This is a genomic window from Xenorhabdus innexi, from assembly GCF_002632485.1.
Taxonomy (GTDB): Bacteria; Pseudomonadota; Gammaproteobacteria; order Enterobacterales; family Enterobacteriaceae; genus Xenorhabdus; species Xenorhabdus innexi.
The window spans coordinates 1-57,671 of the sequence record NZ_NIBU01000003.1; the positions used below are offsets into that span (position 1 = coordinate 1).

General features: G+C 44.1%; 54 protein-coding genes, 1 other RNA gene and 1 pseudogene (1 of these 56 running past the window's edge). 41 read left to right on the top strand and 15 right to left on the bottom strand.

What is annotated here, in order from left to right; all coding sequences use genetic code 11:
* From Xinn_RS01695 to smpB, 4 genes and pseudogenes are all read right to left on the bottom strand, one after another.
* Window positions 1–121: IS1 family transposase (locus tag Xinn_RS01695; protein WP_169923513.1), on the bottom strand; the 121-nt coding region annotated here is incomplete at its 3' end.
* Between the two features lie 57 nt (window positions 122–178).
* Window positions 179–853 (bottom strand): annotated as a pseudogene (locus Xinn_RS01700) (integrase arm-type DNA-binding domain-containing protein); the annotation flags it as partial.
* Window positions 854–1,017: 164 nt separating this feature from the next.
* Window positions 1,018–1,381: a transfer-messenger RNA gene (gene ssrA, locus Xinn_RS01705) on the bottom strand.
* Window positions 1,382–1,433: 52 nt separating this feature from the next.
* Complete coding sequence (gene smpB / locus Xinn_RS01710) at window positions 1,434–1,916, bottom strand: SsrA-binding protein SmpB (RefSeq protein ID WP_086956035.1); 483 nt, start codon at window positions 1,914–1,916, stop codon at window positions 1,434–1,436.
* A 156-nt stretch (window positions 1,917–2,072) separates the two neighbouring features.
* On the opposite strand from smpB, the gene Xinn_RS01715 reads away from it, so the two are divergent.
* Window positions 2,073–2,507, top strand: coding sequence for a type II toxin-antitoxin system RatA family toxin (locus Xinn_RS01715; RefSeq protein ID WP_211285995.1), 435 nt, complete (start codon window positions 2,073–2,075; stop codon window positions 2,505–2,507).
* On the top strand, window positions 2,500–2,793 hold the full coding sequence (locus Xinn_RS01720; RefSeq protein ID WP_086956037.1) for an RnfH family protein: 294 nt from the start codon (window positions 2,500–2,502) through the stop codon (window positions 2,791–2,793). The genes Xinn_RS01715 and Xinn_RS01720 overlap by 8 nt, the downstream gene beginning before the upstream one ends.
* Window positions 2,794–2,856: 63 nt before the next feature.
* Here the strand turns inward: Xinn_RS01720 and bamE are convergent, their stop codons facing one another.
* The 3 genes from bamE to nadK all read right to left on the bottom strand — a co-directional run bounded on the left by bamE (window position 2,857) and on the right by nadK (window position 6,047).
* Window positions 2,857–3,201 (bottom strand): outer membrane protein assembly factor BamE, encoded by a 345-nt coding sequence (gene bamE, locus Xinn_RS01725; protein WP_086956038.1) that lies wholly within the window; start codon window positions 3,199–3,201, stop codon window positions 2,857–2,859.
* 156 nt (window positions 3,202–3,357) lie between these two features.
* Window positions 3,358–5,031 (bottom strand): DNA repair protein RecN, encoded by a 1,674-nt coding sequence (gene recN / locus Xinn_RS01730; protein ID WP_086956039.1) that lies wholly within the window; start codon window positions 5,029–5,031, stop codon window positions 3,358–3,360.
* Window positions 5,032–5,168: 137 nt separating this feature from the next.
* Window positions 5,169–6,047, bottom strand: coding sequence for an NAD(+) kinase (nadK, locus tag Xinn_RS01735; RefSeq protein ID WP_086956610.1), 879 nt, complete (start codon window positions 6,045–6,047; stop codon window positions 5,169–5,171).
* Between the two features lie 124 nt (window positions 6,048–6,171).
* On the opposite strand from nadK, the gene grpE reads away from it, so the two are divergent.
* Window positions 6,172–6,753 (top strand): nucleotide exchange factor GrpE, encoded by a 582-nt coding sequence (grpE, locus tag Xinn_RS01740; protein WP_086956040.1) that lies wholly within the window; start codon window positions 6,172–6,174, stop codon window positions 6,751–6,753.
* Between the two features lie 68 nt (window positions 6,754–6,821).
* Here the strand turns inward: grpE and ung are convergent, their stop codons facing one another.
* Window positions 6,822–7,502, bottom strand: coding sequence for a uracil-DNA glycosylase (ung, locus tag Xinn_RS01745; RefSeq protein ID WP_086956041.1), 681 nt, complete (start codon window positions 7,500–7,502; stop codon window positions 6,822–6,824).
* A 262-nt stretch (window positions 7,503–7,764) separates the two neighbouring features.
* On the opposite strand from ung, the gene Xinn_RS01750 reads away from it, so the two are divergent.
* On the top strand, window positions 7,765–8,949 hold the full coding sequence (locus Xinn_RS01750; RefSeq protein WP_086956042.1) for a Tle-like phospholipase domain-containing protein: 1,185 nt from the start codon (window positions 7,765–7,767) through the stop codon (window positions 8,947–8,949).
* 84 nt (window positions 8,950–9,033) lie between these two features.
* Here the strand turns inward: Xinn_RS01750 and srmB are convergent, their stop codons facing one another.
* A complete protein-coding gene (srmB, locus tag Xinn_RS01755) occupies window positions 9,034–10,374 on the bottom strand; it encodes an ATP-dependent RNA helicase SrmB (protein WP_086956043.1) in 1,341 nt (446 codons plus the stop codon).
* Between the two features lie 160 nt (window positions 10,375–10,534).
* Here srmB and trmN point away from each other — a divergent pair, with 160 nt between their 5' ends.
* The 12 genes from trmN to acpS all read left to right on the top strand — a co-directional run bounded on the left by trmN (window position 10,535) and on the right by acpS (window position 21,040).
* Window positions 10,535–11,275 (top strand): tRNA(1)(Val) (adenine(37)-N(6))-methyltransferase TrmN, encoded by a 741-nt coding sequence (gene trmN, locus Xinn_RS01760; RefSeq protein WP_086956044.1) that lies wholly within the window; start codon window positions 10,535–10,537, stop codon window positions 11,273–11,275.
* Window positions 11,276–11,564: 289 nt separating this feature from the next.
* Window positions 11,565–12,140 (top strand): RNA polymerase sigma factor RpoE, encoded by a 576-nt coding sequence (gene rpoE / locus Xinn_RS01765; RefSeq protein ID WP_086956045.1) that lies wholly within the window; start codon window positions 11,565–11,567, stop codon window positions 12,138–12,140.
* 73 nt (window positions 12,141–12,213) lie between these two features.
* Window positions 12,214–12,870 carry an anti-sigma-E factor RseA gene (gene rseA / locus Xinn_RS01770; protein WP_086956046.1) on the top strand — a complete coding sequence of 219 codons (657 nt, stop codon included), beginning with the start codon at window positions 12,214–12,216 and terminating at the stop codon, window positions 12,868–12,870.
* 5 nt (window positions 12,871–12,875) lie between these two features.
* Window positions 12,876–13,832 carry a sigma-E factor regulatory protein RseB gene (gene rseB, locus Xinn_RS01775; RefSeq protein ID WP_086956047.1) on the top strand — a complete coding sequence of 319 codons (957 nt, stop codon included), beginning with the start codon at window positions 12,876–12,878 and terminating at the stop codon, window positions 13,830–13,832.
* On the top strand, window positions 13,832–14,296 hold the full coding sequence (rseC, locus tag Xinn_RS01780; RefSeq protein ID WP_086956048.1) for a SoxR-reducing system protein RseC: 465 nt from the start codon (window positions 13,832–13,834) through the stop codon (window positions 14,294–14,296). Before rseB ends, rseC begins: the two co-directional genes overlap by 1 nt.
* 237 nt (window positions 14,297–14,533) lie before the next feature.
* On the top strand, window positions 14,534–16,327 hold the full coding sequence (lepA, locus tag Xinn_RS01785) for a translation elongation factor 4 (RefSeq protein ID WP_086956049.1): 1,794 nt from the start codon (window positions 14,534–14,536) through the stop codon (window positions 16,325–16,327).
* A gap of 24 nt (window positions 16,328–16,351) precedes the next feature.
* Entirely contained in the window at window positions 16,352–17,326 is a 975-nt protein-coding gene (gene lepB, locus Xinn_RS01790; protein WP_086956050.1) for a signal peptidase I, read from the top strand.
* 209 nt (window positions 17,327–17,535) lie between these two features.
* Entirely contained in the window at window positions 17,536–18,216 is a 681-nt protein-coding gene (rnc, locus tag Xinn_RS01795; protein WP_086956051.1) for a ribonuclease III, read from the top strand.
* Window positions 18,213–19,118: a GTPase Era gene (gene era / locus Xinn_RS01800; RefSeq protein ID WP_086956052.1), complete on the top strand. Its 906-nt coding sequence runs from the start codon at window positions 18,213–18,215 to the stop codon at window positions 19,116–19,118. The genes rnc and era overlap by 4 nt, the downstream gene beginning before the upstream one ends.
* Before the next feature lie 9 nt (window positions 19,119–19,127).
* Window positions 19,128–19,859 (top strand): DNA repair protein RecO, encoded by a 732-nt coding sequence (gene recO, locus Xinn_RS01805; protein WP_086956053.1) that lies wholly within the window; start codon window positions 19,128–19,130, stop codon window positions 19,857–19,859.
* Window positions 19,860–19,928: 69 nt separating this feature from the next.
* On the top strand, window positions 19,929–20,660 hold the full coding sequence (gene pdxJ / locus Xinn_RS01810; RefSeq protein WP_086956054.1) for a pyridoxine 5'-phosphate synthase: 732 nt from the start codon (window positions 19,929–19,931) through the stop codon (window positions 20,658–20,660).
* On the top strand, window positions 20,660–21,040 hold the full coding sequence (gene acpS, locus Xinn_RS01815; protein WP_086956055.1) for a holo-ACP synthase: 381 nt from the start codon (window positions 20,660–20,662) through the stop codon (window positions 21,038–21,040). Before pdxJ ends, acpS begins: the two co-directional genes overlap by 1 nt.
* 76 nt (window positions 21,041–21,116) lie before the next feature.
* On the opposite strand, the gene Xinn_RS01820 is transcribed toward acpS, so the two are convergent.
* A complete protein-coding gene (locus Xinn_RS01820; RefSeq protein ID WP_086956056.1) occupies window positions 21,117–21,377 on the bottom strand; it encodes a YfhL family 4Fe-4S dicluster ferredoxin in 261 nt (86 codons plus the stop codon).
* A gap of 39 nt (window positions 21,378–21,416) precedes the next feature.
* Between Xinn_RS01820 and Xinn_RS01825 the strand changes: the two genes are divergently transcribed.
* On the top strand, window positions 21,417–22,319 hold the full coding sequence (locus Xinn_RS01825; RefSeq protein ID WP_086956057.1) for a DNA-3-methyladenine glycosylase family protein: 903 nt from the start codon (window positions 21,417–21,419) through the stop codon (window positions 22,317–22,319).
* Window positions 22,320–22,739: 420 nt separating this feature from the next.
* Here the strand turns inward: Xinn_RS01825 and fos are convergent, their stop codons facing one another.
* Window positions 22,740–23,138, bottom strand: a complete 399-nt coding sequence (fos, locus tag Xinn_RS01830; protein ID WP_086956058.1) for a fosfomycin resistance glutathione transferase — start codon at window positions 23,136–23,138, stop codon at window positions 22,740–22,742.
* A 138-nt stretch (window positions 23,139–23,276) separates the two neighbouring features.
* Here fos and Xinn_RS01835 point away from each other — a divergent pair, with 138 nt between their 5' ends.
* Together Xinn_RS01835 and tadA are read left to right on the top strand one after the other, a co-directional pair.
* Window positions 23,277–23,921 carry an HD domain-containing protein gene (locus tag Xinn_RS01835; RefSeq protein ID WP_086956059.1) on the top strand — a complete coding sequence of 215 codons (645 nt, stop codon included), beginning with the start codon at window positions 23,277–23,279 and terminating at the stop codon, window positions 23,919–23,921.
* 59 nt (window positions 23,922–23,980) lie between these two features.
* Window positions 23,981–24,490 (top strand): tRNA adenosine(34) deaminase TadA, encoded by a 510-nt coding sequence (tadA, locus tag Xinn_RS01840; protein WP_086956060.1) that lies wholly within the window; start codon window positions 23,981–23,983, stop codon window positions 24,488–24,490.
* Window positions 24,491–24,494: 4 nt separating this feature from the next.
* On the opposite strand, the gene mltF is transcribed toward tadA, so the two are convergent.
* Complete coding sequence (mltF, locus tag Xinn_RS01845) at window positions 24,495–25,970, bottom strand: membrane-bound lytic murein transglycosylase MltF (protein WP_086956061.1); 1,476 nt, start codon at window positions 25,968–25,970, stop codon at window positions 24,495–24,497.
* Between the two features lie 266 nt (window positions 25,971–26,236).
* On the opposite strand from mltF, the gene purL reads away from it, so the two are divergent.
* Together purL and Xinn_RS01855 are read left to right on the top strand one after the other, a co-directional pair.
* Complete coding sequence (gene purL / locus Xinn_RS01850; RefSeq protein ID WP_086956062.1) at window positions 26,237–30,124, top strand: phosphoribosylformylglycinamidine synthase; 3,888 nt, start codon at window positions 26,237–26,239, stop codon at window positions 30,122–30,124.
* Between the two features lie 170 nt (window positions 30,125–30,294).
* Window positions 30,295–30,699, top strand: coding sequence for a RidA family protein (locus Xinn_RS01855; protein WP_086956063.1), 405 nt, complete (start codon window positions 30,295–30,297; stop codon window positions 30,697–30,699).
* A 295-nt stretch (window positions 30,700–30,994) separates the two neighbouring features.
* On the opposite strand, the gene Xinn_RS01860 is transcribed toward Xinn_RS01855, so the two are convergent.
* A complete protein-coding gene (locus Xinn_RS01860; RefSeq protein WP_169923514.1) occupies window positions 30,995–32,566 on the bottom strand; it encodes a phosphoethanolamine transferase in 1,572 nt (523 codons plus the stop codon).
* Between the two features lie 1,180 nt (window positions 32,567–33,746).
* On the opposite strand from Xinn_RS01860, the gene Xinn_RS01865 reads away from it, so the two are divergent.
* The 5 genes from Xinn_RS01865 (at window position 33,747) to glnB (ending at window position 39,501) form a co-directional block, all read left to right on the top strand.
* Window positions 33,747–35,186, top strand: coding sequence for a sensor histidine kinase (locus tag Xinn_RS01865; RefSeq protein WP_169923515.1), 1,440 nt, complete (start codon window positions 33,747–33,749; stop codon window positions 35,184–35,186).
* Window positions 35,187–35,191: 5 nt separating this feature from the next.
* Window positions 35,192–36,082, top strand: coding sequence for a two-component system QseEF-associated lipoprotein QseG (gene qseG / locus Xinn_RS01870; protein ID WP_086956065.1), 891 nt, complete (start codon window positions 35,192–35,194; stop codon window positions 36,080–36,082).
* The gene (glrR, locus tag Xinn_RS01875; RefSeq protein ID WP_086956066.1) at window positions 36,079–37,416 is read left to right on the top strand and encodes a two-component system response regulator GlrR; all 1,338 of its coding nucleotides are present in this window, start codon (window positions 36,079–36,081) and stop codon (window positions 37,414–37,416) included. The genes qseG and glrR overlap by 4 nt, the downstream gene beginning before the upstream one ends.
* A 108-nt stretch (window positions 37,417–37,524) precedes the next feature.
* Window positions 37,525–39,147 (top strand): NAD+ synthase, encoded by a 1,623-nt coding sequence (locus Xinn_RS01880; RefSeq protein ID WP_086956067.1) that lies wholly within the window; start codon window positions 37,525–37,527, stop codon window positions 39,145–39,147.
* Between the two features lie 15 nt (window positions 39,148–39,162).
* Entirely contained in the window at window positions 39,163–39,501 is a 339-nt protein-coding gene (gene glnB, locus Xinn_RS01885) for a nitrogen regulatory protein P-II (RefSeq protein WP_086956068.1), read from the top strand.
* A gap of 67 nt (window positions 39,502–39,568) precedes the next feature.
* Here the strand turns inward: glnB and hmpA are convergent, their stop codons facing one another.
* Complete coding sequence (gene hmpA / locus Xinn_RS01890) at window positions 39,569–40,762, bottom strand: NO-inducible flavohemoprotein (RefSeq protein ID WP_339373503.1); 1,194 nt, start codon at window positions 40,760–40,762, stop codon at window positions 39,569–39,571.
* 356 nt (window positions 40,763–41,118) lie between these two features.
* Here hmpA and glyA point away from each other — a divergent pair, with 356 nt between their 5' ends.
* Complete coding sequence (gene glyA, locus Xinn_RS01895) at window positions 41,119–42,372, top strand: serine hydroxymethyltransferase (protein WP_086956070.1); 1,254 nt, start codon at window positions 41,119–41,121, stop codon at window positions 42,370–42,372.
* Window positions 42,373–42,478: 106 nt separating this feature from the next.
* Complete coding sequence (locus Xinn_RS01900) at window positions 42,479–43,708, top strand: 3-phenylpropionate MFS transporter (RefSeq protein WP_086956071.1); 1,230 nt, start codon at window positions 42,479–42,481, stop codon at window positions 43,706–43,708.
* Between the two features lie 112 nt (window positions 43,709–43,820).
* Here Xinn_RS01900 and suhB read toward each other — a convergent pair whose 3' ends face one another.
* Entirely contained in the window at window positions 43,821–44,624 is an 804-nt protein-coding gene (gene suhB, locus Xinn_RS01905; RefSeq protein ID WP_086956072.1) for an inositol-1-monophosphatase, read from the bottom strand.
* A gap of 125 nt (window positions 44,625–44,749) precedes the next feature.
* Here suhB and trmJ point away from each other — a divergent pair, with 125 nt between their 5' ends.
* From trmJ to Xinn_RS01970, 13 genes are all read left to right on the top strand, one after another.
* On the top strand, window positions 44,750–45,496 hold the full coding sequence (gene trmJ, locus Xinn_RS01910; RefSeq protein ID WP_086956612.1) for a tRNA (cytosine(32)/uridine(32)-2'-O)-methyltransferase TrmJ: 747 nt from the start codon (window positions 44,750–44,752) through the stop codon (window positions 45,494–45,496).
* 139 nt (window positions 45,497–45,635) lie between these two features.
* Window positions 45,636–46,130: a Fe-S cluster assembly transcriptional regulator IscR gene (gene iscR / locus Xinn_RS01915; RefSeq protein WP_086956073.1), complete on the top strand. Its 495-nt coding sequence runs from the start codon at window positions 45,636–45,638 to the stop codon at window positions 46,128–46,130.
* A gap of 59 nt (window positions 46,131–46,189) precedes the next feature.
* Window positions 46,190–47,404: an IscS subfamily cysteine desulfurase gene (locus Xinn_RS01920; protein ID WP_086956074.1), complete on the top strand. Its 1,215-nt coding sequence runs from the start codon at window positions 46,190–46,192 to the stop codon at window positions 47,402–47,404.
* Window positions 47,405–47,428: 24 nt separating this feature from the next.
* Window positions 47,429–47,815 (top strand): Fe-S cluster assembly scaffold IscU, encoded by a 387-nt coding sequence (iscU, locus tag Xinn_RS01925; RefSeq protein ID WP_086956075.1) that lies wholly within the window; start codon window positions 47,429–47,431, stop codon window positions 47,813–47,815.
* 136 nt (window positions 47,816–47,951) lie between these two features.
* Entirely contained in the window at window positions 47,952–48,275 is a 324-nt protein-coding gene (gene iscA / locus Xinn_RS01930) for an iron-sulfur cluster assembly protein IscA (protein ID WP_086956076.1), read from the top strand.
* Between the two features lie 31 nt (window positions 48,276–48,306).
* The gene (gene hscB / locus Xinn_RS01935; RefSeq protein WP_086956077.1) at window positions 48,307–48,828 is read left to right on the top strand and encodes a co-chaperone HscB; all 522 of its coding nucleotides are present in this window, start codon (window positions 48,307–48,309) and stop codon (window positions 48,826–48,828) included.
* A 136-nt stretch (window positions 48,829–48,964) separates the two neighbouring features.
* Window positions 48,965–50,812, top strand: a complete 1,848-nt coding sequence (gene hscA, locus Xinn_RS01940; protein WP_086956078.1) for a Fe-S protein assembly chaperone HscA — start codon at window positions 48,965–48,967, stop codon at window positions 50,810–50,812.
* 2 nt (window positions 50,813–50,814) lie between these two features.
* On the top strand, window positions 50,815–51,150 hold the full coding sequence (gene fdx, locus Xinn_RS01945; RefSeq protein ID WP_086956079.1) for an ISC system 2Fe-2S type ferredoxin: 336 nt from the start codon (window positions 50,815–50,817) through the stop codon (window positions 51,148–51,150).
* A 27-nt stretch (window positions 51,151–51,177) separates the two neighbouring features.
* Window positions 51,178–51,372 (top strand): Fe-S cluster assembly protein IscX, encoded by a 195-nt coding sequence (iscX, locus tag Xinn_RS01950; RefSeq protein ID WP_086956080.1) that lies wholly within the window; start codon window positions 51,178–51,180, stop codon window positions 51,370–51,372.
* A gap of 210 nt (window positions 51,373–51,582) precedes the next feature.
* A complete protein-coding gene (gene pepB, locus Xinn_RS01955) occupies window positions 51,583–52,911 on the top strand; it encodes an aminopeptidase PepB (RefSeq protein WP_086956081.1) in 1,329 nt (442 codons plus the stop codon).
* Window positions 52,912–52,931: 20 nt separating this feature from the next.
* Entirely contained in the window at window positions 52,932–53,372 is a 441-nt protein-coding gene (locus tag Xinn_RS01960; protein ID WP_086956082.1) for a GNAT family N-acetyltransferase, read from the top strand.
* A 127-nt stretch (window positions 53,373–53,499) separates the two neighbouring features.
* On the top strand, window positions 53,500–53,928 hold the full coding sequence (locus Xinn_RS01965; RefSeq protein WP_086956083.1) for an enhanced serine sensitivity protein SseB C-terminal domain-containing protein: 429 nt from the start codon (window positions 53,500–53,502) through the stop codon (window positions 53,926–53,928).
* A 72-nt stretch (window positions 53,929–54,000) separates the two neighbouring features.
* On the top strand, window positions 54,001–57,671 hold the 5' portion of the coding sequence (locus tag Xinn_RS01970; RefSeq protein ID WP_422645985.1) for an alpha-2-macroglobulin family protein. It continues 1,375 nt past the right edge of the window; 3,671 of the gene's 5,046 nt are visible here — the first part of the coding sequence; the start codon lies at window positions 54,001–54,003; its stop codon lies off the right edge, out of view.

Consider the following 57,671-nt stretch of genomic DNA (forward strand, 5'->3'; position numbering starts at 1 on the left):
GTTGGAAGGTGCGTTTGCAGGAGAGACAGCGATAGCGTTGATGGCCTGCCTCACCTTTGCCGTGTTTTTTGACGTATTCAACTTGCTGACAAAACCGACGTTTCACTTCAACTGTCGCCATTTCATTTCCCCACAAAATGGCTATTATATACCTAAATCAACGGGTTGAATACACGACCGGAAATTCGCTTGGGGGAAGGGCAGGCATATTTTGCTTTTTTGGTTTACTGAATCTTTGGCCAAGGTTGTCAGCTGGGTTGAACTCAATAAGTTCTTCAGTGGCTGCCCACCGGAAGATTTCATTCAGACGTGAAATGATGCGGCGTAGAGTTTCCAATACGCCTCGTTGCTCAATAGGATCAAGGTGTTGTTTTAAGAGCTTAGGTCGGATCTCATTGATAGGGACATTACCCAGACCAAGAAAGACATTTCTCTCTAAGTTGCGCCAGATGTCTGCTGCATGGTCTTGTGAGATACCTGAGTTCTTTACCTTCTCATCTAACCATTTCCGCGCTACGGCTTGGAGGGTGTGCTCAGTAGCACTCTTTAATGCCTTCGCCTTATCGTTGTTATGGACTTGGGGATCAACACCATTTGCCAGAAAGGAGAGATATTCATCTCGTAAGGCTCTGGCTCTTGCAAGGGTAAGGTGAGGATATGTCCCAAGGCTCATTTTGGTTCTTTTCTTGCTCACTGGTACTGCATACCTGAAATACCAATTTTTCTTGCCTCCTTTTGCCAAAGGAGCGATTCGTAGAATCAAACCATCGCCGTCAAACAAGTTGATTTCTTTATCGGCTGGCTTGGTGCTTTTGATTTCAGTGTCAGTGAGCTTCTTAGCGATTTTTGCCATTTGGGACCCTCGATTTTTGGACCCTTCTTAGTGGGTCCCATTCAGGGTGCCATAACTCGTAGTTCTCAGCAATTCTCACTGGACGACAATAGACGTAAAAAAGCCCGCAGAGCTTGTGCTGTGCGGGCTTAGTAGACTTCATTATACTTCAAACAACTAAAAAGTGGTGGAGCTGGCGGGAGTTGAACCCGCGTCCGAAATTCCTACATCCTCGGTACTACATGCTTAGTCTAGTCTTTACATTCGCTTGCCAGCTGCGGACAGACACGCCACTAACAAACTAGCCTGATTAGATTTAACGCTTCAACCCCAGGCAAGGCATCCACGCGATCTCTTTTGGGTTTGACCTCTCTTGATCCCCGTCCTAAGAGCGGAGGCTAGGGAGAGAGGGCTCTGCGCAGGTTATTAAGCTGCCAGTGCGTAGTTTTCGTCGTTTGCGACTATTGTTTTGCGGCTTTTTACGAGGCCAACCGCCCCTCGGCATGCACCTTGGGTTTCGCGAATCCCGTCGAATCCAGAATCAGCCCCAAAAGTGTGTTAAACGCAAGTATATCAGAATATTGAACAGTAATGCTAGTGATTAACGTCCTGCATTCTTCATAATTCGCGCTTTGTCTAATTTCCACTCACGTTCTTTAATGTCTGAACGTTTATCATGCGCTTTTTTACCCTTTGCAACGCCAATTTTGATTTTACACCAAGCGTTTTTCCAATAAAGGGAAAGGGCGACGATAGTATAGCCTTCGCGATTGATCCGACCGTATAGGGAATCAAGTTCGCGTTTGTTAAGTAACAGTTTACGTGACCTTGTAGGATCACAGACCACATGGGAAGAGGCAACATTCAATGGCGTGATCGTGGCACCAAAAAGATAAGCATCACCATTTTTAAGCAAAACATAACTCTCACTGATGTTTGCCTTGCCAGCGCGCAGTGATTTGACTTCCCAACCTTGTAGCGATAAGCCAGCTTCAAATTCTTCTTCAATGAAGTATTCGTGACGAGCTCGCTTATTCATGGCAATTGTTGCCGAACCGGGTTTGTGTGCTTTTTTCTTTGTCATAATGCGTTGTATTATACTGTAAGCGCTAGTGAAAGGAATCTCTTCTACATGATATTTAGCGATAAGTGCACATTTATTGCGCTAAATGTCGTCAGTTTTTTATTTAACCACATTAAAGTGATATTATTGGCGCTGTTACGTTTTACAGGAAATGATATGCCACAGATTAATCGCTCTGCGTTGGTTCCGTACAGCGTGGAACAAATGTATAAATTGGTCAACGATGTGAAATCTTATCCGGACTTTTTGCCGGGATGTGTGGGTAGCCGCGTCATAAGCAACAGTGGTAATGAAATGATGGCTTCTGTTGATGTCTCCAAAGCGGGGATCAGTAAGACGTTTATAACGCGGAATACGTTATCTGACAACCAAAGCATCAGTATGCAGTTGGTCGATGGGCCTTTCCGCAAGCTTATGGGGGGATGGCACTTTATTCCACTCAGCGAAGATGCCTGTAAGGTTGAATTACACCTCGATTTTGAATTCACGAATAAGTTGATTGAGCTCGCTTTTGGTAAAGTATTTAAGGAACTGGCCGGTAATATGGTTCAGGCTTTTACCCAACGAGCGCGAGAGGTTTATAGTGTCTGATATTAATATTGAAGTCATTTATGCTTTGCCGGAACGACAATATCTGCGGAATGTGAAATTACCTCAGGGAGCCACTGTTGAACAGGCAATTATGGCATCGGGGCTTTTAGAATTACGCAGCGACATTGATTTGGCTAAGAATAAAATCGGTATTTATAGCCGACCAGCTAAATTGACAGATACTTTGGAAGAGGGGGATCGCGTTGAAATTTATCGTCCTCTTATTGCTGATCCGAAAGAACTGCGCCGTAAACGGGCAGAACGTGCAAAACATGGTACTCAGTAGATATCTGCCTGATATTTACTCGCCAGTAATTAACTCACTGGCGAGTAAATAAAATCTCGAATTTTACCCATTTTGTGGCAAAGCGTTTTCATTTTTGATGTCGGTTAAAACACCATTACTATCAAAAGTGAGAGTCAATGTTTCTTGTTTTACTTTTTTATGCCCGGGTTGCTGACGGAATATGTAATACCATGTTTGGCTACCAAACGGATCTGTCAGCATAGGAGTTCCCAAAGTGTAAGCAACTTGCTGTTGAGTCATCCCTTTATGGATTTTTGATACTGCATCCGGTGTCAGGTAATTCCCCTGATTAATATCAGGACGATAAATAACTCGCTCAAACATAGAGCAGCCCGCAGTCAGCATAACCAGAGATAGAGTTGCGGCAGTCAACAATTTACAGCGCATAGTAATTACATTCCTTTAGGAGTTAGGCTGTCGATAATAATAAACATTATAGAGTTTGAAAACCTCTATGCTATTTGCCTATAGCTTTAATTTTTAAATCGGTAAGATATATGACTTCAAGTATACAAAAAAGTTGTATACCCGTCGTCTTTCAAGTTATGCCGCTAAGAGTTCTTTCGCATTAGCCAGTGTGTTTTTTGTTACTTCACTACCAGCGAGAAGTCGGGCAAGTTCCTGCAATCGGGCTTTTTTATCCAACAGCTGCATCTGGGTTTCTGTTTCTTCTCCATCGGTTTGTTTACTGACGTAAAAGTGTTGATGACCACATCCTGCAACTTGCGGTAAATGCGTGACACACATAACCTGAGTTGATTCACCCAATTCCCGAAGAAGCCGCCCTACGATCATTGCTGTCGGGCCACTGATACCAACATCAACTTCGTCAAAGATTAATGCAGGCGTTTCCATTTTTTTAGCTGTAATGAGTTGAATAGCAAGAGCAATACGAGAAAGTTCGCCACCTGAAGCCACTTTTGCCAGTGATTGGTGAGGCTGCCCAGGGTTAGTTGTAACATTAAATTCTACCTTGCTGGCTCCATCAAGATTTAAATGCTCAGGCTCGAAGGTAACATCAATCGTGAATCGCCCATGAGGCATGGAAAGTTGATGCATGCTGTTGGTGATAAGCTGACTTAATTCGATAGCATATTGTTGGCGAATTTGGTGGAGTTTTTCAGCAACGCTGAGAGCCTGCTGATAGTGTATGCTGACGAGTTCACTGAGATGAGCGCAATCATCTTCCTGTTGTGAAAGCTGGTGTTGTTCTTCCAGTAGCTGTTGATGTAAGGCGGGTAGTTCTTCCGGTGAAACATAATGCTTACGTGCGATGCTGACTTGCTGTGAGATTTTTTGTTCCAGCTCAAACAGACGGTTAGGATCTAATTCCAGTTGATCGCTGTAATGGCGCAACTCATCACTCACTTCACTGATTTGAATAGAAGCTTCTTCCAACATATTCAGTAATCCGCTCAGTTTATGATCCATACTGGCAAGCTCAGTCAGTTCATTTCGTGCGTAACTCAGCAGGCTAACGATATTTTGTTCATCATTGTCACTTAATATTTGGAGGATATCCTGACTGCCAGACAAAAACTGACCGCAATTTGCCAGACGTTTATATTCGCTATCCTGTTCCTGATATTCGCCAGCCTGCGGCGCCAGTTCATTTAGTTCTTTCAGGTGATATTCAAGTAGCTGCTGTCGTGAACGACGCTCAAGAGCCTGTTGTTGAAATTGAGCAAGAGCCTGACAGCTTTGTCTCCATTGCTGATACGCCTGTTTCATTTCATTTTGTAGGGTGAATTCACCGGCGTAAGTATCCAGTAAATGCCGTTGATGACGGTTTTCTAAAAGTAGCTGATGGGCGTGTTGACCGTGTATTTGAATCAGGTGTGAGCCTAACTCACGCAGTTGGGAAAGAGGAACTGCAGTACCATTGATAAAACCACGGGAGCGCCCATCTGCGGTAATAGTACGCCGTAGCAGGCACTCATTATCATCATCAAAACTGCCATCAAGCTGGTGAGTTTCAAGCCATTTACGGGCAGAAGGTGCATCTGCCAGTGAAAAGCGGGCACAGATGTCAGTACGGGGAGCACCAGCCCGAACCATATTCGCTTCTCCACGATTACCGAGACATAAGCCCAGCGCATCAATTGCGATTGATTTACCCGCTCCTGTTTCCCCTGTGATGGTTGTCATTCCTGAGCGAAAGTCAATTTCAAGTTCGCGAACAATGGCAAAATTACTGATGGTCAATTGAGCTAACATCGTGCTTCTCCTACCTTTTCCTATACTTAAAACGATGTTTTTGTATATAAAGCCATGTTCCTGTGCATAAAAACATGTCTGTTCTTTCGCACAGTATAAACTGGTTTTTTATACAGTAAAGTAGGAAGACCTCTTTTTTAGAACATTTTTTTTGACCAGCCTAATTTAGTACTCAATGTATTGAAATAATTGTAATCTTTCGGGTGGATTAAGTGCAGGTTATATTCACTACGCTTAATGATAACTTCTTCTCCATCCTGAATCGGTAACACAATCTGGCTGTCACAACTGACTTCGTAATCATTGCTGTTTTGAGAAAACTTCAGACAAATACTGCTTTCGCTACTGATCACAAGAGGACGGGCAGAAAGTGTATGCGGAAACATCGGTACTAACACAATCGCATCCAGATTCGGCGTCAGTATCGGGCCGCCCGCTGACAGGGAGTAGGCGGTAGAACCGGTAGGTGTTGCTATAATGAGACCATCCGAACGCTGAGAAAATGCAAAACGGTCATCAATATAAACCTCAAAATCGATCATATGGGCAACTTTGCCCGGATGCAGCACAACTTCATTCAGTGCCGTACTACGCCGTGGTTTCTGGCCTTTTTTTGTGACCTGAGCTTCCAGTAGAAATCGTTTTTCATCGAGATATTCTCCATTGAGAACCTCAGAAAGCTGTTGCAGAGCGTTATCCGGATCTAAATCCGTCAGAAAGCCTAAATTACCGCGGTTAATACCAATAACTTTAATATCATAACGAGACAGTACTCTGGCTGAGCCCAGCATGTTACCGTCACCACCTACGACAATCACTAAATCGGCTACTTTACCGATTTCAGTTAACCCTCCCGTCTGAGCACCTTTTAAATTAATATCTTTTGCTACCTGTCTGTCCACAATGACGCAATAACCTTTAGATACCAGCCAGTGATATAGCATTTCATGGGTGGCTAATGCTTCAGGGTGACGTGGACGACCGACAATACCGATGCATTTGAATTCATTATTCATTGCTGTTATTTCCTGCAGCATATGGTTTTGCCCTCACAATATGATGTGTTCCCTTGAATCCCTCGTTTTGATCCCCATAATAAGCGAGAGTGGCGAATATAATACAAAATACGCGGAGATATTCATGAGTAGTAAAGACCAAAAAGTACCTGACGAGCAAGTCTCAGAAAATACAGAAAATGTATTTGAGCAACAAATGGATGCAGAAAAGGCAGACGCGGCAGAGACTGAAAGTATTGTTGACCCGCGTGTTGCCGAGTTGGAAGAAGAGCTGAAACAGGCTCAGTCTCGTGAACGTGATGCGATCCTGCGTGCCCGTGCTGAAGTAGACAACATTCGTCGTCGCGCCGAACAGGATGTGGAAAAAGCACATAAATTTGCATTGGAAAGATTTTCTAATGAGCTTCTGCCAGTAATTGATAATCTGGAACGTGCTTTGGAAGCGGCAGATCGCACCAATGAGACGTTGATTCCAATGATTGAAGGCATTGAACTGACACTGAAATCATTTATTGATGCTGTGGGTAAATTTGGTATTGAAGTTGTCGGTGATATCAATGTTCCTTTCAATCCGGAAGTGCATCAGGCGATGACCATGATGGAATCCGATCAGCACGAACCAAATCACGTTATGTTGGTTATGCAGAAAGGTTACACCCTGAATGGACGTCTGTTGCGTCCTGCAATGGTTGCAGTTTCTAAATAAAAAATACCGTTTCTGTTATTGTAATGCCGCCGTTTTAGGCGGCATTTTTGCAGGGATAAATAAAGTAGTTACTCAGGAAGTACCGGATTCCAGTCGATTGAAGTTAATCCCTGTGCTTCAAGCAGTTGGTTTGCTTGTGAGAAATGCTTACACCCCAGAAAACCGCGATGTGCCGATAAAGGTGAAGGATGTGGTGCTTTCAGAACATGATGACGTTGAGTATCAATGATACGGCCTTTTTTCTGAGCATGAGCTCCCCAAAGCAGAAAAACCACACCGCTCCTGTGTTCATTGATTGCTGCAATGACTTTATCTGTAAATGTTTCCCAGCCCAGATTGGCATGAGAGTGTGCATTACCCCGTTCAACGGTCAGCACGGTATTAAGCAGTAAAACCCCCTGTTTTGCCCAACTAAGCAGGCAGCCGTGATTAGGGCGCTGAAATCCTGCGATATCAGTCTCCAGTTCTTTGTACATATTAACGAGAGAAGGGGGAGCAGGAATGCCCGGCTGTACTGAAAAAGCCAGACCATGAGCCTGATTTGGCCCGTGATAAGGATCTTGTCCCAGAATCACGACTTTTACATCAGCCAGCTCGGTATAGCGGAATGCATTGAAAACATCCTGCTGTGGCGGATAAATGGTTTTACCTGCTTTACGTTCGTTGGCGACATAGGTCAATGTATCAGTGAAATAAGGCTGTGCTTTTTCATTGCCGATGACATCATGCCATGTAAGAGGAGCGGACATAGCGGGTTCCGTTTTAAATAAGAGATTACCAGATGGAGTTAAGCTTACCGATTCCCTTGGCATAGGGAAAGCCTTCATCTAATAAGTTTCTGTGCCTTTTGTTTTTTAAGTTGTCTCCTTATTGGTTCTATCCATTCACTTTAGCCATACCTGTTTAAATTGTTAATTAAAAATTAAATTTGATATAAAAGTGTTAAAAATTCTGCCGATAGAAGAATTAGGTCAGTCTGTTATATCTAACTTAAATCGGTAGGAGTATTTTATGACTTTAGCAACAAATATCAGTTTATTGAGTCAGTTAGGGGCTATTCCATTACAGGGAAATCAGGCAACTCCTCAGTCACCCTCTGCTGGCAGTATACTGCCAGATAGAAATAAACAAATTCCTTCCACAATGACTTCTCTTTCGGAAAATACTAAGCAAGCGGATTCACTCTATCAATCATTGATAGTGGCTTCTCAAAACAGAGTGATGGATACCCCTGAATTAAAAGCTAATGATATTGCAGGAAAAGATTCGAAATCTATTGACTATACTCTGGCGCAGGTAACCCGCGATGTTTACCGCCGAAATAGTTTTGGCATTGGTGAGTATGTACGAATGTCTGATGAAGAACTCGTCAAAGCGGGTATTGATCCTGATATTCTGGATGATCGTACTACTGGATTTCAGGCCGGGATCTACCGAAACAAGGGCTTATATATTGTCTCATTTACAGGCTCAAACGAGATAAAAGACTTTATGGCGAGCATTCGTCAGGGGCTTGGATACAATGAAAAGCAATATAATCAGGCCGTAGCTCTGGCACAGGTAGCATTAAAAACATTGGGTAAGAATGTTATTTTTACCGGGCATTCAATGGGGGGAGGGCTGGCATCAATGGCTGCCCTGACAACCGGAAAACCTGCGGTTACCTTTAATTCTGCCGGTGTTTCAGACTGGACTTTGAAACGGATGGGATGGTCCCCGGGAGCTGGCCGCGAAATAGCAGAACAGGGGTTAATCCGGAATTATATTGTTGAACATGACTGGTTGGATAATCTGCAAAAAGCGTTACCGATTCCTCAGCCAATGGGAAGTCAGATTCTTCTTGAATATGAATATAAACCGGAAAATTTCATAGATTCAATTGTGCGCTATAGTTACGCGTTACATTCATTCAAGGCTCATTTCCTGGAGGCTGTACAGGAATTACTGGTTATTCATAAACCTTGGCAGGGGAAAGGAGACAGTACAGGATATGGAAAAGAAAGCATGATGATGGCTGCTGCGAGTAATGATATACAAGATAATATTCTTCATTCAAATAAAGAGTCATTGTTAAAAACGTGGGCGATAGATATGAATGACGATGAACTGGATATTTTATTCAGCCAACCCTATCACTCGGCTAATCCGCAACAGCAGCTAACCAGAGAGAAGGTGAAACAATATTATTCAGTTTAAGTCTGCGCTGATTTTGTCCTTAACCTGTTATTTGAGCATTGTGCTGATAATAAAGCGGGCAATTTGCCCGCTTATACAGATTAATTACTCATCCGCAGATTCTGTCAGTTCCGGTCTGGAGTTGCCTGAAGGAGTGCGGCGTTTTCCGATGTTTTTGCTGTCACGATGACGCACTTTCACCCGGGGTTTCTTGGTTTCTTCTGTTTTTTTCTTTTCTTTGCGTTTTGCCAGCACTTTTTTGGATGGCTTATAGCTTTTCTTCTCACTTGGTGCTTTGGTTTGTGGACGCAGTTCGTCGACAACCCGGACTTTCAGTGGTTCCTGAAGATAGCGGGTGATTTTGCCAAGTAATGGGTGATCATGAGACTCAATCAGCGCAATTGCTGTGCCTTTACGGCCAGCACGGGCAGTCCGGCCAATCCGATGCAGGTAAACATCTGCTGTGCGTGGTAAATCAAAGTTAAAAACGTGGCTGACGTTTTCGATATCCAGCCCACGGGAAGCAACATCGGTTGCAACCAGAACCTTAACCCGGCCATCATTTAGGCGTTTCACTGCGTCTGTCCGTTTGGCCTGCACCATTTCGCCTTCCAGAAAACTGGACTGAATGCCTGCCTGATGCAGCGACTCCACCAATTCGCGGACACGTTCCCGTTTACGTACAAAGACAATCGATTTTGTAACGTCTTCCTGTTTCAGCAGATGACATAATAAAGCAGTTTTGTGCTCCAGATTGTCAGCGCGGTAATAGAACTGTTGGATTTTCTTACGCTCACGGCGGGAAGGTTCTGCATCGATTTCAACAGGATCTGTCAGCAGACGCTGCGCAAAATCACGGATGCTTTCACCTTCGAGCGTTGCGGAAAATAGCATTGTTTGTTTACGCCAGCGGGTTTCTCCGGCAATCGTCTCAACGTCATTGGCAAAACCCATATCCAACATACGATCGGCTTCATCAAGGATTAGGGTTTCTACTGCCCGACAATCAAAGTTTTCTTCTTTGATATATTGAAGCAGGCGCCCTGTAGTTGCGACGACAATGTCCTGATTCTCACTGAACACTTCTGCATGATTCATGTAGGCTACACCGCCAGTAATGGTGGCAATATCCAGATTGGTGTGGGCAGCCATCTCTTTGGCCTGATCTGCAACCTGCATCGCCAGTTCACGGGTTGGTGTTAAAATCAAAATACGTGGTGGCCCTGATTTCTTACGGGGGAAATCCAGCAAATGCTGTAAAGCCGGTAGCAGGTAAGCAGCAGTTTTGCCTGTACCCGTTGGTGCGGAACCTAATACATCCCGCCCGTCCATGGCTGCCGGAATGGCTGCTGCCTGAATTGCGGTCGGGCGTTCATAGCCTTTGTCATTTAGCGCATCAAGCAGGGATTCATCAAGTTCGAATTCGGAAAAGTTTGTCGCAGTCATCATATACCTCTGTTTGGGCCGCCGATTATAAACAGGTTGGGCTCATTCTTCACCCTATAACACGCATCAGTGATAAAAGTCTGCGTTGGGCATGTGGCTTTTATCCTCGAGTCATAAGATTTATGCTATGAACAACTTTCGTTTTCAACAGATATAATTCATGACGTTAATACATAAACCTGCTCTTCGCCGTGGTGGTTTTACATTTAAACAATTTTTTGTCGGACATGATAAGTGCGCGATGAAAGTCGGGACTGATGGCGTGTTATTGGGAGCATGGGCACCGGTAGCGAATAGGCAAAATTGTCTGGACATCGGGTGTGGCAGTGGGCTGATTGCTTTGATGATAGCCCAGAGAGCCGGAACCGATACCATTATTGATGCCGTGGAGCTGGACAACGATGCTGCAATGCAGGCGATTGAAAATATAAAGCAATCACCGTGGTCTGACCGTATCAGGGTATGTCAGCAGGATATTCATCATTTCGCCATGAGAAGCGAACGCCGGTATGACTTGATTGTAAGTAATCCTCCCTATTTTGAACCGGCAATTGCCTGTCGTAATGAGGCACGAAATCAGGCGCGTTATACCGAAGCATTAACTCATCAAGGTTTGTTGAACTGCGTTGAACGATTAATTACTCCTGAAGGGTTATTTTGTGTGGTGCTCCCTTACCAGATTGGCGAGGCCTTCGAAAAAATGGCGACAGAATGTGGCTGGTTTACCCATTATCGGCTCAATATTCGTGATAGGCTGGATAAACCGCTACATCGTTTATTGTTGGGGCTATCCCGTCAGAAGCAGGAAATGCGGGTTAGTGAACTGATTATCCGTGCTGCTGATGGCGTATATTCAAAAGAATTTCAGCAATTAGTGAAAGATTTTTATCTTTATTATTGATAGGGTTATCGTCAATAAAAATATTGAGTTTTTTTATGAAAGATGGGGATAAATCTTTCAGTTTTTCACGATGTAAAATCGGATGAGCCACCAAATAGAGGCTATGATTTGTACTATAAATTGAAAGTACAATACAGAATAATTGGTGGCTGTAAGACAAAATTACAATCAAAGTTGAACTTCACATGTAATGAACACTCAAAGGTGATGCTTGTTCGAGTGACAAGGTGTCATTACTGGCGTAATTAAGTATAAATGTGGAGTTTTACCTCAGGAGAGTGAGCCTCGGATGAGCGAGCAGTTAACGGATCAAATGCTGGTCGAGCGAGTACAAAAAGGCGACCAAAAAGCGTTTAATTTGCTGGTAATCAGATACCAGCACAAAGTGGCGAGCTTAATTGCCCGTTACGTACCTCAAGGCGATGTTCCTGATGTCGCACAAGAGGTATTTATTAAAACCTATCGGGCACTGTCTTCTTTTCGGGGTGATAGTGCTTTTTATACGTGGTTGTACCGTATTGCCGTTAATACTGCGAAGAATTATTTAGTCGCTCAGGGGCGTCGTCCGCCATCCAATGATTTGGATGCTAATGATGTAGAAAATTACGATACGTCAAGTTCACTAAAAGAAATTTCGAACCCTGAGAATTTAATGTTGTCAGAAGAATTGAAGCAAGTGGTATTTCGTACCATTGAGTCACTGCCAGAAGATTTGCGCATAGCAATTACGCTCCGGGAACTTGATGGCCTGAGCTATGAAGAAATAGCCGTCATTATGGAGTGTCCTGTGGGTACTGTTCGTTCGCGAATATTTCGGGCAAGAGAAGCCATTGATAATAAAGTTCAACCCCTGATCCAGCAGTAAGCAGTAGTAATTGAAGCACCTGCAGCAGTGGAAACAGTAGTAGTGGAACAAAATAATATTGAAGGGTACTGGCATGCAAAGAGAGAAACTTTCCGCATTAATGGATGGAGAAGCTCTTGATAGTGAAATTGTTCGTTTGATCTCTGAAGATGCTGAAATGCAGAAACAGTGGGAAAGATATCACCTTATCCGCGATACACTACGCGGTGATGTAAGTGGTGTATTACATTTGGATATCGCGAGTCAAGTAGCGCAGGCGCTTGAAAAAGAACCTGTCCATATCAATCCAGCAGTTGTTCCGGAATCTCAGCCAAAACCTGATACATGGCAGAACTTACCGTTCTGGCATAAACTCCGTCCGTTGACGGCTCTCCGGCCTTGGGCCAGTCAAATGACTCAGGTTGGTGTAGCGGCTTGTGTGTCACTGGCGGTTATCATTGGTGTTCAGCAATATAATGGTTCGGACACTGATACTCAGCTTGATAATCCGGTCTTCAATACATTACCGGTTATGGGTTCTGCTTCACCTGTTGGGTTATCGGTTCCTGCGGAACATGATGCTTTTGGTGGCGACTTGAGTATGCAGGTGAGGGAAAGTAATAAACGTATTGATGCGATGTTGCAGCAGTATGAGCTTTTCCGGCGTATTAATGCAGAAAGAGAATTAGGGCTGCCGGAGGTTAACGCTATACACTCAGGAGAACAGAGACCAGCAAGCTTAAATAAGTAATAAAAATGAAATATACGTTTTTTTTCATTTTATTATTCGGGAGCTTCCTGAATTCTTCAAAAGCCTCGGGTCAGCAAAACAGCACCGAGGCTTTGTTACAGGGTATGGGGCATTCCGTACAAACTCTGTCTTATGAGCTTGCGTTTATTAACCTGAACAAGCAGTTTTTGATCCCTTTGCGTTATCGTCACGCTATCATTGATAATCAGCCCATCGCACAGCTTATTCAAATGGATAACACGCGCCGTGAAATTATTCAGCGTGGTGATCAGATAAGTTACTACGAATCGGGGTTGGATTCATTCAGCTTACGCGGGGATCGTATTGTCGATTACCTGCCCCCAATCATTTTTGCTGATTTTTCTCAATTACAGAAATTCTATAATTTCATTGATGCGGGCTCTACTCATGTTGGTGATCATCCCGTATATTTCGTACGCATAATATCGAAAGATAACGATCGTTATAATTATAATTTATTGATAGATAAAAAAAGTTATCTGCCTTTGCTGATTGAATTATTTGATCAGGACGAAATGAAGGTTGTTGAGCAGTTCCGTGTTATATCCTCAAGGGTGAATGACGATATAAAACAGGAATTGAATGCCATTGTGCATTTGAAATTACCACCGATGTTAGTGATTCCGAAAGCTGAAAAAGTGAAGTTTAATTGGAAGGTGAGTAAGTTACCTGAGGGCTTTCGGGAAGTCTCCCGTAACCGGAGTCGGTTATCAAAGACGGAATTATTGGAATCCATTATGTATAGTGATGGGGTGTTTAATTTTTCTGTCAATGTGATAAACACAGGTGAAAAAACAGCCGGTGAACCACTGTATCGACAGGGTCGGCGAACAGTTTATACTGTGTCGCATGGCAGGCACAGCATTTCTGTCATTGGCGAATTACCCTTCGCCACAATCAAACAGATTGTCGGCAGTGTTACGTTTACGGGGGATAACTGATGGTTAAAGAATGGGCAACGGTTGTCCGTTGGCAACAAGGCCGGGCAATACTGCGTTATGGCTCATCTTCGGGTTGTGGCAGTTGTCAGGCAAAAACAGCCTGTGGCTCATATTTACTTGAAAAGCTGGGGCCGGAAAATATCCATCAACTGGAATTAGACATTGCCCAGCCACTTCAACCGGGGCAAAAAGTTGAAGTCGGTATTCCGGAAAGTAGTTTGTTGCGTTCGGCTATGTTGGTTTATTTAACACCATTATTAGGTCTGTTTTTAGGTGGATTGCTCTGCCAATACTGGGCTGCTGAACAGTTATGGGTATGTCTGGGGGGCTTTGCTGGTGGTTTAGCCGGTTTTGCCTTTGCCCGTAAAGTTGCTGCTTATTGGGATAGTCAGCAGGAATACCAGCCAGTTGTGTTACAAATTGGTTTACCTCCCGATACGATTAAGGTTCTACATCAGGAATAATCTGTTTTACCATCATCGTTTTCTCGATTTATTACGAATATTTTCACTTTCTGCACATACTGTATGGGTATAGATTTAAAACCGTAGGCATGACTAGGTTTTCATAGTGTTGACATGTAGAATACGGCTTCTCAGGCCAGTGGCCAAACACGTATCTATATAAAACGTCGCTTTATGTCCATCAGTGTGTCCATAGGCGAATGATTCAGAAATATTAAGGCAAAAAAGATTTTAATAATGAAGCAAATAAGAAATTTCTCCATTATCGCCCACATTGACCATGGTAAGTCCACGCTATCTGACCGGATTATTCAAATCTGTGGTGGGTTGTCAGACCGTGAAATGGCAGCGCAAGTACTGGATTCAATGGATCTTGAACGTGAGCGTGGTATCACTATCAAGGCACAGAGTGTGACCCTTGATTATAAGGCAAACGACGGAAACGTTTACCAATTAAACTTTATCGACACGCCGGGGCATGTTGACTTCTCTTATGAGGTTTCCCGCTCTCTGGCAGCCTGCGAAGGCGCATTGCTGGTTGTTGATGCAGGGCAGGGCGTTGAAGCTCAGACGCTGGCTAACTGCTATACCGCGATTGAAATGGATCTGGAAGTTGTCCCGGTTCTGAACAAAATTGACCTGCCTGCCGCAGAGCCGGAGCGTGTGGCAGAAGAAATTGAAGATATCGTCGGTATTGATGCAACGGATGCCGTTCGTTGTTCTGCAAAAACAGGTGTGGGCGTACAGGATGTTATTGAACGTCTGGTTAAGGAAATTCCGCCACCGGAAGGTGATCCTGAAGCGCCATTACAGGCATTGATTATCGATTCATGGTTCGATAATTACCTGGGCGTAGTCTCACTTGTGCGTATTAAGAATGGTACGCTGCGTAAAGGCGACAAAATCAAAGTGATGAGCACAGGTCAGGTCTATAACGCCGATCGTCTGGGTATTTTCACTCCGAAGCGCATTGACCGCGACGTATTAAATTGCGGTGAAGTAGGCTGGTTGGTTTGTGCGATTAAAGATATCCTTGGTGCGCCAGTCGGGGATACGTTAACAACAGCACGTCATCCGGCTGAAAAAGCATTACCGGGCTTCAAAAAAGTCAAACCTCAGGTCTATGCGGGCTTATTCCCTATCAGTTCTGATGATTATGAAGCATTCCGTGATGCTTTGGGCAAACTGAGCCTGAACGATGCATCTTTATTCTATGAACCAGAGAGCTCGACTGCGTTAGGCTTTGGTTTCCGTTGTGGTTTCCTCGGCTTGTTGCATATGGAGATCATTCAAGAGCGTCTGGAGCGTGAATATAATCTGGATTTGATCACCACTGCACCAACGGTTGTTTATGAAGTTGAGACAACCAGTGATGAAATAATCTATGTGGATAGTCCATCCAAATTACCACCATTAAACAATATTAAAGAACTGCGTGAACCTATTGCAGAATGTCATATGCTGTTGCCACAGGAATATCTCGGCAATGTTATTACACTCTGTATAGAAAAACGTGGTGTTCAGACTAATATGGTTTATCACGGTAACCAAGTTGCGCTGACATACGATATTCCAATGGCTGAAGTGGTGCTGGATTTCTTTGATCGTCTGAAATCTACCTCACGTGGTTATGCATCGCTGGATTATAATTTTGTTCGTTTCCAGCACTCAGACATGGTGCGTGTGGACGTATTGATTAATGGTGAACGTGTTGATGCATTGGCCCTGATCACTCACCGTGATAACTCGCAATACCGTGGTCGTGAGCTGGTGGAAAAAATGAAGGAACTGATCCCTCGCCAGCAATTTGATATTGCAATTCAGGCCGCTATCGGAACTCACATTATCGCCCGTTCTACTGTTAAACAGTTACGTAAAAACGTATTGGCGAAATGTTATGGTGGTGATGTCAGCCGTAAGAAAAAACTGTTGCAGAAACAGAAAGAAGGTAAAAAACGCATGAAGCAGGTTGGTAACGTTGAACTGCCTCAGGAAGCCTTCTTAGCAATTCTGCATGTCGGAAAAGATTAATTAACAAGGTCGTAAGGAGTCTAGATGGCTAACACTTTTGCCTTGATCTTAACGTTAGCAACGTTAATCACCGGGATTATCTGGTGTATAGATCGGTTTAAACTCGCCCCTGAGCGTAAGAGAAAACTGGCTCAGGCTCAGCAGCAGTCTGCGGGCAACGAATCTCAGAAAGCTGCAATTAAAGAGATAAACAAGCCTACATGGGCTGAGACTTTTGCATCTGTTTTTCCGGTGTTAGCCATTGTTTGGATATTGCGTTCTTTTGTATATGAACCTTTCCAGATCCCTTCCGGTTCAATGATGCCTACCTTGTTGATCGGGGATTTCATTCTGGTAGAAAAGTATGCCTATGGTTTGAAAGACCCGATCACACAAACCACCCTGATTAAAACGGGTGAGCCTAAACGCGGGGATATTGCAGTTTTCAAATATCCTGTAAACCCAAATCTCGATTTTGTAAAACGCGTGATTGGTTTACCCGGCGATAAGATTGTTTACGACTATTGGAACAAAGAGCTTCAGATTTATCCCGGCTGTGGTCATGCTCAACATTGTAAAGATATTCTCCCTATCACTTATGGGGATATATATTTAAGTGATTGGACTATCTCAGAAAAGATAAAAAAAGACGGGACTATTGGCACTGAAGTGCATCAAATTCCGGTTGGGCAAACATTGAGCCCTAACACTATTCGTCAGGGAGAACGCGTTGAAACGTTGGGTGATGTTTCTCACCATATTTTAACTCTTCCGCCACGACGTGAACCGGAATTTGTTCAGCCCGGTCAGCCGGTAGGAACTTGGGTTGTTCCTCAAGGGCAGTATTTCATGATGGGTGATAATCGTGATAATAGCGCTGATAGCCGATTCTGGGGGTTTGTGCCGGAAAAAAATCTGGTAGGCCGCGCAACGGCTATCTGGATCAGCTTTAATAAACAGGAAGGTGAGTGGCCGGACTGGCCATGGGTACGCTTCAGCCGGGTAGGCGGAATTCACTAATATTTATATATTAGCGAAGCATTAATTTATCTCCCAGTGTAGAATATTCTTTCAAACGAGATGACTGGCTTTCTGAAATAGTTAACATTTTAGGAAGCCAGTGCAAACGCAACAGTTTTGTAAGGCTATCATTAATATTGAAATCAGGTAGCCTCACAGGTCTGTTGCGTGTGCTTTTATTTGACGGATTCTAACTGAATTGGTAGCACATGAACTCCATAATAATGAACAGGTTACAGCGTAAGCTGGGATATACCTTTAAGCAGAATGATTTATTGCTTCAGGCGTTAACTCACCGCAGTGCCAGCAGTAAGCATAATGAACGTTTGGAATTTCTTGGCGACTCAATCCTGAGTTTTGTCATTGCTAACGCGCTTTATCACCGTTTTCCCCGGGTTGACGAAGGCGACATGAGCCGGATGCGTGCCACATTGGTACGAGGTAATACACTGGCGGAGCTTGCCAGAGAATTTGAACTGGGTGAATGTCTGCGTTTAGGGCCGGGCGAGTTAAAAAGTGGTGGTCATCGCCGTGAATCTATTTTAGCCGATAGTATCGAGGCTTTGATTGGCGGGATTTTTTTGGATAGCGATATTCAGACCGTTGAAAAAATTGTACTGAATTGGTACGAAATTCGTCTGAATGAAATCAGTCCGGGTGACAAACAGAAAGATCCCAAAACGCGTTTACAGGAATATTTGCAAGGGCGCCATCTGCCGTTGCCATCATATCTGGTTGTTCAGGTTCGTGGGGAAGCACACGATCAGGAATTTACAATTCACTGTCAGGTCAGTGGATTTGAACAGCCTGTCAGAGGAATAGGTTCCAGCCGCCGCAAGGCAGAGCAGGCGGCTGCGGAACAAGCATTAAAACAACTGGAGCTTGAATGAGCAAAGAAAAAAACTATTGCGGGTTTGTTGCAATAGTCGGACGACCCAACGTCGGTAAATCGACTTTATTGAATCAGTTACTGGGTCAGAAAGTATCCATTACTTCTCGTAAACCCCAAACGACACGGCATCGTATCATGGGGATCCATACGGAAGGAGCGTATCAGACTATTTACGTCGATACCCCGGGTCTTCATATTGAAGAAAAGAGGGCGATTAACCGCCTGATGAATCGTGCTGCAAGCAGTTCAATCGGTGATGTTGAATTAGTCATCTTTGTGGTGGAAGGTACTCACTGGACACCGGATGACGAAATGGTTGTGAACAAACTGCGTGACCTGCGTTGCCCGGTTATGCTGGTTATCAATAAAGTGGACAACGTTACGGATAAAACCATTTTATTGCCACATATCGGTTTTCTCAGCCAGCAGATGAATTTCATTGATGTTGTGCCGATCAGTGCAGAAAAAGGTACGAACGTTGATACCATTGCTAAAATTGTGCGTGATCGTATGCCGGAAGCGGAACATCACTTCCCGGAAGATTACATTACTGATCGTTCACAGCGTTTCATGGCATCTGAAATTATCCGTGAAAAACTGATGCGTTTTCTGGGTGAGGAATTACCTTATTCAGTTACGGTTGAAATTGAACAATTTGTCACTAATGAGCGTGGAGGTTATACGATTCACGGCCTGATTCTGGTAGAACGTGATGGCCAGAAAAAAATGGTTATTGGTAACAAAGGCAGTAAAATCAAAGTAATCGGAACAGAAGCCCGTCAGGATATGGAAAAACTGTTCGATGTTAAAGTTCATTTAGAACTTTGGGTCAAAGTGAAAGCTGGCTGGGCAGATGATGAGCGTGCTCTGCGTAGTCTCGGCTATATTGACGATTTATAAGGTTAATCCGTGGACGGCTGGCAGAGAGCCTTTGTGCTTCATGGACGCCCTTACAGTGAGACCAGTTTATTACTGGATTTTTTTACTGAACATGAAGGACGAGTGCGTGTTTTGGCAAAAGGGGCACGCAGCCGCCGTTCTAATCTGAAAGGCTGTCTTCAGCCTTTTACCCCGCTGTTGGTTCGCTGGAGTGGGCGGGGTGAAATCAAAACATTACGGGATGCTGAACCCATCTCGTTAGCCCTTCCTTTAACCGGTAGCGTGTTATACAGCGGCCTGTATATTAATGAACTCCTATCCAGAGTTCTTGAGCAGGGAATCGCTTATCCTGCCCTTTTTTTTGATTATCTCCACTGCTTACAAATACTGGCTGCGAGCGAGTACACACCTGAATATGCTCTGCGCCGTTTCGAATTATCGGTGCTGAATAACATGGGGTATGGTGTGGATTACCTCCATTGTGCGGGTAGTGGTGAGCCGATCACAGATACAATGACATACCGCTATCGAGAAGAAAAAGGGTTTATTGCCAGTTTGGTTGTTGATCATTACAGCTTTACTGGCAATGAATTAAAGGCACTGGCTGCACGTGAATTTCCTGATCCGGCTACATTGAAGGCGGCTAAGCGATTTACTCGCATTGCCTTGCAGCCTTATCTTGGGGGAAAGCCGTTAAAGAGCCGTGAATTATTTCATCAATTTGTACGCAAAAATACGGGTAATGTGAACCCGAAAAATTAAAATGGGATGCTCTCCATAATGGGGAGTGAGCACGTTATTTTATCTAAAATATAATTGCAGGAGATAAAAATGGCTGAGGTATTGTTAGGCATCAACATTGACCATATTGCAACAGTGCGTAATGCCCGAGGAACGCAATATCCTGATCCTGCACAGGCTGCATTTGTTTCTGAACAGGCTGGTGCTGATGGGATAACTGTTCACTTGCGTGAAGATCGTCGCCACATTACCGACAGAGATGTTCAGTTATTAGCAAAAACTATCCAGACACGTATGAATCTGGAAATGGCTGTGACCGATGAAATGGTGGAAATAGCCTGCCAAATCAAACCTGCGTTTTGTTGTTTAGTGCCGGAAAAACGGGAAGAAGTCACAACAGAAGGGGGATTGGATGTCCTCGGTCAGAAAGCGCATGTTGCCGCTGCCGTTAAACGTTTATCAGATTCGGGTATTCTGGTGTCCTTGTTTATTGATGCGGATCATCAACAGATTGATGCTGCGGCTGAAGTAGGCGCGCCCTATATTGAGATCCACACAGGTGCGTATGCCGATGCAGAAAATGATGCACAGCAGGAAAAAGAGTTTCAGCGTATTAAAGAGGCGGTCACTTATGCTGCCTCTAAAGGGATTAAAGTCAATGCAGGTCATGGGCTGACTTATCATAATGTACAGCGCATCGCGGCATTACCGGAAATCTACGAATTGAATATCGGCCATGCCATTATCGGGCGCGCGGTATTCAGTGGGTTATCTGTTGCGGTTTCGGATATGAAAACCTTGTTGCGTGAAGCCCGCCGTTAATGGCCATTGTCGGATTAGGTACAGATATCGTTGAAATTCTCCGTATAGAGGAGATTGTCGGGCGTTCTGGCGAACGGCTGGCAAAACGTATCCTGAGTGATAATGAGTGGCAACAATATCAGCAGCATAACCAGCCGATTCGTTTTCTGGCAAAGCGTTTTGCTGTCAAAGAAGCAGCCGCGAAAGCGCTCGGAACCGGTATTCGTAATGGATTGGCATTTAACCATTTTGAAGTGATTAATGACGCATTGGGGAAACCCACATTAAAACTTCATGGCGAAGCCAAAATACTTGCGAACCAACTGCATGTGAAATCCGTGCATGTCACACTGGCAGATGAAAGGCGTTATGCCTGCGCAACTGTGATATTAGAGAGTTAGAAATACCATGAATCCTCGTCCTGTCTGGGCGGGGGATCAGCTGAAAGCCACTCAAAATACCATATATAAGCAGAACTCAGATTTTGTCAGCATGATGTAAGAGAACAAATTTATCCCATAGCTGCTCTTCTGTCTCTTTATGGTCGGGGTCGATAATAATCGTGTTTGTTATCGGGCAAACAGACTGACAGGTAGGTTTTTCATAATGTCCGATACACTCGGTACAACGCTCCGGGGCAATTTCATAGATTTCAGCACCCATTGTGATTGCCTCATTAGGGCATTCAGGTTCACACATATCACAATTGATGCAGCGTTTGGTAATTAGTAGTGCCATTTCAGTCTCTTAAGAAAAATATCAAGCTGGAGATTTTTAATGAAACCAAGCCATATTGCGGAAGTTATATTACCAGATAATTATCACATGCGAGATTTTTTGGCGTTTCACCAACGGGATGAAAAATGTATTTCTGAAATTGTACAGCAGGGTCAGGTTAAAAAAGGCATTATCTGGCAGGGAAACCCGGCATTACTGACTATCTCAATAGAGAAAAATAAGGCTCAGGTACAGCTTGATATTGATGGTGAGAGTCTCCCTTATTCAAAAGATCATTTGTCTGTTTTAGCCACACACATGCTTGGATTATTGCAGCCAGTCGAGGTATTTGAGGAGCAATATCAGGAAAACCCGACGATTGGTGCATTAATCTCACAGCAGGCAGGTTTGCGTATTTATCAGTCTGCATCACCTTTTGAAGCGTTGAGTTGGGCGATCATAGGCCAGCAGATTAGTGTCAGTGCAGCAGTTTCTATTCGCCGCCGATTTATTCAGACTGTCGGAGTTAAGCATACATCAGGCTTGATGTGCCATCCGACTCATCAAGAAGTCATCCAGTGTACTGAGCAGGATTTGTATCAATGTGGTTTTTCTATGGGTAAAGCGAAGGCATTATTGAGCGTCTGTCAGCTAATCGATTCTGGTAAATTGAATTTATCCATTGAAAATAGTGAAGATGAAATCAGGTCACTGACCAACGATCTTTTATCTATTAAAGGGATCGGTATTTGGACTGTCAATTATACCTTGCTAAGGGGACTAAATTACCTCAATGGCTCTCTGCATGGTGATGTTGCCGTGAGGCGTAATCTTCAGTATTTGCTGAAACAGGAAAGCAAAGTAGATGCTGCGCAGACAGAAAAATGGCTGGCAGGTTTTTCGCCTTGGAAGGCGCTTGTCGCTGCCCATTTATGGAGACAGCAATCCAGCAGTGGGTATTAGCTTATCATAGTGTTTTATGTACATTGTTTAACTGTACTTACCTATACTCTCCGCTTAAGGAGTGAACAATTTCATAATAATGGATTCTCAGTGAATTAGTATGATGATTAACTTTGCGCCGGTTAGAAAGGGAACTATTATGTTGCTTACAGGCGCAAACGAACACTTGTTCTCTATTTGCAATGATCCTGTATTTATCCCACCCTTTTGTTAAGCATCCTAGTTATATCTTGTATCAAAAAGCTGAGTTATTTGGAGTTTATACGGTAACGAGCCAGATTATGGCTGGTGATATCAGAATGTCGGAGCCATGTCGTGATGATGTTTTTAGCAGGATATTGAACGGATTTAATATTTCCCCTCACGTAAAGCCAAAAATAAAAAAGTTCTACAACAAATATTGTATTTAATTTTTAAAAATCAATACCACTCCAATCCCTCATAAGGTTTTATGCGTAGCGCATCAAGGCGGCTTGTCAGCGATCCCACATGGATTTCAAGCTGATGACCATCTGGGTCTAAAAAGTAGATTGAGTCTCCCTCGCTCCGGTTTTCTTTCCATTGTTTTATTCCGGCACTGAGCACTTTTTCTCTGAAAGCAGAAAAATTCTGAGGCTCAATATTAAAGGCGATGTGCGTATAATCCTGTGCGGGTTTTGTCTCGTCATAGGAGAGGCAGAGCCACAGTTCTCCAAGCGTTAAATAAGCACCATTTTGCCAGCGAACATGTGGGGTAAATTCAAGCAGATTAATGTAAAAATCGAGACTACGCTCAAGATTTGAGACTGCCAGCGTCAGATGGTTTAGTCCTGTCAGCATGAAGGGTTTCCCGTTTTCACTTATAAATAATCATGTTAAAACAGTATATTCCTTTCACCCTTCCTGGGTGAAATTTAAAAAAATATTCTATCTGCTTTTTGCTAAGATGTTCTTTTCATCCATTAAGAGGTTTTAGCAATGTTATCTTTTTCACCGTTTGATGATTTAGCCCAACAAATTTTACCGGTTGCTATTGAAGGTGATGATGGTGCTCATGATATTGCTCATTTGTACCGGGTTTGGAAAAATGCACAGAAAATTTGTGAAGCTGAATGCGGTAATTTACGGTTAGTTTTTGCGGCGGTTTTATTACATGACTGCGTTAATGTTGAAAAAAATGATCCGAAACGGCATTTAGCTTCCCGTATGGCTGCGGAAAAAGCTGGAGTGATATTAAAAGATCTTGGCTGGAATGAAGAGGATATCGCTGCCGTCAGTCATGCGATTGAAACACATAGTTTTTCTGCTGCATTGACTCCAGAGACACTGGAAGCTCAAATCGTACAGGATGCCGATCGGCTGGATTCCATCGGCATGATGGGAGTTGCCCGTTGTTTTTATACTGCCGGACGTATGCGTTCAGGTTTATATGATGCGAATGACCCTTTGGCGAAACAGCGTGAATATGATGATCGCGCTTATGCGGTTGATCACTTCTATACCAAATTATTCAAAATAGAAGCAGGTTTTCAAACAGAAACAGGCAGAAAAATGGCTCGGGAAAGAACGGAGCGCATGGAACAGTTTCTGAATGATTTTTTTGACGAAATTCAGGCTGAATAAATCAATGTTAATCTCACAAATGTATAATTAACAGGGTGTAACCAGCAAGAGAATATGCAGTGACAGAAATATATAGTGATGAGTATTGGATGCGTCAGGCCATGGATCTGGCATTACAGGCACAGGCAAAAGGGGAAATTCCCGTGGGAGCACTGTTAGTGTCTGATAATAAAATTATTGCTGAAGGTTATAACCACCCGATAACAGATCATGATCCGACTGCCCATGCAGAAATTATTGCACTGCGGCGTGGAGGCTCTCAATTACAAAATTATCGCCTGTTGGATACAACACTGTATGTTACTCTGGAGCCATGCGTTATGTGCGCGGGAGCGATGATCCACAGCCGTATACAGAGGCTGGTTTATGGTGCAAGTGATATGAAAACGGGAGCGGCAGGCTCTTTGGTCGATATTTTGCGTCATCCGGGAATGAATCATAGGATTGAAATTACCGGTGGTGTACTGGAGCAGGAATGCTCCGCTATGTTGAGTGCATTTTTCAAACAACGTAGGGAGCAACATAAGGAATTAAAAAGACTGAAAAAACAACAGCAGGAAGAATTGTAAAAGTTTACTGTATGGCTGGAGGTTGCGCAGTCAGTTCTGCGGGTTCACCAGCACTGCTGGTAGTCGGTTCAGCCTGTGTGTCAGGAGTTTCCTCTTTATTACGGCTGTTCTTGGCTCTCAGGTATCCTTCCAGACTTTGGAAATAACGACGGATATTTTCGACATAGCGGTAGGCTTCATAGCCACGAGCATAACCATATGTGGTGTGGATATAGTATTTTTTCTTACTCAGCAGGGGAATCCGCGATTTAACATCCATCCAGCGGTCAGGGTTCCCTTTTTGCATCGTCGTTAATTTGCGTGCGTCAAGAATATGCCCGTATCCCATATTATAAGCCGCTAATGCGAACCAAATTCTTTCATCATCGGGAATGCTATCGGGTAAACGAGTCATCAGATAATGCAAATATGCCATTCCCCCTTTTATGCTTTCTTCAGGGTCAAGGCGATCTTTAACGCCTGCCCACTCAGCAGTTGGACGAGTCAGCATCATCATGCCACGAACTCCGGTAGGAGAGGTTGCCAATGGGTCCCAGTGTGATTCCTGCCATGAGATAGCGGCAACTAACTGCCAGTCCAGAGAGCCTGCATATTTTTCAAAAAGAGGTTGATACGTCGGCAGTAGTTTATTGATTGCCCGAATAAATGAAATAGTATCGAAGTAATCGAATGAACCAATATGGCTGAAGTATTTTTCTTCAAGCCGTGGGGTTATACCGTTTTCGGTCAGCATGTTGAAAAAATCCAGCATTGCTGAAGAGAGGCTGTAGTCATCATTACGTTTTAAATACCAGGTCAGCGGCCTGTCTTCGCTGACATCGAAAGCGATAGCCAGATTAGGATGAATCCGCTGTTGTAGGGCAAGGCTGATAGAATCGCTGATTGTATAATCAATTTTACCCTCAGACACCTGCTCAAGTAATTCCTGCGTATTGTAACGTGATGATTCTTCCCAGTTTAAATCAGGATAAGATTCTTTTTTCGATTGTTTTAGTTCACTGACATGGGCTGAACCGGCGGTAACCACCAATGAACCCGTCAGATCTGCAAATGAGCGCGGGCGCAGCGTACCTTTACGATAAACCAACTGCTGAGATACAGAGTAATAGGCCGGGCCTGTCCGCGTCTGGTTAAGTCTTTCTTTATTGTAGATAAGACCTGCGGCTAAAAAATCGGCTTTGTCATTCTCTAAGTCGTCAAAAAGCTGGTTAATGTTAGAACGAAACTTGATGCTTAGTTTGACACCCAGATAATCTGCAAATCGTTTGGCTAAATCATAATCAAATCCTACGGGTTCATTTTTATCATTAAGTGAAATCAGAGGGGAACTGATAGTACTTACCCTAAGTTCTCCCCGTGCCAAGATCCTGTTTATCTGCTCCTGCTGTTTATTAGGCCAACTGATGTTGAGACCAATGATTGTGGCAGAGAGGAGTGCGATAATGACGATGACAAAATAATTTATCTTGATATTGCTCAAATAGTTATCTCTCGTCAGTACGGTTAGGCTCCGTATGAAATGTCAGATAATAGCATGGTTAAATTTCCAGTAATTAGGAATTTTGCGTAACAAAATTGAAATCTGCAACTTTATTGAACCAATTTTAAAAGTCCGTTGCATGTATTGATAGCTCAATTAATGCTTACGCAAACGGTTTCGTCAGAGAAAACATTCCTCTATAATGTCGGTGTTTCCCCCTAAGGCATCAGTCAGGCTTTGCTTCTAAGATGAGAGAACCTATTACTATGGAAATTCTGCGTGGCTCGCCCGCTTTATCAGCGTTTCGTATTACTAAGCTCCATTCCCAGTGCCAAGCTCAACAGCTTCCCGTGACAGAAATTTATGCGGAATATGTTCATTTCGCAGAAATAACTTCACCTCTTACAGCTGAAGAACAGGAAAAATTAAACCGGCTATTAAAATATGGCCCTTCTTTAGCTGAACATGAACCCAAAGGTCAACTGTTTTTAGTCACTCCCCGACCGGGTACGATATCACCATGGTCTTCAAAGGCGACAGAGATAGCTCATAACTGTGGACTGAAACAAATTGTCCGTTTGGAAAGGGGGATTGCCTATTATATCCAATGCGGTGAAATGAACGATATGCAGTGGCAGGCTTTATCGGCGTTACTGCATGACCGTATGATGGAACGTGTGTTTACTCAGTTTGAGCAGGCTGAAGTACTCTTCACTCACCAGCAGCCTACCCCACTGAAGCAAATCGATATTCTGCAATCTGGGCGTGCTGCTCTGGAATCCGCCAACATTGAATTGGGGCTGGCACTGGCAGCGGATGAGATTGATTATCTGCTGCGTGCTTTTCAGAAGTTAGAGCGTAATCCGACTGATGTGGAACTCTATATGTTCGCACAGGCAAATTCTGAGCATTGTCGCCACAAAATTTTCAACGCGGATTGGGTGATTGACGGGCAGGAACAGGAAAAATCGCTGTTTAAGATGATTAAAAATACATTTGAACAGACACCGGAACATGTTTTTTCTGCCTATAAAGACAACGCTGCGGTAATGGAAGGTTCTCAGGCAGGGCGTTTTTTCCCTGATCCTGAAAATGGCGTATATGACTATCATCAGGAGCCCGCTCATATATTGATGAAAGTTGAAACGCATAATCACCCAACGGCTATCTCTCCGTGGCCGGGAGCGGCAACGGGTTCCGGCGGGGAAATCCGTGATGAAGGTGCTACAGGGCGGGGTGCCAAACCTAAAGCCGGACTGGTTGGTTTCTCGGTCTCTAACCTGAAAATTCCGGGTTTTGAACAACCGTGGGAAGAAGAATTCGGTAAGCCCGAGCGGATTGTCAGTGCGCTGGATATTATGCTGGAAGGCCCTCTGGGAGGTGCTGCATTCAATAATGAATTTGGACGTCCGGCGTTATTGGGGTATTTCAGGACGTATGAAGAGGAAGTTGCATCTCATAACGGCACTGAATTACGAGGCTACCACAAACCGATCATGTTGGCCGGAGGGATCGGCAATATCCGTGAAGAGCATATCCAGAAAGGGGAGATCTCTGTTGGTGCCAAACTGATTGTGCTGGGTGGCCCGAGCATGAACATTGGCCTTGGTGGTGGGGCGGCTTCTTCCATGACATCAGGGCAGTCTGATGCGGAACTGGATTTCGCCTCCGTGCAGCGTGATAACGCAGAAATGGAGCGCCGTTGTCAGGAAGTCATTGATCGCTGCTGGCAGCTTGGTAACGATAACCCGATTTTGTTCATTCACGATGTTGGTGCGGGCGGGCTGTCAAATGCGATGCCGGAATTAGTCAGTGACGGCGGACGTGGTGGCCGTTTTGAACTGCGTAATATCCTTAATGACGAACCGGGAATGAGTCCGTTGCAGGTCTGGTGTAATGAATCTCAGGAACGCTATGTATTGGCGGTAGCGCCGGAACAGCTTGCTCTGTTCGAAGATATCTGCCAGCGTGAACGCGCTCCGTATGCTGTTATTGGTGAAGCGACAGAAGAGCGTCATCTGCTGATGAATGACAGCCATTTCGATAATCAACCAATTGACCTGCCACTGGATGTTCTTCTCGGTAAGACACCAAAGATGCTGAAAAATGTGAATTCACTGAAAGCACAGGGCAAAGGAATTGAGCGTCAGGGGATTGATTTAGCGGAGGCGGTTAAACGTGTTCTGCATTTACCTGCTGTGGCAGAGAAGACATTCCTGATCACCATTGGTGACCGCTCAATAACCGGCATGGTAGCGAGAGATCAGATGGTCGGCCCTTGGCAGATCCCGGTTGCGGACTGTGCGGTGACGACAGCCAGTCTGGACAGTTATTATGGCGAAGCCATGTCGATAGGGGAGCGTGCTCCGGTTGCTCTGCTGGATTTTGCTGCATCGGCGCGTATGGCTGTCGGAGAAGCACTGACAAATATCGCATCAGCTTATGTACAGGATTTGAAGCGGGTGAAACTGTCCGCGAACTGGATGTCCGCTTCAGGTCACGCGGGGGAAGATGCCGGATTATACGATGCAGTGAAAGCGATTGGTGAAGAGTTATGCCCGGCGTTGGGCCTGACTATTCCTGTCGGCAAAGATTCTATGTCGATGAAAACCCGTTGGGTTCAGGATGGCGAAGAGCGAGAAATGACGTCACCGCTTTCATTAGTCATTAGTGCATTTGCACGGGTAGAAGATGTGCGTTATACCGTGACATCTGAATTATCTACCGATGATGATAATGCCCTACTGCTGATTGATTTGGGGCAGGGGCAAAATGCGCTGGGAGGTACGGCACTGGCTCAGGTTTATCGTCAGCTTGGTGATAAGACCGCAGATATCCGCAGTACTGAACAACTTGCCGGTTTCTTTAACGCGATCCAGCAATTGATTGCGGAACGGAAACTACTGGCTTATCACGACCGTTCTGATGGCGGGTTGCTAGTAACCCTGGCTGAAATGGCATTTGCTGGGCACTGCGGCCTGCACGCCAATATCAGTGCCTTTGATGAAGATATTCTGGCTGCCTTATTCAGTGAAGAGCTGGGAGCGGTTATTCAGGTTCGTGAAACTGACAGAGCACAAGTTGAAAATCTACTGGCTGACTATGGATTAAGTGAATGCTTACATTATTTAGGTAAAGCCAAAGCGGGAGATGACTTCGTGATCTCCAGCAATAATATGGAAGTTTATCGTCAGAACCGCAGTACTCTGCGTTTATGGTGGGCAGAAACAACCTGGCAAATGCAGCGTCTTCGTGACAACCCCGAGTGCGCTGATCAGGAGCATCAAGCAAAACAGGATTTGAGTGATCCCGGCCTGAGTGTGAAATTGACCTTTGATCCGTCAGAAGATATTGCTGCCAGTTACATATCAAAGCAGATACGTCCGCGAGTTGCTGTGTTGCGTGAACAAGGCGTTAACTCCCATGTTGAAATGGCGGCAGCATTCCACCGTGCTGGTTTCGAGGCTGTGGATGTTCATATGAGCGATTTGCTGAGTGGGCGGATTACTTTGGATCAGTTCCAGACACTGGTTGCCTGTGGTGGTTTCTCATATGGTGATGTTCTTGGTGCTGGTGAAGGCTGGGCTAAATCCATTCTGTTTAATTCGCGGGTGCGTGATGATTTTGCCAGTTTCTTTGCTCGCCCGGATACCTTATCCTTTGGGGTATGTAATGGTTGCCAGATGATTTCTAACCTGCATGAGCTGATCCCTGGGACAGAATATTGGCCTCGTTTCGTCCGCAATTACTCAGAACGTTATGAAGCGCGTTTCAGTCTGGTTGAAGTGACGGAAAGCCCATCGCTGTTCCTACAGGGGATGGCTGGTTCTCGTCTGCCAATTGCTGTGGCTCATGGTGAAGGTCAGGTGGAGTTCAGAAATAGTCAAAGCTTGGCCGGACTGGAAAAACATCAGCAGATTGCCCTGCGATTTGTCGATAACTATGGTCAGGCAACAGAAAGTTATCCTGCCAATCCTAACGGATCTGTTGGAGGAATAACCTCTGTCACCAGTCGTGATGGAAGGGTGACAGCGATGATGCCGCATCCTGAAAGGGTATTCCGTACCGTCAGTAACTCATGGCATCCTGAAGAGTGGGGAGAGGACGGCCCGTGGATGCGTATTTTCCGTAATGCACGTAAGCAGTTAGGTTAATACTTTAATATCCCATTTTTATTTTTAAGCATAAGGCTCTGATCATGCATCAGAGCCTTTATTTTTCACTTCCTTATCACAGATAATACTCTTTCCGCATGTGGTTTTTATCTTTTTGATTTATGGTGTTATTCGTTCTTTCTTACTTCTGGATATCAAGGCATATCTCAATGACTAAAAAAACGATAAACCCTGAAACTGTATTTAATTCTGTTCAATATGGATTCAGTCAGGCAGTGATCAAAACAGGAAACCGACATCTGTTTTTATCTGGTCAGGTAGGGATTAATAAAGATGAAGAAACCACTCCCGGAGGGTTACCAGCTCAAACTAAACTTGCGTTAGAAAATATTCATTCAGTGATCAAAGCGGCTGGTGGTGAATTAAGCGATATTACTATGCTGCGTATCTATATCAAACAGGGAGCTGAGTCGCATGAAAATCAGCGAGTCATATCATCTTTGTTAAAACAGTTTTTTCCCTCAGAGCCTCCTGCTTCTTCCTGGGTTATTGTTACAGGGTTGTCTTTACCTGAGTGGCTAATAGAAATTGAGGCTGAAGCTATTTTAGATTAACGCAAATATTTTTCATAATGGGAGCTGTGTTGCTTAAATATATCTACTAGTTGGTTTATGTTGCTTGATAAGTTAACTACCTAGATATATGAACATTTCTTCATATTTTTGCTGATGTATTCAGTATGGCTCACTGAAGACGGTTTGGGTAGATGTCCATTTTATTCATTTGGGTTAACTTAATGAATGACTATTTTTAATGGTACTTAATGATATGGGTGGCTTGAATCAAGTCACCCATTTAGGTCAATATGATATTACTGAATTATGTAATTTTACTTTTTCTTAGGCATTATTATTTCCCAGTCAAGTCAATAGCAGGATCATCAGGAGTATTTATTTCTGAAATACGTCGACTTAGACCAAAATCGTTAGGATCATTTTTCATAGAAAATAAATCATATCCATTTTGGATGTATGGGTTCTCGATGCCAATCCAATTGGCAATACCATCTACTAACATCAGACCAGATTTAAACGCTTTATATTGTTCGCGATGAGTATCGTCACTTGATACTTTTAACAAAGGAATATCAAAATGTCTTTTGCTTACATAGCTATTATTAAAAATTATTTTTCCATTAATTTCTTCATGAGCCAATCCATGATCCGAAAAGTAAATCATGGAGTAACTTCTACCTGAATTTTTATAGTTTTTAGATAATATATTGTTGATTCTGCTCAATACTTCATCTGTTTTTTGGATTGAAGATATATAACATGATAAGTAATCATATTTTTTATCTTTGATTTGAATAATACGATGATAATCATCTATACGGCTACAGGCATTAGGGTGGGAGCCATATAAATGTATAACAAAAAATCTTTTTCTTTGTGAAGAGTGGGTTAGTAAGTTTTGAAATTTATTTACTAACAAGAAATCACTGGTATTAGCTGATTGATAATCTCCACTTTTTAAGAAAAACTTGTGATCACTTTTATTAGCAATTGCTGAGATTGGCGTATCGAAGTAACCTAGATAGCCTTGATTAGATATCCAATAAGTATCGAGGCCAGCTGATTTAACTAAATCAATTAATCCAAGGCTGTAATTTGGTTGCCAATTTTCTCTGTCTGATTTAGTCAACATAAGACGCAAAGAAGCTACTGTATTTGATCCTCCACTAGTAAAGCCATCAATAACCACACCGTGAGTTTTATCCATAAATGGTGTATTAGATATAGGATAACCATATGTGTGGTGATAATCACGTCGTGCACTTTCTCCGATCACTAACACGTAATCATCATAACGGGAAGATTGTTTTGATAATTTACTCTTTCCCCAAGAACTTTTGATATCGAAAGAATTGAGTTTAGCTAATTCTTCTTTTACTTCTATTGATGAACTATATATTTTTTTAAAAAAACCAAAAGGCTTTTGTGGTAATAAACATATAATAATAGCTAGGCAGAGAAAGGTTTTATTACGATGATATAATATTCCAAATTTAACGGAGATAATTCGAAATAGCATTACGAGTATAATAATCAAAAAAGGAAAAATCCAATTTTGAAATGGTATTTGATTTAAGAATTCACTGCTTTCCTGAATGTCTGTGGCAAAGAATGACATAATATATTGGTAAGATGGTCCTCCAAAAGTCATTCCGATTGGTGCATATATGCTATATATTATTGTTATGGGTAGTGCTATGAAGTAAAATGCTTTTTTAGATGAGTTTAATATTGTGAAAAGTAAAGTTAAAAGCAGAATGTCCCGTTCAGATGAACTCACAGCTGCACTTTTTAGCATTATTTTTGATGCCATAACTATGCAGGATAAAGGTATAATAACTTTTACAATAGCTTTGCTTATTGAAAAAAATTCTCTTTTTGCATCGGGAAAACTAAATTTAAACATCAAATTACTCTTCTTTTGTTGAAAGGATGAACATGGGTGATCGCAGGGCGAGAGTGTGAACGTTTTTTGAGCTTGAAGTGTTTGCTTCCCAATCTCTATTGGGATAAAAATTACTCAATTTGGTCTTGTTAAAGTATCGATTAGTATTTAATTGGCTCATTTTGATTGAAATACGAACACTCATGATCTCACCCTGATTGTAGTGGTGAGTTAAGAATTTTTTAACTTACTGATTTATATATCATATTTTGGGTGTCTCTCCAACTCTTTCTTCCACCTGTATCAGGGTTAATGGAGCTAAATTGATCAATCTGATTAACTGAGTATATTCGGTACATAGAGATAAGGCGAGCCGCCTGCTTCTTCCTGGGTCATTCTTACTGGGTTAAGTGGCTAATAGAAATTGAGGCTGAAGCTATTTTAGATTAACGCAAATATTTTTCATAATGAAAGGCTTGCCGCCAAAACGTGTTTGTTTTGTTAATTTATTTCGGTTTATGAGTTAATTAAATTGATGTTTTTAAGTGTGTGTCTCTAAAAAGAGAAAATGATGGTTTTTTGTGTCTCCAAAAGGAGACATTTAATATTTTGATTTTATTATTAAAATTTATTTTTGTGATAAGGTGTCATAAATTAGCGACACAGCTGTATATTCTGCTCCAAAAATACAGATGACAAAATATAAACATTAAATTGTTTTTTATTATTTGATAATAAAATCAATTTGTTAATAAAAATATTTAAAAGTTGGCACGCAACGTGCTTAATGTATGGCAGTTGCTCATTCAACTTTTTATGTCGGCCCACAGTATAGGGTGGAAATATGCCACATAAGCCCGGAATGACGCCAAAGTAAGGTGCCTACCGTCCAATTTATGATACTCGCTTTCGGGCTTTATCAAGCAACGGGCGACACGTGGAGTGAGGCACCACCTATATTTTTATAGGTTCCTCGCTGGCGGGATAGTAGAAAAAAATACTATCCCGCCGTCATTATTGCAGATTAATTTTGCCCCTCGTGTTGATATATCCACCTGCACTATCCTTGTTCTTGCCAGCCCATTTGTTATAACCCATTATTCGAGACTATTTTTTCTGAAAAACGACGATAGAATTCATCATCTGGCAGATTTTCTACCACCTTATATCGGTTAGCATCAATGTAATTGCAGGTTTTAAGATGATTTCTCTGAAAAAAAGGCGTTTATTTCCCCGCTCATTGCGTCAATTAGTTGTAATGGCATTCTGGTTAGTGCTATTACCGCTGTTGGTGCTGGCCTATCAGGCATATCAAAGTCTGGATCAACTCAGTACTCAAGCAGCCGAAATTAACCGCACAACGCTATCTGATGCCCGGCGCAGTGAAGCGATGATCGGTGTTGCTCTTGAGATGGAACGCAGTTATCGCCAGTATTGTGTATTGGGGGATGCCAGGCTGGAAAAACTCTACCAACGGCAATATCAGCAGTATACCGGTATGCTGAATAACCAGATGGCGCTGCTGGCTAATAAAGAGTATAAGGACAAGTTTAATCAGCTACTGTCCGGGCTGACTAAAATTACCTGTAGTAACAGTGTACCTGAGGCTGCTTCCGCTAAATTGCTTGAAGAGTTTTCAAACGCCAATAATCAGTTAGTACAGGAAACCCGCAATATTATTTTCATCCGGGGTGAGCAATTACAAAAAGAGATTGCTGATAAGGGGCAATTTTTTGGTTGGCAAAGTTTAATCTTGTTTTTGTTAAGTGCGTTTTTAATTGCCCTGTTTACACGAATGATTATTGGGCCGGTAAAAGGCATTGAGCGAATGATTAATCGGTTAGGAGCAGGGCAGGCACTGGGAAACAGGATTGAATCCTTTAAAGGCCCCAGAGAATTACGCTCATTGGCATTGCGCATTATCTGGCTGAGTGAACGTCTGTCCTGGCTTGAGTCTCAACGCCATGAGTTTTTACGCCATATCTCCCACGAACTGAAAACCCCTCTTGCCAGCATGCGTGAAGGGACAGAATTATTGGCGGATGAAATTGCCGGGCCATTGACCACAGATCAAAAAGAAGTTGTCACCATTCTGGATAGCAGCAGTAAACATTTACAACTGCTTATTGAGCAATTACTCGAATACAATCGTAAAATTGTTGATGTGCCTGCCGAACATCAGATCGTATCTTTAAAAGAGATCGTTGCTAGTGTAGTCCTCTCACATCAGTTACCTGCCCGGACAAAGAATATTCATACAGAAATCCGGCTGGATCTTGAGGATTGTTTGGCTGAACCTAAATTATTAATGAGAGTTATTGATAATCTCTACTCCAATGCAGTGCACTATGGCGCTGAATCCGGTAACATTTGGATTTCCAGTCGGCAAATGGATAAAAGTATTCAGATCGATATTGCCAATACAGGAACGCCTATCCCTGAGTTAGAGAAGAGCATGATTTTCGAACCCTTTTACCAAGGAAAACTTCAGCGCAAAGGGGCGGTCAAAGGGAGTGGCCTTGGTTTGAGTATTGCGCAGGACTGTATTAAACGGATGGGGGGAGAGCTTCATCTGATAGAATCTGACTTTGCTGATGTATGTTTCCGGATTGAACTGCCATTAACCGCAGAGAATGACTAAATAATATGCACAACAGGTTTACTCACCACTTTATGATGAAAACGGAGCAGCAGAATATTGTGACTCGGACAGTGAAAAAGAAAGCTGTAATGCAGCATTTACCTGAACGGGCTTTGTCCCGGTGTTTCCGTACCATGATGTTACTGTTTGTTCCCTACCTATTGGCAGGATGTGTCTCAAATTCCGCTTCTGGTGAGTTGGCAAAAATTTCTGAATCAATTATGCCGGAGCAGCGCGTAATCGATTATCACACCAAAGGGTGTGATGTGGTCTGGAAGATCACAAAACCGACCGCAATGGAAAATAGCCTTTACTGGCTAAGATTGATGGGGTGTGCGGATAAATTATCTTCAATTGAAGCCCGTGATATGGCTAAACAGTTCATGGCAGACGATTGGCCGCAGGTTTTTAAACAGAGTATTCTTGTCAACCAGTCGATACCTTCAGTTGCTGAGCGGCGTAATAGCATAGAAACTCTGAATCGATATAGTCCACAATTTCCACCCTCGCTCGAGCCATTACTACACTTATGGCTCGAGCAACAGTATTTAAAAATTAATCTGGCAGAGCAAAAATCAAGATATCAGCGATTGCAGTCTGATAGTGATAACAAAATTGACCGATTGAAAGAAATACGGAATCGGTTGGAATATGAATTGCTTTCAATATCCCGTAAGTTAGAAAATCTGACCGATATTGAGCGTCAGCTTTCTTCCCGTAAGCAAAATCAGAATGGCTCTTCAGCTTCAGGTGAAACAGAACATTCTGTTGATGAAAATGCTAATAAACTCAATGAGGCCCATCCGGAAAGTCACTCGAAACCGCTTCCGGAAAGAAAATCTGAAACAAAGACAGAAGATAATTTTTCAGAAGAAAAAGGAGCTGAAGTACAATGACTGCACGCAATCCCGCTCATCTCCTTCTGGTTGATGATGATCCAAGCTTACTGAAATTATTGGGAATGCGTCTGATCAGTGAAGGTTTTCGTGTCACGACAGTGGAAAGCGGGCATGAAGCACTACGCACCCTATTAAAAGAAAAAGTCGATTTGGTCATCAGCGATTTACGCATGGATGAGATGGATGGTATGGCCTTATTTGCTGAAATTCAAAAACAGCATCCGGGTATGCCAGTGATTATTCTCACTGCCCACGGGTCTATTCCCGATGCGGTTGCCGCGACACAACAGGGCGTGTTTAGTTTTCTGACTAAACCGGTTGACCGCGATGCACTTTATAAAGCCATTGATGATGCTTTGGAATTATCAACACCAGCCATAGATGGTAAATGGAGTGAGCAAATCGTCACCCGTAGTCCTTTGATGCTACGTTTGCTGGAACAGGCGAAAATGGTGGCGCAGTCTGATGTCAGCGTTCTGATTAACGGGCAAAGCGGAACGGGTAAGGAAGTGTTGGCTCAGGCTATCCATCGCGCAAGCCCCCGTGCAAAGAAACCCTTTATTGCGATTAACTGTGGTGCTTTACCAGAACAATTACTGGAATCTGAGCTGTTTGGTCACGCAAAAGGTGCATTTACCGGTGCGGTCAGCAGTCGGGAAGGGCTTTTTCTGGCTGCTCAGGGAGGAACGCTGTTTCTTGATGAAATCGGCGATATGCCATTGGCGCTTCAGGTTAAATTATTGAGGGTATTGCAGGAGCGTAAGATCCGCCCTCTGGGAAGTAACCGTGATTTAGATATTGATGTCAGGATTCTTTCGGCAACTCACCGCGATTTACCGAAAGCGATGCAGCGTAATGAATTTCGCGAAGATCTCTATTATCGATTGAATGTCGTCAATCTGAAAATCCCTACCCTGAATGAGCGGGCGGAAGATATTCCTTTATTAGCAAACCATTTGCTGCGGGAATCGGCTAAGCGCCATAAACCTTTTGTCCGTAGTTTCTCCACCAATGCGATGAAATGTCTGATGGCAGCGAGCTGGCCGGGGAATGTCCGTCAGCTGGTTAATGTTATCGAACAATGTGTGGCGCTGACGACTGCTCCAGTGATCAGTGATGCTTTAGTCATGCAGGCACTGGAAGGAGAAAACACGGCACTGCCGACATTTGTAGAGGCTCGTAGCCAGTTTGAACTGAATTACTTACGAAAATTACTGCAAATGACGAAAGGTAATGTCACTCACGCCGCCCGGATGGCAGGGCGTAACCGGACAGAATTTTATAAATTGTTGGCCCGTCATGAATTGGACCCCAACGATTTTAAGGAATAACCTTCCTGTAATTTAAATCCCATAAATAAGCTGAAACATTTTTCAAGCCGTATTGAACTGTCTGAACCAGACAGAGAAGTGAATAATGGCCCAGGAGAGCCGCATTCTATGAGTCGTACTCTTAATATTGCCCTTGCCCAATTAAACTGGCTGGTAGGGGATATCGAAGGCAACAGCGAGCGTATGTTGCATACAGTGCAGGAACAGCAGGAAAAAGGCGCTGATCTCGTCATGTTCTCTGAGTTATCACTGTCGGGTTATTTCCCGGAGGATTTACTGTTTCGTGCTGATTTTCATCAGCGTTGCCGCGAACAATTAGTACGTTTGCAGGAGGCAAGTTCTCAGGTTGGTATTTTAGTTGGTCATCCGTGGCAACAGGACGGAAAAATATACAACGCGCTTTCGCTCTTCTGGAAAGGTGAAACCGTTGCTCGTTACTTCAAGCAACAACTGCCTAATTATGGCGTTTTTGATGAAGAACGCTATTTCGAAGCGGGTGAACAAATTTGTGTTATACCCTTTAAAGGCTATAACCTTGGCTTGCTGATTTGTGAAGATCTCTGGTTTGATGCGCCGGTTGATGCGTTGAAACAGGCAGGAGCCGATATTATCCTGTCAATAAATGCCTCTCCTTATAATCATGACAAACCGAATATTCGCAGCGCGCTAATCAAATCACATTGCCAGCGTATTCATTTGCCAATTATCTACCTGAATCAGGTTGGCGGGCAGGATCAGCTGATTTTTGATGGTTGCTCAAAAGTCTTTGATATAAATGGTGAAATCACTCACCGTATGGCGGCTTTTGAAGAGCAGGTAGAACTGTGTCGTTTCAATGATATGACTATTGAGCCGATGGTAAATCCGGTGCCTCAATTACCGCCACTGGGGCAAATCTATAAAGCTTTAGTACTTTCTGTGCGGGATTATGTCCAGAAAAACGGTTTTAAAGGCGCATTACTTGGATTATCCGGAGGGATTGATTCAGGCCTGACACTGGCGATTGTGGTGGATGCGTTGGGTAAAGAGCATGTACAGGCGGTGATGATGCCATTCCGCTATACCTCTGAAATGAGTATTCATGATGCCAGAGAACAGGCTGAGTTGCTCGGTGTTGAATTTGACATTGTCTCTATCGAGCCTATGTTTGATGCATTTATGGCTCAGTTAGAGCCGATGTTTGCAGGCACGGAAAAAGACACGACGGAAGAAAACCTACAGGCACGTTGCCGGGCTGTCATTCTGATGGCAATGTCAAACAAACGCCGTCGTCTGGTACTGACGACCAGTAACAAAAGTGAATCCGCAGTGGGCTATTCGACTTTATACGGTGATATGGCTGGTGGCTTCAATGCGTTGAAAGATGTACCAAAAACAATGGTATTTGCATTGTCTAAATATCGTAATACATTATCTCCTGCTATTCCTCAGCGGGTTATTGAACGTCCGCCATCTGCGGAACTGGCTCCCGATCAGCTTGATCAGGACAGTCTGCCGCCGTATGACATGCTGGACGCTATCCTTGAGGGATATGTAGAAAAAGATAAATCAGTAGCTGATTTGGTAGCTGAAGGTTTCGACGAAACGATTATCCGCAAGGTGATCCGGTTGGTGGACATCAATGAATATAAACGTCGTCAGGCTCCGATTGGCCCGCGTATTACACAGCGTGATTTTGGTAAAGACAGGCGCTATCCGATTACGTCTGGTTTCGGGCGTAAGAATTGGTAATAACAGGAATACTTCATGAAAAAGATTGATGCAATTATCAAACCTTTCAAGCTCGATGATGTGCGTGAAGCTCTGGCTGAAGTCGGTATCACAGGTATGACGGTGACAGAGGTGAAGGGATTCGGTCGCCAGAAAGGGCATACAGAACTGTATCGTGGTGCAGAATATATGGTGGACTTTCTGCCGAAAGTCAAAATAGAAATTATTGTACCGGATGATATTGTTGATACCTGTGTTGATACTATCATGCAGACTGCTCAAACCGGTAAAATCGGCGATGGCAAGATTTTTGTTTTCGATGTTGCTCGTGTTGTGCGTATTCGTACGGGTGAACAGGACGAAGAAGCGATTTAACCTCTCAGAGCCTTATGCCCCGCCGTTATGGCGGGGTTCTCATTCCGGGTTAAGTGATGATTTCGGGTTAAATCACTTTATGCGGGCCAAAACATTCATAATGGATATACTGTTCGTTAATGCCCATCGCCAGAAGTTGAGCGGCGATATATTGCATGAAAGCTACCGGCCCACAGAGATAAAACTCCATTCCTTCTGCGCTTATCGCATCTTTTACCGCAGCTAGCTCCATAAGCCCCGCCTGTTGGTAATCTGTGCCGTACTTATCTCCATTTCTGGGTTCGCGATACCAGACCTGATAATTCATATTTGGCATGGATTGGGCAATCGTCTTTACTTTGTCTGAAAAGGCATGGTAGCCGCCATGTTCTGCGGCGTGAAACCAATTGATTATTCCAGAATGTGGTTGTTTATGCAGATATTGCAACATACTCATCATAGGAGTCAGGCCAACACCCGCTGAGATAAGCGTAACAGGAGTATCAGGTTGGATATCAAGGAAGAAATCACCTCGTGGTGCGGACAGTAATACGATATCCCCTTCCTGTACTTTATCGTGCATATAGCCGGAAACTTTGCCATGAGATTCCCGTTTAATGGCAATTTGATAGTGAGTTCCGTTTGGAGCAGCAGTTAATGAATACTGACGAATTTCACGATGCTGAAAAGCAGGTTCGTCCAGATAAATACTCAAATATTGCCCCGGTTTGTAATCGGAGACTTTACCGCCATCAACAGGTTCGAATTCAAAACTGGTAATGATATCGCTTTGGGGTTGTTTCCGGCTGACACGGAACTGACGTACACCACGCCATCCCCCTTCTGACAATTCACCATTCTGGTAAATTTCTTCTTCCCGATTGATAAAAACATCGGCTAATACATTGTAGGCTTTTCCCCACGCATCCAGTACTTCTTCTGCCGGATGAAACAGCTCATCAATGGTTGCCAGCAGATGAGTACCTACAATCTGATAGTGCTCCGGCTGGATATTCAGGCTTGCATGTTTGTGAGCGATTTTTTCTACAGCCGGTAACAGAGCCGGTAAGTTATCAATGTTAGAAGCATAAGCACAAAGGGCATTGAAAAGCGCCTGACGTTGCTCGCCGTTACTCTGATGATTCATGTTAAAGATATTTTGTAATTCAGGGTGATGACTGAACATACGCTCATAAAAATGAGCCGTTAATTTTGGCCCGGTGGAAACAATCAGCGGAATGGTAGATTTTATCGTTGCGATAGTTTGGCTGTCTAACATCATGATCTCCTGAATTTTTAATCATGCTTAATTAATAAGTTGTATTTTAAATGCAACTTATGTTTCTGGGGAAGAGCTTAAAGATCAAAACCAGCAATGATCTTGACTTAAATCAAAATCGCAGGATATGTGACCTATTAATGTTTGACAGGGATCACAAAGATCGATGATAAATCTCAGGCTCATAAAAAACATGATGAGCTGATGGGCGGCAGGTGTTTAAGCAAACGTTTGCGTAAAATGTCCTGTCAAGACTATCTCATTTGATAAAAAGAGATTACACTGTGTCACATTCTGTCCCTCAGGGATATTTTTTAGAAATATAGCCTTTAGAGATGTAGCTGAGTCAGGAGAACCTAATGTTAAAGCGTGAAATGAATATTGCGAATTATGATCCCGAACTGTGGCAGGCGATGGAACAGGAGGTTCGTCGTCAGGAAGAACATATTGAATTGATTGCTTCTGAAAACTACACCAGCCCAAGAGTTATGCAGGCTCAAGGCTCTCAGTTGACTAACAAGTATGCGGAAGGCTATCCGGGCAAACGCTACTATGGTGGCTGTGAGTACGTTGATATAGTTGAGCAACTGGCAATTGACAGAGCAAAAGAGCTGTTTGGTGCTGATTATGCTAATGTCCAGCCGCATTCAGGTTCTCAGGCGAATATGGCGGTCTATATGACGCTGTTGCAACCCGGTGATACAGTTTTAGGGATGAATCTGGCACACGGTGGGCATCTGACTCACGGTTCTCCAGTTAATTTCTCTGGGAAACTTTATAATGTTGTTCCTTATGGTATTGATGAACATGGCAAAATTGATTACGACGATATCCGTAATCAGGCAATAAAACATCAGCCTAAAATGATCATCGGTGGTTTCTCTGCCTACTCTGGTGTGGTTGACTGGGCAAAAATGCGCGAAATTGCTGATGAAATCGGTGCATACCTTTTTGTTGATATGGCTCATGTGGCTGGTTTGATTGCTGCGGGTGTTTATCCGAACCCGGTTCCTCATGCTCACGTTGTGACAACCACTACTCACAAAACACTGGCAGGCCCACGCGGCGGTCTGATTCTGGCGAAAGGCGGGGATGAAGAGCTGTATAAGAAACTGAACTCGGCTGTTTTCCCAGGTGGTCAGGGTGGCCCGCTGATGCATGTTATCGCTGGTAAAGCGGTTGCGCTGAAAGAAGCCATGGAGCCAGAATTCAAAACTTATCAGCAGCAAGTCGCTAAGAATGCCAAAGTAATGGTTGATGTATTCTTGCAGCGTGGCTACAAAATTGTTTCCGGTAGCACTGAAAACCATCTGTTCCTGCTGGATTTGGTCGATAAAGATATCACGGGCAAAGAAGCAGATGCAGCATTAGGTCGAGCCAATATTACCGTGAATAAAAACAGCGTACCTAATGATCCCCGTAGTCCATTTGTGACTTCCGGTATTCGTATTGGTACCCCGGCAATCACTCGTCGTGGTTTCAAAGAAGAAGAAACCCGTGAGCTGGCAGGCTGGATATGTGATGTGCTGGATAATATCAATGACGAAACGGTGATTGACAGCGTTAAACAGAAAGTATTGGCTATCTGTGCAAAATATCCGGTCTACGCATAATTTAGAATATAAATATTGAATAAGTAGTTAATAAGCCCGTCTCACGACATCAGTTCTGAGCGGGTTTTTTGCATTAAACTTTTTGCATCAAACACGGGGGCAAAGGATGGTTGTGCCATCAACATTTTGGCTGGGGTTAGGCTACTTCACCTATTTTTTTTCTTTCGGTATATTTTTACCATTCTGGTCAGTCTGGTTACAGGGAGAAGGTATAAAGCCTTCGATGATCGGCATTATATTAGGTATCGGCTTGGTTTCCCGCTTTATTGGCAGTCTGGTTATTTCCCCCACTGTTAAAGATCCCGCCAAATTAATTACCGCATTAAGATTATTATCTTTTTTGACTCTGCTCTTTGCTATCGGCTTTTCTTTTGGCAGCCACTGGGCATGGATTACGTTGGTTATGATAGGTTTTAACCTGTTTTTTTCACCGCTAATCCCTTTATCAGATGCTTTAGCAGGGACATGGCAAAAACAGTTTACTTTTGATTATGGCAAAGTGCGGGTGTGGGGATCGATTGCTTTTGTTATCAGCTCTTCTTTAACCGGAATATTGTTGTCTTCTTCCGGGATTGAATTCGGCTCAGGTATAAGTCTCTCCTTTGATAAGCTCAATGACTGGATTGGCAGTAATTTATTTGGCCATCATCAGATTATCCTCGTTTCCCTGATTGTCAGTGTTGCGATTATGCTGTCCGGCATGATGCTGAAACCCTCTATTATGCCTGAGGGTAAAATCAAGGTAGAAAATGCCAGTGCAGTATCATTCAGAAAGTTACTATCCGAAAAATCAGTGTGGCAGTTTTTATTGTGTGTCACGTTATTACAGGCAGCTCATGCCGGTTATTACAGCTTTGGTTCCATTTATTGGGAAAAAGCCGGTTATTCTTCATCAACTATCGGTTATCTCTGGTCACTGGGCGTTGTGGCTGAAGTGATTGTTTTCACCTTTAGTAAACAGCTATTCCGCCACTGGAATGCCCGCAGTCTTCTGCTGCTCTCCGCTATTTGCGGGGTTATCCGTTGGGGATTAATGGGAACGTTCACGGAATTGCCGGTGCTGATTATTATTCAAATTCTGCATTGTGGAACTTTTACTGTCTGCCATTTAGCTGCCATGCGTTTTATCGGTGCCAGAAAAGAAAATGAAGTGATTCGCTTGCAGTCAGTCTATTCTGCGTTAGCAATGGGGGGCGGCATTGCGGTTATGAGTGCAGTGGGCGGTTTCCTGTATGAACATATAGGCGGCGGTATCTACTGGGTGATGGCATTGGTCGCATTACCGACGATTTTCTTACGGCCTAAAAAAGCGGAAGCTCAGATTCATTCGCTATGAATATACCAATGAGCTATCGCGTACCTTGTAAGTAGCGCGTTAAATAAAGAAAGGGCACCAATAAAAACAAGGTGCCCTTTAAATCACATTGCTCAGCGAGTTATTTTTAAAATTAACGCTTCAGTGCTTCAGTTAATTCTTCACGCATCTCAGACAGCATATCTTTAACAATACGTGGGCTGCCTGCAACGATATTACCGGAATTGGTGTAGTTATGACCACCAACGAAGTCGGTCACGATACAGCCGGACTCACGTACCAACAGCTCACCACCCATGAAATCCCACGGCTTCAGGCCGATCTCGAAATAGCCATCTACACGCCCGGCAGCGACATAAGCCATGTCCAGAGCTGCGGAACCGGTGCGACGGAAATCAGCACAGCGCTCAAATAATTTACCCAGTACGTTCATGTAAGGGATAGAGTGTTGCTTAGCTTTGAATGGGAAACCGGTAGCAATGATAGTGCCATCGAGATCACGGGCGTTACTACCACGTAGACGATAACCATTTAGCTGTGCACCCTGACCACGGGTCGCAGTGAACAATTCATTACGCATCGGATCGTAAACCACAGCAACTTCAGTGCGGCCTTTGATACGCACGGCAATGGAAACAGCAAAGTGTGGAAGACGTTTAATAAAGTTGGTGGTGCCATCCAGTGGATCGATTACCCATTGGATATCGCTTTCTTCACCTAAGTGTTCACCTGTTTCTTCAGTGATAATCGTGTGCTTAGGGTAAGACTTACGGATAATGTCAATGATCATGCTTTCAGCATCGCGATCAACATTAGTGACAAAATCGTTACTGCCTTTTTGGCTTGCTTCAACAGCATCAGGAGTTTCATAGCTTTTGGCAATATGGTTGCCGGCCTTACGAGCAGCGCGTATAGCGATATTTAGCATCGGATGCATGGGGTATCTTCCACCAGAATTTTAAAGAACGGGAAACAAATCGGCGCGCAGTATAGCAGTAGTTCGTCAAAATGACTAATGCTGTGTTAAGATATTCGGCTCTTATCCTGAAATTAAAAGCTGTCATGTTAGAGAACATCCGCATTATCCTGGTAGAAACCTCCCACACAGGCAACATGGGTTCAGCTGCCAGAGCTATGAAAACAATGGGGTTAACCAACCTGTATCTGGTAAATCCGCTTGTCCAGCCTGACTCTCACGCTATTGCACTTTCAGCAGGTGCCAGTGATGTTATTGGTAATGCCACGATTGTGGAGTCGCTGGATGAAGCACTGTCCGGGTGTGAGTTGGTTATCGGAACCAGTGCCCGCTCCCGTACACTTTCCTGGCCAATGGTTGAACCACGGGAATGTGGTGAACGCTGTGTCAGGGCTGTTCAGAACTCACCGGTAGCTATTGTATTCGGTCGTGAGCGTGTGGGGCTGACCAACGAAGAACTCCAGAAGTGTCACTACCATCTTTATATTCCGACTAACCCGGAATATGGTTCGCTGAATCTGGCTATGGCTGTTCAGTTGGTCAGTTATGAGATCCGGATGGCGTACCTTACTGCTCAGGAAAAACAGGATGCTACAGAGCATGAAGCTGAGTACCCGCCTGTTGAAGATATGGAGCGTTTTTACCAGCACCTTGAGCAGGTATTAAGTAACTCCGGCTTTATTCGTAAAGCTCATCCGGGGCAGATAATGAACAGATTAAGGCGTCTCTATACTCGCGCCCGTCCAGAAACTCAGGAGTTAAATATCCTTCGTGGTATTCTGACCTCTATGGAAAAATGGGCTAATAAATCATCAGGCTCCGGTTTGAAATAGGTTGAAAAATGAGGTGTATGAGCGGTAACAGGATGAAAGACAACTAAATAATAGTTGAGTAAATTACTAGGTTAAATAGTTGACTAAAACGCTCAGGAATGCCACAATTTGACCCATATTTCACCATGGAGTTTTTGTTATGAGACTGACATCAAAAGGACGTTATGCGGTAACTGCCATGTTAGATGTGGCATTGCATTCACAAGAAGGGCCGGTGCCACTAGCTGACATATCTGAACGTCAGGGAATTTCCCTTTCCTATCTTGAGCAGTTGTTTTCTCGCCTACGTAAGAATGGTCTGGTTTCTAGCGTCCGTGGTCCGGGTGGCGGTTATCTGCTTGGCAGAGATGCCGGTAAGATTTTCGTCGCTGAAGTGATTTCTGCTGTTGATGAATCTGTAGATGCAACTCGTTGTCAGGGCAGGGAAGGCTGTCAGGGCGGTGATCGCTGTTTGACTCATACATTATGGCGTGACCTTAGCGAGCGTATTACGAGTTTCCTGAACAGTATCAGTTTAGAAGAATTAGTGAACAACCAAGAAGTTTTAGACGTTGCTGATCGTCAAGACAGCGATAAGCGCCGTACTGCTAATGGCAGGATTCAAGAAATGATTAACGTTAACCTGCGTGCTTAATTAGCGGTAAATAAGCGGCAACTAACTGTATTAAAAGTGTCTTACGGAGCATGTGAGCAATGAAATTACCCATTTATTTGGACTATTCAGCGACAACCCCGGTTGATAACCGTGTTGCTGAAAAGATGATGAATTATCTGACTATGGACGGGGTTTTCGGTAACCCTGCTTCCCGTTCACACCGTTTTGGCTGGCAGGCTGAAGAAGCGGTTGATATTGCGCGTAACCAGATTGCTGACCTGATCGGTGCTGACCCGCGTGAAATCGTCTTTACTTCAGGTGCAACAGAATCAGATAACCTCGGTATTAAAGGTGCAGCGAAATTCTATCAGAAAAAAGGCAAGCACATTATTACCAGTAAAACTGAACACAAAGCTGTTTTAGATACTTGTCGTCAGTTGGAGCGTGAAGGTTTTGAAGTGACTTACCTTGCACCAATGAGCAACGGTATGCTCGATCTGAAAGAGCTGGAAGCCACAATGCGTGACGATACGATTCTGGTTTCTATCATGCACGTCAACAACGAAATTGGTATTGTTCAGGACATTGTGACCATCGGTGATATGTGTCGCAGCCGCGGCATCATTTTCCATGTTGATGCCACTCAGAGTGTCGGGAAACTGCCGATTGACCTCAGCAAACTGAAAGTCGATCTGATGTCTTTCTCTGCTCATAAATTATATGGCCCGATGGGTATTGGCGGTTTGTATGTTCGCCGCAAACCTCGTATCCGTATTGAAGCACAGCAGCACGGTGGCGGCCATGAGCGTGGTATGCGTTCCGGTACACTGCCTGTTCACCAGATTGTCGGCATGGGCGAAGCCTACCGCATTGCAAAAGAAGAACTGCAAGCCGAGTCAGAACGTCTGCGTGCTTTACGTCTGCGTTTATGGAACGGTATCAAAGATATTGAAGAAGTTTACCTGAATGGTGATTTGGAACTGGGTGCACCACACATTCTGAATGTCAGCTTCAACTACGTTGAAGGTGAGTCATTGATGATGTCACTGAAAGACTTAGCGGTTTCTTCCGGTTCAGCATGTACTTCTGCGAGCCTTGAGCCTTCCTATGTTCTGCGCGCACTGGGTATGAATGATGAGCTGGCACACAGTTCTATTCGTTTCTCTTTGGGGCGTTTTACCACAGAAGAAGAAATAGACTATGCAATCAAGTTGATTCATAACGCGATTGGCCACCTGCGCGATCTTTCTCCACTGTGGGAAATGTTCAAGCAAGGCGTGGATCTCAGCACCATCGAATGGTCTCATCATTAATCAGACAGTTTCAGGAGTAACGACATGGCTTACAGCGAAAAAGTAATTGATCACTATGAAAATCCACGCAATGTAGGGTCATTTGATAGCGAAGATCCTTCAGTGGGTAGCGGAATGGTTGGTGCGCCAGCTTGTGGTGACGTCATGAGACTGCAAATTAAAGTCAGTGATGACGGCATTATCGAAGATGCACGTTTTAAAACTTATGGCTGCGGTTCGGCGATTGCATCCAGTTCTCTGGTAACAGAATGGATGAAAGGAAAATCACTGGATCAGGCTGAAGCAATCAAAAACACTGAGATTGCTGATGAACTGGAGTTACCGCCAGTGAAAATTCACTGTTCTATTCTGGCAGAAGATGCAATTAAAGCTGCAATTGCAGATTATAAGAACAAGCGTCAGGCCAAGTAATTCTTCTAAATGCACCCTACGGGTGAAATATAATTCTGGTGGATATTGTTTCAATATCCACCTTTACTGATTTTGAAGATGACCGCTTCAAAAGTCATCATCTTCAAGATTAATAGTTTTAAAAGTGAGGTGTTGTATGTCAATTTCCCTGACAGAAAGTGCAGCCCAGCGTGTTTTGGCTTTCCTTGATAATCGTGGAAAAGGTGTTGGTCTGCGTCTGGGAGTGAGAACTTCCGGCTGTTCTGGTATGGCATATGTACTTGAATTTGCTGATACAGTTAATGATGAAGATCAGGTTTTTGAAGATAAGGGCGTGAAAGTTATCGTTGATGGTAAAAGCATTGTTTACCTTGATGGAACTGAGTTGGATTTTATCAAAGAAGGTCTGAACGAAGGCTTTAAATTCAACAACCCCAATGTTTCCGGCGAATGCGGCTGTGGGGAAAGTTTTAACGTTTAACCCCCGTATTTTGCGAAACCAAGAGTAACTTATGGACTACTTTACTTTATTCGGGTTGCCTGCGCGTTATGCAATAGATCGCCAACAATTGGCGACCCGCTATCAGGAGTTACAGCGTCAGTTTCATCCTGATCGTTTTGCCACTCAGCCAGAGCGTGAGAAAACGCTGGCACTTCAACAGGCTGCAACCATCAATGATGGTTATCAAACTCTGAAACACCCCCTGAAACGTGCAGAATATATGCTGTCTCAGCAAGGGTTTAACTTATCCAGTGAACAGCACACAATGCAGGATACGGCTTTCCTGATGCAGCAGTTAGAGTTGCGTGAAGAGCTGGATAGCATTGAACAGAGTGCAGAGCCGGATGCTGCATTAGCTGGTTTTTCATCTCGCCTGAATAAAATGATTAAAACTCGCAGTGAGCAGATGGAACAACAGCTGGATGCAGAGCAATGGTCAATTGCCGCCGATACTGTCCGTAAGTTACGCTTTCTGGATAAATTGCAACAGCAGGTCGAGCAGCTGGAAGAGCGGTTGCTGGATGACTTTTAGCTGCATCGCGTTTTAGTGAACAATGCGTGGCTGATTTAATATATCCGGTAAATTTCAAGTTATATCGATATTTATATCGATGCCAGCAGAGCGGCCGCTTGAAAGACGGATATAGTGGTTTTTTATAGGGGCACACATGGCTTTATTACAAATCAGTGAACCGGGTTTATCTGCCGCACCTCACCAGCGCCGTCTGGCTGCGGGGATTGATCTGGGCACAACACACTCTCTGGTTGCGACAGTCCGCAGCGGTCAGGCTGAAACCTTAGCAGATAGTGAAAACCGTCACTTGCTTCCTTCGGTTGTACAGTACTGTAAAGATGAAATTCAGATTGGCTGGCAGGCACGTCAACAGGCGGCTTTTGATCCTGTCAATACAATAAGTTCCGTCAAACGTATGATGGGGCGCTCTCTGGCTGACATTCAGCAGCGTTATCCGAATCTCCCTTATCAGTTTCAGGCCAGTGAAAATGGGCTACCGTTAATCAATACTGCGGCAGGTTTGGTAGACCCTATTCAGGTTTCTTCTGACATACTGAAATCGTTGGCTCAACGGGCAGAAAAAACACTGGATGGCAAACTTGATGGCGTTGTTATCACCGTTCCGGCTTATTTTGATGATGCTCAGCGTCAGGGAACGAAAGATGCTGCCCGTTTAGCCGGCTTACATGTTCTGCGTCTGCTGAATGAACCGACTGCGGCTGCGATTGCCTACGGGCTTGATTCTGGTCAGGAAGGTGTTATTGCCGTTTATGATCTGGGGGGCGGAACATTTGACGTTTCTATTCTGCGCCTGAGCCGTGGTGTTTTTGAAGTGCTTGCAACGGGCGGTGATACTGCGCTGGGTGGTGATGACTTTGATCATCTGCTGGCAGACTGGGTTCGTCAGCAGGCCGGAATTACCGATACCGACCACGGGTTGCAGCGTCAATTATTGGATATTGCTACACAAACCAAAATTGCGCTGAGTGATGCAGAGTCAGTAACGATTAATTTTGCTGGTTGGCAGGGCAATATTACCCGCAACGAATTCAATGAATTAATTAGAACACTGGTTAAACGTACTTTACTGGCTTGTCGTCGTGCATTGAAAGATGCCGGAGTGACTGCGGATGAAGTATTACAGGTTGTGATGGTGGGTGGTTCGACAAGAGTGCCGCTTGTCCGCAGCATGGTAGGTGAATTCTTTGATCGAGAACCGTTGACATCTATTGATCCAGATAAAGTTGTTGCGGTCGGCGCAGCAATACAGGCGGATATTCTGGCTGGTAATAAGCCTGACAGCGAAATGCTGCTGCTGGATGTTATCCCGCTGTCATTGGGCCTTGAAACTATGGGTGGTCTGGTTGAGAAGGTTATCCCGCGCAATACCACGATTCCAGTCGCAAGAGCACAGGAATTTACGACGTTCAAAGACGGACAGAGCGCAATGAGCATCCATGTTGTTCAGGGGGAACGTGAGTTGGTGGCAGACTGTCGCTCTCTGGCACGTTTCACGCTGCGGGGAATTCCGCCTTTACCGGCCGGTGGTGCGCATATCCGTGTGACTTTTCAGGTTGATGCTGATGGTTTGCTGAGTGTCAGCGCCCTGGAGAAATCGACGGGTGTTGAAGCCTCTATTCAGGTGAAACCTTCCTATGGTCTGTCTGATGAGGAAATCGCCCGAATGATCAAAGACTCAATGAGTAATGCGCAGGAAGATATTCAGGCGCGTAAATTGGCTGAACAAAAAGTAGAAGCAGCCCGAGTGCTGGAAAGTTTAACCGGTGCACTGGAAAAAGATGCTGATTTACTCAGTCAGGAAGAACATGCTGCAATTGATGCTGCCGTACAAGTATTAATTGAAAGTGCTCAGGGAACATCGCCTGAAGCCATTGAAAGTGCAATTAAACAATTGGACAAGCAAACGCAGGAATTTGCTGCGCGTCGCATGGACACATCGATCCGCCGGGCTTTGGCGGGCCATTCTGTGGATGAAATTTAATTATGCCTAAAATTGTATTTTTACCTCATAACGAACTTTGCCCTGAAGGTGCAGTATTGGACGCGAAAGAAGGCGAATCAATTCTGGATGTCGCACTGCGAAACGGTATTGAAATTGAACATGCCTGTGAAAAATCCTGCGCGTGTACCACTTGTCATTGTATCGTCAGAGAAGGCTTTGACTCATTAGAGGAAAGCGCTGAACTGGAAGATGACATGCTGGACAAAGCGTGGGGTCTGGAGCCGGAAAGCCGGTTGAGTTGTCAGGCTAAAGTTGCTGATGAGGATTTGGTTGTTGAAATTCCTAAATACACGATCAACCATGCGCGTGAGCACTGATCTGAGAACTAAACAGGAGCACAAAAAATGAAATGGTCTGACAGCCGCGAGATTGGCGAAGCACTCTATGATAAGTTCCCGGATTTAGATCCTAAGACAGTACGTTTCACCGACCTGCATCAATGGATTTGCGAATTGGATGATTTTGATGATAGTCCAGAAAAATCCAACGAAAAAATATTAGAAGCCATTTTACTGGTTTGGTTAGACGAGTTTGAGTGACAGAGATAAATTTCATAACTCACAAGTTACGCAAGCAACATAAGTTATGAAAATAGTGCGAAAAGCAGTGCAAACTCACCAAATTTTGTCCAGTCACTTGGCATAGTCTGTATTTAATGAAAAACTGGCATCCGCCAGTTTTTTTACATTTAGAATCCTAATATTGATGACCTTAATACAGTAAAAACAGAATAAGAAGAGAGGAAGAAAATGACAAAGCACGCTATACCGGCGCAAATCATGCCGATAACTCTGTCTTATGAGCCAGCTAAAGCATGCTGGGGTGAGAATGCGCTAATTAGCTCGGGTGATCAGGGAATGACGATCCACATGTCAGACAATAAATCGTCTGACATAAACAGTAAACTGGCGTTGATCCAACGAGCCGGACGTAAAATTAACGGGCAAGGTATCCACAATGTTGCTTTGGCTGGTGAAGGCTGGGATCTGGAAAATAGCTGGGCATTCTGGCTGGGATTCCGGGCACCAAAAGGGCAGCGTACGATTGAATGGCCTCAACTGAATAACGAAGAAAAACAGGAACTGGAACACCGGATCAAATTTATCGACTGGGCGCGTGATACCATCAATCTGCCCGCCGAAGAATTGGGGCCAGAGCAGCTTGCCCAACGTGTTATTGATTTACTTAACAATGTGGCGGCGGATGCGATCAGTTACCGCATCATAAAAGGTGATGCCTTATATGAGCATGGCTATGCTGGTGTTCATACTGTCGGCCGTGGCTCTTCCCGCGTTCCTGTCTTTCTGGAACTGGATTTCAATCCGACAACAAATAAAAATGAACCCGTATTTTCCTGCTTAGTCGGAAAAGGGATTACCTTCGATTCAGGCGGCTATAGCCTGAAACTATCCAACTCAATGGGAGCCATGAAATCTGATATGGGTGGTTCGGCAACCCTGTCAGGTGCGTTGGCACTGGCGATAAGCCGTGGCCTGAAACAGCGTGTAAAACTGTTCCTGTGCATTGCTGATAATATGGTCAGCGGTAATGCATTCAAACTGGGCGATATCATTCGCTATCGTAATGGCAAAACTGTTGAAGTGATGAATACTGATGCAGAAGGGCGTCTGGTACTGGCTGACGGTCTGATTGACGCCAGTGCAGAAAATGCCTCTTTGCTTATTGATGCAGCGACATTGACCGGTGCTGCGAAAGTTGCAGTCGGTAACGATTACCATTCTGTTCTGAGTTTTGATGATCAACTGGCAGCAGATTTGTTGGCGGCAGCAGATGAGGAGCATGAACAGTTCTGGCGTCTGCCACTGGCTGAATTCCACCGTAATCAATTGCCATCCAGCTTTGCTGAACTGAATAACATCGCTGCACCTTCTCATACAGCAGGCGCAAGTACTGCCGCTGCTTTCCTGTCTCACTTTGTCGAGAACTATAAAAAAGGCTGGGTACATATCGACTGTTCAGCAACCTATCGCTCATCTGCGGGTGAACAGTGGTCAGCGGGTGCAACAGGTTGTGGTGTACGCACCATCGCTAACTTACTGCTGACAAAAGCCAAATAAGTGATAAGAAGGAAAGTTTAATGAATCAGGACATTGTGTTGCCCGACTTTAAGATCACGGATTCTGACGAAGATGACCCCTATGCGCGTGAACGGGTCAGTGAATTACTCAATGAATGGAATATCATGCAGACTGGTGAACAGGGTAACCAGCCGCTGGATATTTATATCAAGGATAAAGATGGTGAAGTGATTGGCGGTTTGGTCGGGCGAACGTCACTTGGCATGCTTTTCATCAACTACCTTTATCTCCCTGATGAACTCAGAAATGAGGGATTGGGAAGTGTGTTACTCAGAAAAGCTGAAGAAAAAGCCCGCCAGCGCGGTTGCCATGCTGTGACGTTGTACACGATGTCCATTCAGGCACCTGAGTTTTACCTGAAACAAGGGTACACTGCTTTTGGTGAAGTGGCTTGTAAGCCATCGGGAAATGCCAGAATATTCATGTATAAGATGTTGTGATATCTGGATATTTCTGACTTCTTATTTTCTAGCCTCCCTGATGGGGAGGCTATGATTTAGCTACTTTAATTGCTTGTAACTCAGCTTTTAACTTCTGTATCAATATCTATACTGTCCGGAGATTTTCATGAGTTCGTCAAACGAAGCCATTGCCACTGAAATTGAGGTTCCGAGTGGAAGTCGTATTACTCTCAGCCAACCCGAAGAAAAACCGACCCTGCTTATCGAAACTCTGACTAATTTATTTAAGCAGCATAAACCGGTACGCCGTGCTTTTTTGGTTATGGCACACGATAAAGAACAGGATGAAAAGCCCAATCTGTTAATTGGTCTGGAACTCAGTGGGGAAGTGGCAGAAAGTGACATGAATATGCTGATCCAGACTGCTGGTGAGTTAGCTTGTGAACATCTGAACGAAGATGAATCAGTGGATTTTTGCCTGCTTGATGAACAAGATGGCGGGATAAGCCACTACCTGATTCAACATACTCAGCCTTTCTATCAACGGAAATTGGGTAGTTGGCTGAGGGATACTATTCCTGTACTCAATCAATAAACATGAATCTTTACTGACACAGGGATAGTGTGATGAATGAGTGCCAGCCGATGAACAATAAGGATTATGGTTATGTATCAACCTCAACTGAGGCAATGGGCAACAAGGAAAAAACGTACAATCTCGGTAATGGTTGTCACTTTGTTTGCATTCTTTGCACTAGGTATTTTATCCGGATGCGATCAATCGCAGGATAATGAAAACAGTATAAAACCGGAAACTTCAACAATTCCGGCAACATCAGAAACAGCCGATACCGCCGGTCGCGGATCTCACTCTTCAGCACCTCAACCCTCGTCTTCTCAGTTACTGGAAGAGCGCTATACGGGTAAAGATGTCACCATTTTAGATGCCTCAGAAGTACAGTTGGATGGCGCCAGTGCAATGGTGGTGACATTCTCTGTTCCGCTGAAAGCAGATCAGAATTTTGCTCAGGCAGTTCATTTAGTTGATGTTAAATCCGGCAAATTAGATGGTGCATGGGAGCTGTCGGATAACCAAATGGAGCTGAGACTTCGTCATTTACCTCCTGATCGTGAATTAAGATTAACGGTTGATGAAGGTTTACAGGGTATCAACGGGCGCAGTCTGGCCAATGCTTATGAGAAAAAACTCCAGACTGCCTCGGTTAAACCGGCTGTTGGTTTTGCCAGCAAAGGCGTTCTTTTACCAAGTAAGCTGGCAGAAGGTTTACCTGTTCTGGCACTGAATGTTAATCGGATCGATGTTAATTTTTTCCGTATAAAAGAAGCAGCATTACCAATGGTTATTGCTCATGGGGACTACCTCAGAGGTATAGAACCCTGGGATTCTGAGCAATTACTGAAAAATGCTGATTTGGTTTACACCGGGCGCTTTGACTTAAACCCGACACCGAATACCCGCGAAAAACTGTTATTGCCATTACAGGGTATTGAAGAACTGCAAAAGAGTGGTGCTTATCTGGCGGTGATGCAGCAGGCCGGAAAATATACTTACAGCAATCCTGCGATGCTGTTTACTCGGAGTGATATTGGTATTTCAATGCACCGCTATCTGAATCAGACAGATGTTTTTGCTCAGTCACTGGAACAGGGTTCCGGCCTGAAAGATGTTGAGATTCGTATACTGGATATTAACGGCCAGCTTCTGTCAAAAAAAATGACTGATAGCAATGGTCATGCCACGCTGGAGAAAAATCCGAAAGCAGCATTATTGCTGGCGATGCAGGATGAACAAGTCAGTATGATTGATTTATCATCACCTGCGCTGGATTTATCTGAGTTTGATATTGGTGGTGAGCAAGGCTATAGCAGGCAGTTTTTTGTATTTGGCCCAAGGGATCTTTATCGTCCGGGAGAAACGCTGATCGTTAATGGCTTACTGCGTGATGCGGATGGTCGTCTGCTGAAACCCCAGCCGGTAAAAGTTGAGGTATTAGACGCTGATTATCAGGTTGTGCGCAGTTTTGTCTGGCAGCCAGAAAATGGGTTGTATCAATACCGTTACGCAATTCCACAGGCAGCCGGAACAGGAATGTGGTCACTGCGTTTTGATTTGGGTGATAACACACCGCGTTATTACAAATTCAACGTTGAAGACTTTATGCCTGAACGTATGGCTCTGGAGATTAAAGGAAACTCTGACAGCCGACCAATACTGAAAAATGAAAATGTGAATTTTGCTATCACGGGACGCTATCTGTATGGTGCTCCGGCGGCTGAAAATCGCCTGCAAGGCCAGTTACTTATGCGTCCGGTTCGTGAAGCAGTCGCAACGCTATCAGGCTATGAATTTGGTTCCTCTGAAGAAACGAAATTGAGCAGAGATCTGGATGAGTTCGATTTAGTCCTGAATAAAGAAGGAAAAACGGACATTTCTGTTAATGATGAAAACTGGAAGCATGTTTCCTCTCCGATAAAAATCATCATGCAGGCCAGTCTGCTTGAGTCAGGCGGGCGTCCGGTAACACGCCGAGCTGAACAGGTTATCTGGCCTGCGGAAAAACTGGTGGGTATACGCCCGCTGTTCAGTAAAAAATCTAATTACAACTATTACACTCATCGTGATGAAAGCCGCTATAGCGTTGATCAAGATTCTCTGGCGGAGTTTGAGGTTGTTTATGCGGATGCCGAAGGTAAAAAATACGCCACGAATGATTTGAGAGCACGTTTAATTTATGAACGCCGTGATTATTACTGGCGCTGGTCTGGCAGTGGCGGCTGGGATTCTGGCTATGACCAGAAAGATCTCGTTATGGCTGATGAAGCGGTGCAAATTACGGAAAATGGCACAGCAAAAATCAGTTTTCCGGTTGAATGGGGTTCTTATCGTATTGAAATCGTTGATCAGAAAAATCAGCTCGTTAGCAGCCTGAACTTCTGGGCGGGTTATTCATGGCAGGATAATACAGAAGGAACAGGGGCAGTCCGGCCGGATCAGGTCAAATTATCACTGGATAAACCCGCGTATAAACCGGGAGATAAAGTAAAACTACATATAGCAGCACCACAGGCTGGTAAAGGCTATTTATTACTGGAATCCAGCGATAGCCCGCTATGGTGGCAGGAAATTGATGTTCCGGCAAAAGGTCTGGATATTGATGTACCGATTAACCCATCATGGGCGCGCCATGACCTGTATCTGACTGCTGTTGTCGTGCGGCCGGGAGATAAAAGCCGTCAGGCAACATCAAAACGGGCGATTGGCGTCTTACATTTACCACTTATGGATGAAGGCCGTAAGCTGGAGCTGACATTGAGTGCTCCTGAAAAAGTACGCCCGAATCAGGATCTCCCTGTCAAAATTAAGGTAACATCGCAAAAAGGTAAAGAGTTGCCAAAACAGGTTAATGTACTGATTTCTGCTGTTGACTCGGGTGTCCTCAGTATTACTGATTTTAAAACACCTGACCCTTATACGGCGTTTTTCGGGCGTAAACGTTATAGCGTTGATCAGTATGATGTTTACGGGCATCTAATTGAAAGTGAAGGCCGAAAAGCAAATTTACGCTTCGGGGGGGATGTTGGTGAAAACACGTTCGAAAGAGGCGGTAAAAAACCGCTGACAGTAGTCAATATTCTGGCAGAACAGGCTAAAACCATCACCCTGAATGCGGATGGAGAAGGTGAGATAACGTTACCGATCCCTGATTTCAATGGTGAAGTCCGGTTAATGGCACAGGCATGGAGCGATGAGGAATTCGGCAATGGTGAACGTAAAGTCATTGTGGCCGCACCGGTTGTTACTCAGATGTCATTACCGCGTTTTATGGCTGGGGGAGATCACACTGAACTGGCATTAGATCTCACCAACTTAACTGAACAGCCACAAAAACTGGCCCTGAACTTTGGCACAACCGGGTTGATACAATTACAGGAGTCTGCGAATAAAACCATCACGCTGGAAACAGGGGAAAAAGCAACCATTCACATTCCGGTGAAAGCTGGCTATGGGTTTGGGCAAGGCGAAATTTTCCTGACACTCGATGGCCTGAAAGTATCCAACGAAATACAGCAATACAAAAACAGTTGGAAAATTGCTGTTCGTCCGGCATACCCTGCTGTCACCAGACAGTTTGCCAATATAATCCGACAAGGCGAAGAATGGCTGTTGCCGCCGGATGCGATTACAGGTCTGGCACCGGCAACACTGGAAGGCCAGCTTTTACTGACCAGCAGGCCACCACTCCAAATCGCACGTTATGTTCGTGAATTATATGCTTATCCGTACGGCTGTCTGGAACAGACAATCAGCGGGCTTTA

Bases quoted from the DNA above. Each gene is read 5' to 3' on its own strand.
- grpE (WP_086956040.1), top strand. From the start codon at position 6,172: ATGAGTAGTAAAGACCAAAAAGTACCTGACGAGCAAGTCTCAGAAAAT.
- pdxJ (WP_086956054.1), top strand. From the start codon at position 19,929: ATGGCTGAGGTATTGTTAGGCATCAACATTGACCATATTGCAACAGTG.
- lepA (WP_086956049.1), top strand. From the start codon at position 14,534: ATGAAGCAAATAAGAAATTTCTCCATTATCGCCCACATTGACCATGGT.
- acpS (WP_086956055.1), top strand. From the start codon at position 20,660: ATGGCCATTGTCGGATTAGGTACAGATATCGTTGAAATTCTCCGTATA.
- nadK (WP_086956610.1), bottom strand. From the start codon at position 6,047: ATGAATAATGAATTCAAATGCATCGGTATTGTCGGTCGTCCACGTCAC.
- hscB (WP_086956077.1), top strand. From the start codon at position 48,307: ATGGACTACTTTACTTTATTCGGGTTGCCTGCGCGTTATGCAATAGAT.
- trmJ (WP_086956612.1), top strand. From the start codon at position 44,750: ATGTTAGAGAACATCCGCATTATCCTGGTAGAAACCTCCCACACAGGC.
- iscX (WP_086956080.1), top strand. From the start codon at position 51,178: ATGAAATGGTCTGACAGCCGCGAGATTGGCGAAGCACTCTATGATAAG.
- hmpA (WP_339373503.1), bottom strand. From the start codon at position 40,762: ATGATGTTAGACAGCCAAACTATCGCAACGATAAAATCTACCATTCCG.
- hscA (WP_086956078.1), top strand. From the start codon at position 48,965: ATGGCTTTATTACAAATCAGTGAACCGGGTTTATCTGCCGCACCTCAC.
- Xinn_RS01715 (WP_211285995.1), top strand. From the start codon at position 2,073: ATGCCACAGATTAATCGCTCTGCGTTGGTTCCGTACAGCGTGGAACAA.
- glyA (WP_086956070.1), top strand. From the start codon at position 41,119: ATGTTAAAGCGTGAAATGAATATTGCGAATTATGATCCCGAACTGTGG.
- qseG (WP_086956065.1), top strand. From the start codon at position 35,192: ATGCACAACAGGTTTACTCACCACTTTATGATGAAAACGGAGCAGCAG.
- pepB (WP_086956081.1), top strand. From the start codon at position 51,583: ATGACAAAGCACGCTATACCGGCGCAAATCATGCCGATAACTCTGTCT.
- Xinn_RS01825 (WP_086956057.1), top strand. From the start codon at position 21,417: ATGAAACCAAGCCATATTGCGGAAGTTATATTACCAGATAATTATCAC.
- Xinn_RS01865 (WP_169923515.1), top strand. From the start codon at position 33,747: ATGATTTCTCTGAAAAAAAGGCGTTTATTTCCCCGCTCATTGCGTCAA.
- recN (WP_086956039.1), bottom strand. From the start codon at position 5,031: ATGTTAGCTCAATTGACCATCAGTAATTTTGCCATTGTTCGCGAACTT.
- rseC (WP_086956048.1), top strand. From the start codon at position 13,832: ATGGTTAAAGAATGGGCAACGGTTGTCCGTTGGCAACAAGGCCGGGCA.
- Xinn_RS01965 (WP_086956083.1), top strand. From the start codon at position 53,500: ATGAGTTCGTCAAACGAAGCCATTGCCACTGAAATTGAGGTTCCGAGT.
- rpoE (WP_086956045.1), top strand. From the start codon at position 11,565: ATGAGCGAGCAGTTAACGGATCAAATGCTGGTCGAGCGAGTACAAAAA.
- Xinn_RS01920 (WP_086956074.1), top strand. From the start codon at position 46,190: ATGAAATTACCCATTTATTTGGACTATTCAGCGACAACCCCGGTTGAT.
- Xinn_RS01750 (WP_086956042.1), top strand. From the start codon at position 7,765: ATGACTTTAGCAACAAATATCAGTTTATTGAGTCAGTTAGGGGCTATT.
- glrR (WP_086956066.1), top strand. From the start codon at position 36,079: ATGACTGCACGCAATCCCGCTCATCTCCTTCTGGTTGATGATGATCCA.
- ung (WP_086956041.1), bottom strand. From the start codon at position 7,502: ATGTCCGCTCCTCTTACATGGCATGATGTCATCGGCAATGAAAAAGCA.
- glnB (WP_086956068.1), top strand. From the start codon at position 39,163: ATGAAAAAGATTGATGCAATTATCAAACCTTTCAAGCTCGATGATGTG.
- iscR (WP_086956073.1), top strand. From the start codon at position 45,636: ATGAGACTGACATCAAAAGGACGTTATGCGGTAACTGCCATGTTAGAT.
- Xinn_RS01835 (WP_086956059.1), top strand. From the start codon at position 23,277: ATGTTATCTTTTTCACCGTTTGATGATTTAGCCCAACAAATTTTACCG.
- Xinn_RS01880 (WP_086956067.1), top strand. From the start codon at position 37,525: ATGAGTCGTACTCTTAATATTGCCCTTGCCCAATTAAACTGGCTGGTA.
- trmN (WP_086956044.1), top strand. From the start codon at position 10,535: ATGACGTTAATACATAAACCTGCTCTTCGCCGTGGTGGTTTTACATTT.
- fos (WP_086956058.1), bottom strand. From the start codon at position 23,138: ATGCTGACAGGACTAAACCATCTGACGCTGGCAGTCTCAAATCTTGAG.
- Xinn_RS01855 (WP_086956063.1), top strand. From the start codon at position 30,295: ATGACTAAAAAAACGATAAACCCTGAAACTGTATTTAATTCTGTTCAA.
- iscA (WP_086956076.1), top strand. From the start codon at position 47,952: ATGTCAATTTCCCTGACAGAAAGTGCAGCCCAGCGTGTTTTGGCTTTC.
- smpB (WP_086956035.1), bottom strand. From the start codon at position 1,916: ATGACAAAGAAAAAAGCACACAAACCCGGTTCGGCAACAATTGCCATG.
- Xinn_RS01820 (WP_086956056.1), bottom strand. From the start codon at position 21,377: ATGGCACTACTAATTACCAAACGCTGCATCAATTGTGATATGTGTGAA.
- era (WP_086956052.1), top strand. From the start codon at position 18,213: ATGAGCAAAGAAAAAAACTATTGCGGGTTTGTTGCAATAGTCGGACGA.
- bamE (WP_086956038.1), bottom strand. From the start codon at position 3,201: ATGCGCTGTAAATTGTTGACTGCCGCAACTCTATCTCTGGTTATGCTG.
- rnc (WP_086956051.1), top strand. From the start codon at position 17,536: ATGAACTCCATAATAATGAACAGGTTACAGCGTAAGCTGGGATATACC.
- rseA (WP_086956046.1), top strand. From the start codon at position 12,214: ATGCAAAGAGAGAAACTTTCCGCATTAATGGATGGAGAAGCTCTTGAT.
- purL (WP_086956062.1), top strand. From the start codon at position 26,237: ATGGAAATTCTGCGTGGCTCGCCCGCTTTATCAGCGTTTCGTATTACT.
- Xinn_RS01900 (WP_086956071.1), top strand. From the start codon at position 42,479: ATGGTTGTGCCATCAACATTTTGGCTGGGGTTAGGCTACTTCACCTAT.
- fdx (WP_086956079.1), top strand. From the start codon at position 50,815: ATGCCTAAAATTGTATTTTTACCTCATAACGAACTTTGCCCTGAAGGT.
- Xinn_RS01860 (WP_169923514.1), bottom strand. From the start codon at position 32,566: ATGTTTAAATTTAGTTTTCCCGATGCAAAAAGAGAATTTTTTTCAATA.
- lepB (WP_086956050.1), top strand. From the start codon at position 16,352: ATGGCTAACACTTTTGCCTTGATCTTAACGTTAGCAACGTTAATCACC.
- srmB (WP_086956043.1), bottom strand. From the start codon at position 10,374: ATGACTGCGACAAACTTTTCCGAATTCGAACTTGATGAATCCCTGCTT.
- iscU (WP_086956075.1), top strand. From the start codon at position 47,429: ATGGCTTACAGCGAAAAAGTAATTGATCACTATGAAAATCCACGCAAT.
- Xinn_RS01960 (WP_086956082.1), top strand. From the start codon at position 52,932: ATGAATCAGGACATTGTGTTGCCCGACTTTAAGATCACGGATTCTGAC.
- suhB (WP_086956072.1), bottom strand. From the start codon at position 44,624: ATGCATCCGATGCTAAATATCGCTATACGCGCTGCTCGTAAGGCCGGC.
- rseB (WP_086956047.1), top strand. From the start codon at position 12,876: ATGAAATATACGTTTTTTTTCATTTTATTATTCGGGAGCTTCCTGAAT.